This window comes from Nitratireductor sp. B36, from assembly GCF_020833685.1.
In the GTDB taxonomy this organism is placed as follows: Bacteria; Pseudomonadota; Alphaproteobacteria; order Rhizobiales; family Rhizobiaceae; genus Nitratireductor.
Genome location: NZ_JACKZY010000005.1, coordinates 1 through 57,671, shown reverse-complemented (window position 1 = coordinate 57,671; position 57,671 = coordinate 1). Strand labels below are relative to the sequence as shown.

General features: G+C 59.9%; 50 protein-coding genes (1 of these 50 running past the window's edge). 29 read left to right on the top strand and 21 right to left on the bottom strand.

The annotated features are described in order from the left end of the window. Both denD and H7H48_RS18840 read right to left on the bottom strand, forming a co-directional pair. A protein-coding gene (gene denD / locus H7H48_RS18845; RefSeq protein ID WP_229450693.1) for a D-erythronate dehydrogenase crosses the window boundary here: on the bottom strand, nt 1-942 show its 5' portion. Its footprint begins 54 nt before the window's first position; only the first 942 of its 996 coding nucleotides appear in the window; it begins with the start codon at nt 940-942; the stop codon falls past the left edge of the window. A 41-nt stretch (nt 943-983) separates the two neighbouring features. Continuing rightward, nucleotides 984-2,801: an IlvD/Edd family dehydratase gene (locus tag H7H48_RS18840; RefSeq protein ID WP_229450692.1), complete on the bottom strand. Its 1,818-nt coding sequence runs from the start codon at nt 2,799-2,801 to the stop codon at nt 984-986. Between the two features lie 277 nt (nt 2,802-3,078). On the opposite strand from H7H48_RS18840, the gene H7H48_RS18835 reads away from it, so the two are divergent. Further along, on the top strand, nt 3,079-3,858 hold the full coding sequence (locus H7H48_RS18835; RefSeq protein WP_255664121.1) for a hydroxypyruvate isomerase family protein: 780 nt from the start codon (nt 3,079-3,081) through the stop codon (nt 3,856-3,858). Between the two features lie 47 nt (nt 3,859-3,905). On the opposite strand, the gene H7H48_RS18830 is transcribed toward H7H48_RS18835, so the two are convergent. Both H7H48_RS18830 and H7H48_RS18825 read right to left on the bottom strand, forming a co-directional pair. Further along, nucleotides 3,906-5,513, bottom strand: coding sequence for a bifunctional diguanylate cyclase/phosphodiesterase (locus tag H7H48_RS18830; RefSeq protein ID WP_229450690.1), 1,608 nt, complete (start codon nt 5,511-5,513; stop codon nt 3,906-3,908). A gap of 6 nt (nt 5,514-5,519) precedes the next feature. Next, nucleotides 5,520-7,328 carry an ATP-binding protein gene (locus tag H7H48_RS18825; protein WP_229450689.1) on the bottom strand — a complete coding sequence of 603 codons (1,809 nt, stop codon included), beginning with the start codon at nt 7,326-7,328 and terminating at the stop codon, nt 5,520-5,522. A 224-nt stretch (nt 7,329-7,552) separates the two neighbouring features. On the opposite strand from H7H48_RS18825, the gene H7H48_RS18820 reads away from it, so the two are divergent. Beyond that, nucleotides 7,553-8,833: a sulfite oxidase gene (locus tag H7H48_RS18820; protein ID WP_229450688.1), complete on the top strand. Its 1,281-nt coding sequence runs from the start codon at nt 7,553-7,555 to the stop codon at nt 8,831-8,833. A gap of 87 nt (nt 8,834-8,920) precedes the next feature. Beyond that, on the top strand, nt 8,921-9,661 hold the full coding sequence (locus H7H48_RS18815) for a cytochrome c family protein (protein ID WP_229450687.1): 741 nt from the start codon (nt 8,921-8,923) through the stop codon (nt 9,659-9,661). A 106-nt stretch (nt 9,662-9,767) separates the two neighbouring features. Here the strand turns inward: H7H48_RS18815 and H7H48_RS18810 are convergent, their stop codons facing one another. Then, nucleotides 9,768-10,511: an anti-sigma factor gene (locus H7H48_RS18810; RefSeq protein ID WP_229450686.1), complete on the bottom strand. Its 744-nt coding sequence runs from the start codon at nt 10,509-10,511 to the stop codon at nt 9,768-9,770. Continuing rightward, a complete protein-coding gene (locus tag H7H48_RS18805; protein ID WP_229450685.1) occupies nt 10,508-11,014 on the bottom strand; it encodes an RNA polymerase sigma factor in 507 nt (168 codons plus the stop codon). The genes H7H48_RS18810 and H7H48_RS18805 overlap by 4 nt, the downstream gene beginning before the upstream one ends. A gap of 230 nt (nt 11,015-11,244) precedes the next feature. On the opposite strand from H7H48_RS18805, the gene deoC reads away from it, so the two are divergent. Then, nucleotides 11,245-12,204, top strand: a complete 960-nt coding sequence (gene deoC / locus H7H48_RS18800; RefSeq protein ID WP_229450684.1) for a deoxyribose-phosphate aldolase — start codon at nt 11,245-11,247, stop codon at nt 12,202-12,204. Nucleotides 12,205-12,215: 11 nt separating this feature from the next. After that, nucleotides 12,216-14,612, top strand: coding sequence for an aldehyde dehydrogenase family protein (locus tag H7H48_RS18795; RefSeq protein WP_229450683.1), 2,397 nt, complete (start codon nt 12,216-12,218; stop codon nt 14,610-14,612). Nucleotides 14,613-14,696: 84 nt separating this feature from the next. Here the strand turns inward: H7H48_RS18795 and H7H48_RS18790 are convergent, their stop codons facing one another. The 7 genes from H7H48_RS18790 to H7H48_RS18760 form a co-directional block, all read right to left on the bottom strand. Next, nucleotides 14,697-15,554, bottom strand: a complete 858-nt coding sequence (locus H7H48_RS18790; RefSeq protein ID WP_229450682.1) for an endonuclease/exonuclease/phosphatase family protein — start codon at nt 15,552-15,554, stop codon at nt 14,697-14,699. Next, the gene (gene ugpC / locus H7H48_RS18785; protein ID WP_229450681.1) at nt 15,551-16,699 is read right to left on the bottom strand and encodes a sn-glycerol-3-phosphate ABC transporter ATP-binding protein UgpC; all 1,149 of its coding nucleotides are present in this window, start codon (nt 16,697-16,699) and stop codon (nt 15,551-15,553) included. The genes H7H48_RS18790 and ugpC overlap by 4 nt, the downstream gene beginning before the upstream one ends. A 20-nt stretch (nt 16,700-16,719) precedes the next feature. Next, nucleotides 16,720-17,637: an ABC transporter permease subunit gene (locus H7H48_RS18780; RefSeq protein WP_229450680.1), complete on the bottom strand. Its 918-nt coding sequence runs from the start codon at nt 17,635-17,637 to the stop codon at nt 16,720-16,722. A 10-nt stretch (nt 17,638-17,647) separates the two neighbouring features. Further along, entirely contained in the window at nt 17,648-18,532 is an 885-nt protein-coding gene (locus H7H48_RS18775; RefSeq protein WP_229450679.1) for an ABC transporter permease subunit, read from the bottom strand. An 82-nt stretch (nt 18,533-18,614) separates the two neighbouring features. Next, a complete protein-coding gene (locus tag H7H48_RS18770) occupies nt 18,615-19,943 on the bottom strand; it encodes an extracellular solute-binding protein (RefSeq protein WP_229450678.1) in 1,329 nt (442 codons plus the stop codon). A gap of 127 nt (nt 19,944-20,070) precedes the next feature. Beyond that, entirely contained in the window at nt 20,071-20,919 is an 849-nt protein-coding gene (locus H7H48_RS18765) for a phosphodiesterase (RefSeq protein ID WP_229450677.1), read from the bottom strand. 138 nt (nt 20,920-21,057) lie between these two features. Beyond that, entirely contained in the window at nt 21,058-21,981 is a 924-nt protein-coding gene (locus H7H48_RS18760; RefSeq protein WP_229450676.1) for a helix-turn-helix transcriptional regulator, read from the bottom strand. Between the two features lie 197 nt (nt 21,982-22,178). Here H7H48_RS18760 and H7H48_RS18755 point away from each other — a divergent pair, with 197 nt between their 5' ends. The 16 genes from H7H48_RS18755 to H7H48_RS18680 all read left to right on the top strand — a co-directional run bounded on the left by H7H48_RS18755 (nt 22,179) and on the right by H7H48_RS18680 (nt 36,166). After that, on the top strand, nt 22,179-23,204 hold the full coding sequence (locus H7H48_RS18755) for a TRAP transporter substrate-binding protein (protein ID WP_229450675.1): 1,026 nt from the start codon (nt 22,179-22,181) through the stop codon (nt 23,202-23,204). A gap of 114 nt (nt 23,205-23,318) precedes the next feature. Next, nucleotides 23,319-23,819, top strand: coding sequence for a TRAP transporter small permease (locus H7H48_RS18750; RefSeq protein ID WP_229450674.1), 501 nt, complete (start codon nt 23,319-23,321; stop codon nt 23,817-23,819). Then, nucleotides 23,816-25,102 (top strand): TRAP transporter large permease, encoded by a 1,287-nt coding sequence (locus H7H48_RS18745; protein WP_229450673.1) that lies wholly within the window; start codon nt 23,816-23,818, stop codon nt 25,100-25,102. The genes H7H48_RS18750 and H7H48_RS18745 overlap by 4 nt, the downstream gene beginning before the upstream one ends. A 26-nt stretch (nt 25,103-25,128) precedes the next feature. Then, nucleotides 25,129-25,947 (top strand): dihydroorotate dehydrogenase electron transfer subunit, encoded by an 819-nt coding sequence (locus tag H7H48_RS18740; RefSeq protein WP_229450672.1) that lies wholly within the window; start codon nt 25,129-25,131, stop codon nt 25,945-25,947. After that, nucleotides 25,941-26,885 (top strand): dihydroorotate dehydrogenase, encoded by a 945-nt coding sequence (locus H7H48_RS18735; RefSeq protein ID WP_229450671.1) that lies wholly within the window; start codon nt 25,941-25,943, stop codon nt 26,883-26,885. The genes H7H48_RS18740 and H7H48_RS18735 overlap by 7 nt, the downstream gene beginning before the upstream one ends. After that, a complete protein-coding gene (locus H7H48_RS18730) occupies nt 26,882-28,165 on the top strand; it encodes a Zn-dependent hydrolase (protein WP_229450670.1) in 1,284 nt (427 codons plus the stop codon). The genes H7H48_RS18735 and H7H48_RS18730 overlap by 4 nt, the downstream gene beginning before the upstream one ends. Nucleotides 28,166-28,266: 101 nt before the next feature. Continuing rightward, on the top strand, nt 28,267-28,962 hold the full coding sequence (locus H7H48_RS18725; RefSeq protein WP_065817806.1) for an orotate phosphoribosyltransferase: 696 nt from the start codon (nt 28,267-28,269) through the stop codon (nt 28,960-28,962). A 19-nt stretch (nt 28,963-28,981) separates the two neighbouring features. Next, on the top strand, nt 28,982-29,308 hold the full coding sequence (locus H7H48_RS18720) for a hypothetical protein (protein ID WP_065817805.1): 327 nt from the start codon (nt 28,982-28,984) through the stop codon (nt 29,306-29,308). A gap of 171 nt (nt 29,309-29,479) precedes the next feature. After that, a complete protein-coding gene (locus H7H48_RS18715) occupies nt 29,480-29,965 on the top strand; it encodes a TRAP transporter small permease subunit (RefSeq protein WP_229450669.1) in 486 nt (161 codons plus the stop codon). Next, entirely contained in the window at nt 29,962-31,512 is a 1,551-nt protein-coding gene (locus H7H48_RS18710) for a TRAP transporter large permease subunit (protein ID WP_229450668.1), read from the top strand. Before H7H48_RS18715 ends, H7H48_RS18710 begins: the two co-directional genes overlap by 4 nt. A gap of 24 nt (nt 31,513-31,536) precedes the next feature. Continuing rightward, nucleotides 31,537-32,595 (top strand): TRAP transporter substrate-binding protein, encoded by a 1,059-nt coding sequence (locus H7H48_RS18705; protein WP_229450667.1) that lies wholly within the window; start codon nt 31,537-31,539, stop codon nt 32,593-32,595. Between the two features lie 17 nt (nt 32,596-32,612). After that, nucleotides 32,613-33,098 (top strand): hypothetical protein, encoded by a 486-nt coding sequence (locus H7H48_RS18700; protein WP_229450666.1) that lies wholly within the window; start codon nt 32,613-32,615, stop codon nt 33,096-33,098. Nucleotides 33,099-33,163: 65 nt separating this feature from the next. Continuing rightward, nucleotides 33,164-33,658 carry a copper chaperone PCu(A)C gene (locus H7H48_RS18695; protein ID WP_090330079.1) on the top strand — a complete coding sequence of 165 codons (495 nt, stop codon included), beginning with the start codon at nt 33,164-33,166 and terminating at the stop codon, nt 33,656-33,658. Then, on the top strand, nt 33,658-34,263 hold the full coding sequence (locus tag H7H48_RS18690) for an SCO family protein (RefSeq protein WP_007010765.1): 606 nt from the start codon (nt 33,658-33,660) through the stop codon (nt 34,261-34,263). Before H7H48_RS18695 ends, H7H48_RS18690 begins: the two co-directional genes overlap by 1 nt. 10 nt (nt 34,264-34,273) lie before the next feature. Further along, nucleotides 34,274-35,701 carry a PepSY domain-containing protein gene (locus tag H7H48_RS18685; RefSeq protein ID WP_229450665.1) on the top strand — a complete coding sequence of 476 codons (1,428 nt, stop codon included), beginning with the start codon at nt 34,274-34,276 and terminating at the stop codon, nt 35,699-35,701. Nucleotides 35,702-35,791: 90 nt separating this feature from the next. Further along, nucleotides 35,792-36,166 (top strand): hypothetical protein, encoded by a 375-nt coding sequence (locus H7H48_RS18680; protein ID WP_229450664.1) that lies wholly within the window; start codon nt 35,792-35,794, stop codon nt 36,164-36,166. 15 nt (nt 36,167-36,181) lie between these two features. On the opposite strand, the gene H7H48_RS18675 is transcribed toward H7H48_RS18680, so the two are convergent. Next, nucleotides 36,182-37,192 carry a sugar-binding transcriptional regulator gene (locus tag H7H48_RS18675; protein ID WP_229450663.1) on the bottom strand — a complete coding sequence of 337 codons (1,011 nt, stop codon included), beginning with the start codon at nt 37,190-37,192 and terminating at the stop codon, nt 36,182-36,184. A 208-nt stretch (nt 37,193-37,400) separates the two neighbouring features. Between H7H48_RS18675 and H7H48_RS18670 the strand changes: the two genes are divergently transcribed. Genes H7H48_RS18670 through H7H48_RS18650 form a run of 5 tightly spaced genes read left to right on the top strand, consistent with a single transcriptional unit; the run spans nt 37,401 to nt 43,081 of the window. Further along, nucleotides 37,401-38,381: an ABC transporter substrate-binding protein gene (locus tag H7H48_RS18670; RefSeq protein WP_229450662.1), complete on the top strand. Its 981-nt coding sequence runs from the start codon at nt 37,401-37,403 to the stop codon at nt 38,379-38,381. A 12-nt stretch (nt 38,382-38,393) separates the two neighbouring features. After that, complete coding sequence (locus tag H7H48_RS18665) at nt 38,394-40,097, top strand: iron ABC transporter permease (protein ID WP_229450661.1); 1,704 nt, start codon at nt 38,394-38,396, stop codon at nt 40,095-40,097. Further along, complete coding sequence (locus tag H7H48_RS18660) at nt 40,085-41,164, top strand: ABC transporter ATP-binding protein (RefSeq protein WP_229450660.1); 1,080 nt, start codon at nt 40,085-40,087, stop codon at nt 41,162-41,164. The genes H7H48_RS18665 and H7H48_RS18660 overlap by 13 nt, the downstream gene beginning before the upstream one ends. Next, nucleotides 41,164-42,351, top strand: coding sequence for an MBL fold metallo-hydrolase (locus H7H48_RS18655; protein ID WP_229450659.1), 1,188 nt, complete (start codon nt 41,164-41,166; stop codon nt 42,349-42,351). The genes H7H48_RS18660 and H7H48_RS18655 overlap by 1 nt, the downstream gene beginning before the upstream one ends. Continuing rightward, entirely contained in the window at nt 42,329-43,081 is a 753-nt protein-coding gene (locus H7H48_RS18650; RefSeq protein WP_229450658.1) for a 5'/3'-nucleotidase SurE, read from the top strand. Before H7H48_RS18655 ends, H7H48_RS18650 begins: the two co-directional genes overlap by 23 nt. A 15-nt stretch (nt 43,082-43,096) precedes the next feature. Here the strand turns inward: H7H48_RS18650 and H7H48_RS18645 are convergent, their stop codons facing one another. The 3 genes from H7H48_RS18645 to H7H48_RS18635 form a co-directional block, all read right to left on the bottom strand. Further along, complete coding sequence (locus H7H48_RS18645) at nt 43,097-46,048, bottom strand: dermonecrotic toxin domain-containing protein (protein WP_229450657.1); 2,952 nt, start codon at nt 46,046-46,048, stop codon at nt 43,097-43,099. A 635-nt stretch (nt 46,049-46,683) separates the two neighbouring features. Continuing rightward, nucleotides 46,684-49,428 (bottom strand): dermonecrotic toxin domain-containing protein, encoded by a 2,745-nt coding sequence (locus H7H48_RS18640; RefSeq protein WP_229450656.1) that lies wholly within the window; start codon nt 49,426-49,428, stop codon nt 46,684-46,686. A 398-nt stretch (nt 49,429-49,826) separates the two neighbouring features. Then, nucleotides 49,827-51,506, bottom strand: coding sequence for a Na/Pi cotransporter family protein (locus H7H48_RS18635; protein ID WP_229450655.1), 1,680 nt, complete (start codon nt 51,504-51,506; stop codon nt 49,827-49,829). A 302-nt stretch (nt 51,507-51,808) separates the two neighbouring features. Here H7H48_RS18635 and H7H48_RS18630 point away from each other — a divergent pair, with 302 nt between their 5' ends. Next, a complete protein-coding gene (locus H7H48_RS18630) occupies nt 51,809-52,144 on the top strand; it encodes a hypothetical protein (protein WP_229450654.1) in 336 nt (111 codons plus the stop codon). Nucleotides 52,145-52,277: 133 nt separating this feature from the next. Here the strand turns inward: H7H48_RS18630 and phnE (H7H48_RS18625) are convergent, their stop codons facing one another. The 4 genes from phnE (H7H48_RS18625) to phnD all read right to left on the bottom strand — a co-directional run bounded on the left by phnE (H7H48_RS18625) (nt 52,278) and on the right by phnD (nt 55,770). Next, nucleotides 52,278-53,081 (bottom strand): phosphonate ABC transporter, permease protein PhnE, encoded by an 804-nt coding sequence (gene phnE / locus H7H48_RS18625; RefSeq protein ID WP_229450653.1) that lies wholly within the window; start codon nt 53,079-53,081, stop codon nt 52,278-52,280. After that, entirely contained in the window at nt 53,075-53,896 is an 822-nt protein-coding gene (gene phnE / locus H7H48_RS18620; RefSeq protein ID WP_229450652.1) for a phosphonate ABC transporter, permease protein PhnE, read from the bottom strand. Before phnE (H7H48_RS18620) ends, phnE (H7H48_RS18625) begins: the two co-directional genes overlap by 7 nt. Further along, the gene (gene phnC / locus H7H48_RS18615) at nt 53,893-54,687 is read right to left on the bottom strand and encodes a phosphonate ABC transporter ATP-binding protein (RefSeq protein WP_229450651.1); all 795 of its coding nucleotides are present in this window, start codon (nt 54,685-54,687) and stop codon (nt 53,893-53,895) included. The genes phnE (H7H48_RS18620) and phnC overlap by 4 nt, the downstream gene beginning before the upstream one ends. 81 nt (nt 54,688-54,768) lie before the next feature. After that, the gene (phnD, locus tag H7H48_RS18610) at nt 54,769-55,770 is read right to left on the bottom strand and encodes a phosphate/phosphite/phosphonate ABC transporter substrate-binding protein (RefSeq protein WP_229450650.1); all 1,002 of its coding nucleotides are present in this window, start codon (nt 55,768-55,770) and stop codon (nt 54,769-54,771) included. Between the two features lie 177 nt (nt 55,771-55,947). Here phnD and H7H48_RS18605 point away from each other — a divergent pair, with 177 nt between their 5' ends. Both H7H48_RS18605 and H7H48_RS18600 read left to right on the top strand, forming a co-directional pair. After that, nucleotides 55,948-56,820, top strand: coding sequence for an HAD-IIB family hydrolase (locus H7H48_RS18605; protein ID WP_229450649.1), 873 nt, complete (start codon nt 55,948-55,950; stop codon nt 56,818-56,820). Nucleotides 56,821-56,827: 7 nt separating this feature from the next. Next, nucleotides 56,828-57,598 (top strand): DeoR/GlpR family DNA-binding transcription regulator, encoded by a 771-nt coding sequence (locus H7H48_RS18600; RefSeq protein ID WP_229450648.1) that lies wholly within the window; start codon nt 56,828-56,830, stop codon nt 57,596-57,598. Nucleotides 57,599-57,671 lie beyond the last annotated feature (73 nt).

Below are 57,671 nucleotides of genomic sequence, written 5' to 3'. Positions count from 1 at the left end.
CTCAAAATCACTGTCAGCTTTGAAGCCTGCCTGCTCTGCGCGCTCGGTTCTGAAATCACGGGGCCAACCGTCAACGATGGCCGCGATCTGCGGATCATGTTCGCGCTTGATGCGGGCAACGACATCCGCGCCCGCCACACGACGCAGGGCTTCGATCATTTCCGCGATGGTGACCGAAAGGCCGGGCATGGTGAGCGAACGCCGGGCTCCAAGCTGCGCCAGGTCCATGGTCCCTGCATGCAGCAGAAAGCCGACCGCGGCATCCGGGCTCGCCACCCAGTGGCGGACATCGTCCGACACAGGCAGCACGGCATCGAGCCCGGCGAGCGGCTCGCGGATGATGCCCGAGAAGAAGCCTGATGCGGCCTTGTTCGGTTTGCCTGGTCGCACGACAATGGTGGGCAGGCGAATGCCAATCCCATCAACGAAGCCCTTTCGGGTGTAGTCGGCTAATAGAAGCTCGCCGATCGCCTTTTGTGTGCCATAGCTGGTGAGCGGGGCGCGGAAGAACTCGTCGTCAATCTTGTCGGGAAATGGTGCGCCGAAGACGGCGATGGAGGAGGTGAAAACGAGGCGGGGCCGATAGGCGCCGTTGCCATTCTCGCCCAGAAGTCGGATGGCTTCGAGAAGATGGCGCGTGCCATCCATGTTGATCCGGTAACCTTTCTCGAACGCGATCTCGGCTTCTCCGGAGACGATGGCGGCGAGATGAAAGATCACATCAGGCTTTTTCGCAGTCAGTCGCTCCACTGTCTTTGCGTCGGCGACATCGCCTGCCTCTGTCTCAACCTGAATCCCGTTGGTTGATTCGATAGGAGCCTCGACGACGTCGAATGCGTGGATGGTCTCGATGCTTTCGCTGCCAAGTTTGCCATCGGAGAGCAGCCTGTCGATCAGCCGCCGGCCGACCATACCGGCCCCTCCGATAATCAGGATACGCATGCGGGTTCCTCCTCCCTGAGGCGTGTTCTTTCGGGTTTGCTTCAGTGATTGTCGCGCGGGACTGGTGGCATGGTGCCATCCTTTCCGCCCTGGGCGAGCCGCTGGTAGTTGACGGCAGGTTCCAGCACCATGCCCGCCTCGAGCTGTGCGACCATACCGCGCTGGATCTCCTGCCATGGCGTCTGGTGCGCGGGATAGGCATATCCGCCTGCTTTCTCCAGCTCGGTGCGGCGCCGGTTCAGCTCCTCATCGGAAACCAGAATGTTGGCGGTGCACTTCTTGAGATCGATGCGCACACGGTCACCAGTCTTGAGAATCGCAAGTCCGCCATTGGCGGCAGCTTCCGGCGAGGCATTCAGAATGGAGGGCGAGCCTGACGTTCCCGACTGGCGGCCGTCGCCGATGCAGGGCAGTGAGGTGATGCCGCGCTTGATGAGGTAATCGGGCGCGCGCATGTTCACCACTTCAGCGGCTCCCGGGTAGCCGATGGGACCCGCACCGCGCATGAAGAGGATGCTCTCTTCATCGATGGCGAGCGCCGGATCGTCGATCCGTTCATGATAATCCTCCGGCCCATCGAACACGATGGCGCGGCCCTCAAAGGCCATGGGATCTTCGGGATCCGAGAGATAGCGGTCCCGGAATTCGTCGGAGACAACCGACAGTTTCATGATGGCGGAATCGAACAGATTGCCTTTCAGAACCCGGAAGCCTGCATTCTCCTTGAGCGGTTTTCCGAAGGGACGGATCACCTTCTCATCGGCAATGGCGGCATCGCGGCAGTTCTCGCCAATACTCCTGCCGTTGACCGTCAGGACATCCTCGTTGATGAGCCCGGCCGACATGAGCTGATTGATCACCGCGGGCACACCGCCGGCATGGTAATAGTCCTCGCCCAGATACTCGCCCGCAGGCTGGAGGTTCACCAGGAGAGGAACGGTTTCGCCATAGGTCTGCCAGTCGTCTATCGAAAGCTCGACACCCAGATGCCGCGCAATGGCGGTGAGGTGGATGGGGGCGTTGGTGGAGCCGCCAATAGCGGAATTGACGCGGATTGCGTTGATGAAGGCATCGCGGGTCATGACGTCGCTGGGTTTGATGTCTTCATGCACCATGTCAACGATGCGAAGGCCGGTGCGATAGGCCATTTCCTGCCGGTCGCGATAGGGCGCGGGGATGGCGGCGGAACCGGGCAACTGCATGCCGAGCGCCTCGGCCAGCGAGTTCATCGTGGTGGCCGTCCCCATCGTGTTGCAATAGCCGGTGGAGGGGGCGGATGACGCGACGAGCCGCACGAAACCTTCATAATCGATCTCGCCGGCAGCCATCATCTCGCGTGCCTTCCAGACCACGGTGCCCGAGCCCGTGCGCTCGCCCCGGAACCAGCCATTGAGCATGGGGCCGACCGAAAGCGCGATGGCCGGAATGTTGACGGTCGCAGCCGCCATGAGCAGCGCCGGCGTGGTCTTGTCGCAACCGATGGTCAGCACCACACCATCGAGTGGATAGCCGTAAAGCACTTCGACGAGGCTAAGATAGGCGAGATTGCGGTCGAGCGAGGCGGTGGGGCGTTTGCCTGTTTCCTGGATGGGGTGCACCGGAAACTCGATGGCAATACCACCGGCCTCGCGGATGCCTTCGCGCAGGCGCTTGGCCAGCTCCAGATGATGCCGGTTACAGGGCGAAAGATCCGAGCCCGTCTGGGCAATGCCGATGATCGGTTTGCCTGATTGCAGCTCTTCCTGCGACAGTCCGAAATTCAGGTAGCGCTCCAGGTAGAGCGCGGTCATATCCGGGTTGCCCGCATTGTCGAACCATGCGCGTGAGCGCAGGGTGGGGGCTTTGGGTTTGTCGGTCATGTCATCTCCGGATACTTAAAGAACAATCACATTTTAGCTTCTGGCTCTTTAATGTATACACAAAATGTTATCCAGCTTTGTTTTTCCGTCCGGCGGGCGCTTGCAGCGATGTGAATAAATCTGGGAAAAGCGCTGAAAATCATCGCGTTGAAACATTGAGTCTGTCCCACGGTGTTGTACCGTGACTGGGATGGCAGGTGAATTGCCATTTATGGATACGTCGCGACGCTTGGGGCAAGTGTTATCTCCCCGTGTCTCGGATGGAGTGTATGTGGTGATGCGTTTTTCCGCGAATCTTGGTTTCTTGTGGCCTGAGCTTTCTTTGCCGGATGCCATTCGGCGGGCCTATGGGGCCGGGTTCGAGGCTGTGGAATTTCACTGGCCTTTCGCCGTTCCGGTGGAAGAGGTCAGGGCCGCGCTTGCAGAAACAGGACTGCCGCTTCTCGGACTTAATACGCGCAAAGGCGATCAGGACGGTGATTTCGGGCTTGCCGCTCTGTCCGGCCGTAAGGAAGAAGCGCGGGCAGCCATCGATGAAGCCATTGCATATGCCACGCAGGTGAACGCCCGCGCCGTTCACGTAATGGCGGGTAGGGCGGAGGAAAACGCTGGGGCGGAGGCGGCTTTTGCTGAAAACCTTGCCTATGCCTGCAGCGCGGCCTCAGCACACCAACTCACCATTCTGATCGAGCCGATCAATCATCATGATGTTCCTGGCTACTTCCTCTCCCGTATTGAACAGGCTGCGGATCTCATCGAACGTGTCGGAGCCAACAATCTTAAAATCATGTTCGACTGCTATCATGTCCAACGGATGCAGGGGGAACTTCTGCGGCGTTTCGTTGACCATAAGGCATTGATCGGCCATGTGCAGTTTGCTGCGGTACCGACGCGCGCGGAACCTGATGAGGGGGATATTTCCTTCGAGCGTCTTCTGCCGGAGCTCTACGATAGCGGGTATCGAGGCTTCTTCGGCGCCGAGTACAGGCCGCGCTCTGACACAGATGAGGGGCTGGGTTGGCTTCACGCTTACGGAAAGGCAAAGCCTGCCAGCTGACTATCAGTGACGGCATGGGTCAATTTCACAGCCCCTGAACGGGTGGTTCAGGGGTGCTGCCTGGGCGAGCGGCTGCCTGGAACACGCGCGGGAGCGTGGGTTCGGGCCGGTTCGGGCTGTCGTGCCGGCGGAAGGGCTTCGTCCTCAAGAACGAACTCTTCAAGCGCGAAGGGCTTGCTGAAGTGATAGCCCTGCGCGATTCTGATCGCTGTATGCTGCTTCAGATAATCGACCTCTTCGCGGGTTTCCACGCCCTCGATGACGGGCGCCATTCCAAGCGCCCGACCAAGCGATTCGATGGCCTTCAGCACACTTTGGCTGCGGGGTCTCTGATGGACATTCTGCACGAATGAGCGATCGATCTTCAATTCGTCAGCGGTTACGGCTGCCAGCGCGGAGAGGGATGAATATCCAACGCCGAAATCGTCAATCGAAATCTTCACACCTGCCTCTCGCACCATGGGCAGGATGTTTTTGCTCAGAAGGTCACCGTTCAAAAAGGCTTCCTCGGTGATCTCGAGGATGAAACGTTGCGGCCGGTGATAGGATGTGAGTTGCCTGAGCAGCGACCTCATGAATTCCGGGTTGGTCGATTGATGCGCCGTGATGTTGAGGCTGATGGAGGTGCCAGGGGAGAAAACGGCGTCGATCTGCGGAAGCGATGACATCACCTCGACGACGACATGCTCTGCAACGGCATCGATAATGCCGGCGTCGGTGGCGAGATTGACGAAATCGCCCAACACACGCAAGTGACCGTCATCATCCCTCCAGCGCAGCAAGGTTTCTACGCCGACAACGCCATTGGTGTGTATGTCCACCTTTGGCTGATAAGCACAACAGAGCTTGTTGTCTCTCAATGCGGTACGCAAACGCTGTTCCACCGACATGTCGCCATGGACGTTCCGCGCTGCCTTGTCGGGCTTGTAGCTGACCCTTCCCTTGGATTCGGATTTTGCGCCACGGAGTGCCTGATCAGCCGAGACCAGCAATTCCTCGAAATTCCTTCCATCCTTGGCAAACATGCTGATGCCGATGGAAGCAGAGGAGAAGGTCTCGATCCCTTTGACCTGGAATGGTTCCTTGGAACGGTCGAGGATCGTATTTGCATATTCCGTCAGGTCGACATCTGCGAGATTGGTCACGAACACGCAGAACATCCCGTTTGCGAGATAGCCAAGGATGTCGGAACGCCGCACGGAGGCCGTCAGGCGTTCGGCGAACGCAGCGATAAGTCCATCTGCAAAAGAAGCACCATAGTAGTCGTTGGTACGACCCAGGCCGTCCAGATCGATCAACATCAGGGCAGCCTCGGCTCCTGACAGAGCCTGAAGCTCTGCGCTGATCGTGCGTGCCAGAAGCGTCTTGTTCGGGAGGCCGGTCAGTTCGTCGAAAAAGGCCAGCCGGAAAATTTCTTCATCGGCTGGAGGGGTCGTCTCCATGTCCAGCCAAAAGCTGCAGGTAAAGGCTCGACCCGCTGATTCCGATATAAAGCGCAACTCGCGGAGTGACTGCGTATCGAGCGCGGAGGAGCACAGATTCCCCCGCTGATTTGTGTAAACACATTGACCGTCGGAGTCGGCGATGGTCAGGCCGAAGGGAGCCTGTTCGAGTATCGCCTTTAGATCGACGCCTGCCGGACGGCCCGGGTTCATTGCGTTTTACCTGCCCAGATATTCGCGTCGGGCCAGCTGGAGGGCCTTGGAGATCTTGTCTTCTGCAGCTTCTGCCGGCGTGAGGGTGCGGCGTGGTGTGTGTGTGTCCGCACCGATGGGGGCACCGGCTTCCGGGGAAGCCTCGGTCTGAGCCTGACTCATGATTGAGCCGCGCCAGCGTTCGACGACGGCATGGACGAATTCGCGCCGCGAGCCGGGGTTTATGTCTTTTGGAAGTGCCGCCGCGGCCTCGCTTCTGGGGACCAGTTCTTCAGACAGGCGATTGAAGACGAACTGGACGGGTAGCGGCATACCCTCTCCGAAGCCGATAACTTCGCCGGTGCCGAGCGAGGGCACGAAATCCACCAGATTTGCCGTCGCGTCGGACACAGCCGATTTCAGAAGCGCCTGGTCGCGGTCATTCGCCATGCGCATCGCGAAGAGTGTGTTGCACTGGGAGATGATGGTGGCATCGAGTTCCGCCGGGCGCTGGGTGACCAGCCCGAGATAGACGCCATACTTACGGCCCTCCTTGGCAATGCGCGAAAGCGCGTTCTTGCTTGGAAGGAACCCGACGCTTGGATCGGCAGCGGCGAAGCGATGTGCTTCCTCACACACGAGCAGCAGCGGCATCGCACCGTCGCTCCACATGCCGAAATCGAAGGCGAGCCGCGAGATGACGCATACCACAGCGTCCACGACTTCGATGGGCAAGCTGGCAAGCTGTATCACGGTTGCAGGTCGCCCATTTGCCTCCAGACGGAAAAGCTCCGTCAGGATCGTCACCATCGTATCGCCGCCAACGGTCGCGTTGGCGAACATGAAGGCGTAGCGCGGATCGTTCTTGAGCGTCTCGATACGGCCGATCAAGCGGTGATGTGTCATGCGCGAGGAGCGGTTTTCCAACTTGCCCATACGCTCGTCGATCAGCGCCAGAAGGTCCTGCATCAGGTATGGAACCGGTGTGTCGGCGGTGAAACCCGACTGCCGCGGCTCCACCTTCCGCAAGGCGCTTGTCCGCTCCATGCTCTGGCGGCGATTGAGATATTGGGTTTTCGCAAGCGGTATGAGTTCTGAGAGAATGTCCTGCTCTGCCGGTACGGGAGGCTTGCCTGCATAGAGAACGTCTGAAAACTCTTCGAAATTGAAAAGCCAGAAAGGCAGGCGCAGGTTTTTTGCGCCGACGAGATTTGCCTCGGCTCCGAACACGCTGCCATATTCATTGTGGTGATCAAGGATCAGAACGCGCAGCTCGCGCCAGGTTCTGATCACCTGCCGGAGGATGACCGCAAGCCCGCTGGATTTGCCGACGCCGGTGGATCCCAAAACCGCAAAGTGCTTGGTAACGAGGTTTTCGACATCCACATAGGCTGGAACACTGGTGTCGTTGTGCAGGCGGCCGATCTCGGCAAATGTCGTTTTGTCGCCACGGAAAATCAACCGCAACTGTTCACTGCTGATGATGCGGGCCCGGTCGCGGATGGCGGGGTAGGCGCCAACACCTCTTCGAAAGCGCTGCTGGCCCGTTTCGTCCCGGGAGATCTCACCCACCAGGTCGACACGGGCGATGGCCCGCGGATCGGTGCCGGAGCCCGCCTGCTGAGTTTTCAATGAGACTTCGGTGACCACGCCCAACAATTCGCGCGTGCCGGCTGCGATTGCCATGAATTTCCCGACGGTGGTGCGAAGCTCCTCCGTCGTTCCGACGATCGGAAGCTCGATATATGCTTCGGATCCTTTGACCGAGCACACATAGCAGCCCGATGCATTCTGTCCGGATGCCGCACTTGCGAAACCGTTTGAGTGCTCAACCATCGTGTCGTGTTCCTGCAACCTAGCGGGATTTTGTTGTTGTGCAGTCGCGTAGGACGGGAGTTTGGCACGCATTTCATAATTATTACGTTAAGACGCGATAGCTCTGACCGAAATCCGCGCAGAAGGATGGAATAATTTTCCTGCCTCGCACGTCTCTTGACTGAAGCATGCCGTCAGGCGTGTCCGCCAGCCAGGTTTGCCAGCGCAGAGGGAGGAACAACCATATGACGCGCATCGCCGAAACCACCAGAGCGCACAACGAAGCAGCACCTGCCGAAGAGAAATCAGTCGGTGTGGTTCATTCAGGACGGCGCACCTTTCTGAAGAACACCGGACTTGCCACCATGGCGGCGATGGTGGGTGCCTCGATACCGTTCCACCGGAATATGCCTGCAGGGTTGATGCCGGTCGCATTCGCGCAGGATGGAGACGTGCTGGCCGGGAAGGATGGCCTCACGCTTCTCAACGATCGCCCGGTCAATGCCGAGACACCGGCTGAACTGCTAGACGATGCGGTGACACCGACAAGCCGGCATTTCATTCGCAACAATGGCATTCCGCCGGAAAATGTGGACCCGGAAAGCTGGACGCTGACGATTGACGGTTTCGTCGACAACAAGCTGGAGCTTTCGATCGCCGATCTGCGCGAACAGTTCGAAGTGGTGACGCTGCAACTGACGCTGGAGTGCGGCGGCAATGGCCGCAGCGCCTTCGATCCGCCGGCCAAGGGCAACCAGTGGACCCATGGCGCCGTGGCCTGCTCGGAATGGACAGGCGTTCGGCTGAAAGACGTGCTTGAGAAGGCTGGCGTCCAGTCGAATGTCGTCTACACCGCCCATTACGGTGCAGACGGCCATCTTTCGGGCAACCCCGACAAGTTGCCGATTTCGCGCGGCCTGCCCATCGACAAGGCGATGACCGACAACATTCTCATCGCTTTCGAGATGAATGGCGAGGCGCTGCACCCGATGAATGGCGCGCCGCTGCGCCTGGTGGTGCCGGGCTGGCCGGCCTCGACCGCCCAGAAATGGCTGACCCGCATCGAACTGCGCGACCAGGTGCACGACGGCCCCAAGATGACCGGCACCTCCTACCGCGTGCCGGCCTATCCGGTGGCGCCCGGCCAGGACGTTCCGGAAGAGGACTTCGTCATCATCGAGCGCATGCCGGTGAAATCTCTCGTCACCTTCCCGGCCAACGGTTCTGACATCGGCCTGGAAACGGATGTGCGCGGCCATGCATGGTCGGGCGACCGGTCCATCAGCAGGCTCGACATTTCCATTGATTTCGGCACCACCTGGCAGGAAGTGGAACTGGACGATCCGGTCAATGACGGGGCCTGGCAGAACTGGCGCACCAAGGTCAAATTCCCGCAGGCAGGCTATTATGAAATCTGGGCGCGGGCGACGGACAGCGAGGGCGACATGCAGCCTTTCGCAATCGCGTGGAACCCCAAGGGGTATCTGAACAACACCATGCACCGCGTGGGTGTGCGCGCCAGCTGAGCGTATAGCGCCAAGCGCTGTAACGTCTCGAAACCGTGAAGCGGCGGATGGCCGCTTCACGCAATGATTTTCATGGAGATCTGAAGAATGAAGCTTGCTCGCGTTCGGCTGAGTGTTGTTGCGTTTTCTCTCGTCGCGGCTGCGCCCGCATTGGCAGATGTTCAGGCCAAACTAGCCGAAGCTGATATCACAAAAGGCGAAAAGCTCTTCAAACGCTGCGTTGCATGCCACACGGTCGAGAAAGACGGAAAAAACAAGGTTGGTCCCAATCTCTACGGCATCGTGGGAAAACCGGTGGCACACGTTGAAGACTACTCCTATTCACCTGCCATGAAAGCCTACGGTGGAGAGTGGACGGTTGAACGACTGGATGCCTATCTTCTCCAGCCGCGCGCAGAGGTGAAGGGCACCAAAATGGCGTTTGCCGGCCTCAAGAAGGAAGAGGATCGCGTCAACCTGATCGCTTATCTAAGCACCTTCTCCGATGCGCCCGTTCAGTCGGGCGCTGCGGCGGAAGAGGCCGCCCCGGCCGAGCAGACGGCGAGCGCGGCGCCGACGGAGGGTGAGGATCAGACCATTGAGGGTGATTTCGGGCGTCTGAAGGTCGCGCCAGGGGTCGATACGACCTTCTACGCCTGTACCGCCTGCCATTCGGAGATGATCATCGCGCAGCAGGGGCTAACCCGAGACGGCTGGGACGAAATGCTTGATTGGATGGTTGACGAGCAGGGCATGGACGACATTCCAGAGCCCGACCGCACCGAGATACTGGACTATCTCTCAACGCATTATAATGAGGACCGCCCCAACTTCCCCAACCCGAACTAGGACTTGGTGGCTGCGCGCGCTTCACCCGCTCAGGGTGAAGCGGTGCAGGAGCTTGCTTTCGCGCAATGCCGAGCTGATGGACGGGCTCCGTCTCGCCCGCGATATCCTACCCGCATGATGTGGCCTGGGCTGTTGCGTCCTTCAGAGCGACCACTGTGTCAGGCTTCGCCATCTTCCGGGTCGCCTGCTTCAGATAGGCAGCAATCGCGGCAAATTTCCCGGCGTCCATCCCGGTGGCAACGATGCGATAGCGGCGATTTGGCACTTCCCAGGCCGCGCTTTGTAGCTCGGGAATTGAGCCTGCCTCACTCAGGGCGATTTCACTCGAAAAGACCGTCAGGCGGCAGCCCTCACGCCCTGCGAAATGGGCTGCCGTGCCATGCGGCATTTTTCTGAGAGCCACAAGCGTGAGATTGGCTGCGGAAAGATCGGGAAACGCCTCGAGCTGTTCGCCTGAAACGGTTTGGAAAACGTCTTCCTGCGAGACGAAAGCCTGAGCGGAGAACGTCTCGTGAATGGCGAGCGGATCTTCCGGTGCAGGTGTATCCGGGCGCGTGAGCGGATAAGCAAGGACAATGGCGAGTGCGACGGAAGCCGCAAGGGCTGAACCGATCCACCAGCGTCCCCACCGGCGCCCTGCACTACGGTTGTCGTTTCGCGCAGACGGTTGTGTGGCTGTCTGCGGCTTCAGGGCTTTCAAGCTGGAGGAGACTTCACTGATTTCGGCCAGCAGCGCTTTCAGCTCCGGCTCTGCCTCGAGCCGGCGTGCGAAAGCTGCGCGGTCCTCGGACATTTCGCCGTCGTGAAATGCGTTGACCTTTATTAAGTCCTCGTCCGTCACATTGTTCATGGGGTCTGCTTTGTCTGTTCTTCATTCTGCCCGTCGCCATTGACGCGACGCAAAAGTTCTTTGCGAGCCCTGCTGACACGGCTCATGATTGTGCCGATCGGCACGTTCATCACTTCCGCCGCTTCCGCATATTTGAAGCCCATGATATCGATCAGAAACAGGACCTCCCGAATTTCGGGCGGCAGTTTTTCGAATGCGAGGCGGATCAAAACGTCACGGCCTTCGCTGCCTGTTCCGTCACTCTCATCCATAAGACGTTTTTGCACCGCGATATATTCACGGCGCACCCGTCTTTTTCTGAGTTCGTCATATTGCAGATTACGGATGACACGAAACATCCAGGGGCGTAGCTCTTCCAAGCGGACCGGACGTGTGTCGTGACGCAGGGCGCGTTCGATCGCGTCTTGGACAAGATCTTCCGCGCTTTCTGCAGGTCCGCAGATCGAGCGCGCATAGGCGCGTAGCTCTGGAAGAAGCAGTTCGATCTGCGAAAGGTGGCCCATATTGCCTTGCCGCGTTTCCTTGATCTTCGGGTCCGCTTGCAGCGTTGAATGCGCGGCGCAATCCGGAGATCATCTCCACGCAAACTAAACCTCCGCATCTGTGTGTGGCAAGGCGAGGTGGGTTGACAGGACGATGAATATTATGAAACGATCCAAACATAATGTTTCTATCGTAACATATTGATCGGGTGCCCGCCTCGCCGGGCGATTCCGAAACCACGGACGCTGCAATGACCGACGCTCTCGCCCGAAACACCGGCACGCAACTGAAACCCGAATGGTTCGAGGATGTGTCCGTCAACCGCACTGCGGCCGAGCGCCGGGCGGGAACACTGACCGCGCGGCGGTCGGTCAAGAAAGCCTATCAGGCAGCCTGGCTGGTGAAGGCCATAACCTGCATTGATCTCACCACGCTTGCCGGCGACGACACTCCCGGCCGCGTGCGCCGGCTTTGCGCCAAGGCGCGGCGTCCGGTGCGTGAAGACATTCTGGAGGCGCTGGGACTTGCCGATGCGGGCATCACCACCGGCGCTGTCTGCGTGTATCCGACCATGGTTGGCCATGCGGTCAAGGCACTGGAAGGCAGCAACATTCCCGTTGCATCGGTGGCAACCGGGTTTCCGGCCGGTCTCATGCCCTTGCCGCTTAGGCTCGCCGAAATCCGCTATGCGGTGGAAGAAGGCGCGCATGAGATCGACATCGTGATCACGCGGGAGCATGTGCTGACCCAGAACTGGAGCGCGCTTTATGACGAGATTGCCGCGATGCGCGAGGCCTGTGGTGCGGCGCATATGAAGGCCATTCTGGCGACCGGCGATCTGAGCACGCTCACCAATGTCTATCGCGCTTCGATGGTCGCCATGCAGGCAGGGTCCGATTTCATCAAGACGTCGACAGGCAAGGAAGGCGTGAACGCCACACTGCCGGTCAGCCTGACTATGGTGCGGGCGCTGCGCGACTATCGCGACTATTCGGGCCAGATCGTCGGGTTCAAGCCGGCGGGCGGCCTCAAGACCGCCAAGGATGCGCTTGCCTGGCTGACGCTCATGAAAGAGGAGGCCGGCAATCGCTGGCTGGAGCCGGACCTGTTCCGCATCGGCGCAAGCTCGCTTCTCGGCGACATCGAACGGCAATTGGAGCACTACGTGACCGGCCGCTATTCCAGCGCCAACCGTCACGCGGTTGCATGAGGATCAAAGACATGTCTTCCATCAAGGATATTCTGAGCACCATGGAATACGGCCCCTCTCCGGAAGCCAATGGCGATGTTGTTGCGTGGCTCGACGCCCATGGCCGCTCCTTCGGTCATTTCATCGATGGACGCTTTGTCAAACCGAAGGGCGCGCGCCAGATTGTCGTGTCCAACCCGTCGGATGGGTCGCAGCTGGCCGAAATCGCCTGCGGCACGGCAGAGGATGTGGACGCCGCGGTAAAGGCCGCTCGCGCCGCCTTTGGCAAATGGTCGAAGCTTCCCGGCCATGAACGCGCGAAATATCTCTACGCCATTGCCCGCCATGTGCAGAAGCGTTCCCGCTTTCTGGCAGTGCTGGAGACCATGGACAATGGCAAGCCGGTGCGCGAGACGCGCGACATCGACATTCCGCTGGTCGCCCGCCATTTCTATCATCACGCCGGCTGGGCCGAGATGGTGGAAGACGAGTTCCGCGGCTTCTCGCCCGTGGGTGTGTGCGGGCAGGTGATCCCGTGGAACTTCCCGCTATTGATGCTCGCCTGGAAGATCGCGCCGGCGCTTGCCGCCGGCAACACGGTGGTGCTGAAACCGGCCGACCTGACGCCGCTGACGGCGGTCGCCTTTGCCGAGATCTGCCATGAGGTCGGTCTGCCTGCCGGCGTGGTCAACATCGTTCAGGGCGATGGCGCAACGGGTGCCGCCATCTGCGGCCATGAGGGCGTCGACAAGGTGGCCTTCACCGGCTCCACGCAGGTGGGTCGCGTCATCCGCGAGCAGATCGCCGGTTCCGGCAAGAAGCTTTCGCTTGAGCTGGGCGGCAAGTCGCCGTTCATCGTGTTCGAGGACGCCGATATCGATGCGGCTGTCGAGGGCGTGGTGGACGCGATCTGGTTCAACCAGGGCGAGGTGTGCTGCGCCGGCTCGCGCCTGATCGTGCAGGAAGGCATCGCTGAACGCTTTCATGCCAAGCTGAAGGCGCGTCTTGAGACGCTGCGCGTCGGCGACCCGCTCGACAAATCCACCGATGTGGGCGCCATCGTGTCGCCGGTTCAGGTGGAGCGGATTTCCGTGCTGGTGGCAAAGGGTGTCGAGGAAGGCGGGCAGCTCTGGCAGGCTTCCGCGCCGCTGCCTGAAAAGGGCAATTATATCGCGCCCGGCTTCTTCACCGATGTGGAGCCTGCCGCGACCGTCTGCCAGGTGGAAATCTTCGGCCCCATCGCCGCCTCGATGACCTTCCGCACGCCGGACGAGGCCGTCGCACTCGCCAACAACAGCCGCTACGGGCTCGCCGCTTCCGTTTGGTCGGAAAACATCAATGTGGCGCTGGATCTCGCCGCGCGGGTAAAAGCCGGCGTGGTGTGGATCAACTGCACCAACATGCTCGATGCGGGCGCGGGGTTCGGCGGTTATCGCGAGAGCGGCTTCGGTCGCGAGGGCGCGCGCGAGGGGCTTTACGAATATCTCGCCGCCGATTGGGAAAAGAAGCTTTCCACACCCAAGGCACCGGAAGTCTTCGTTCCCTCCGCTTCCCCGGCGGGTGAGGGCAAGGTAATGGTCGAGGGCATCGACCGGACCATGAAGAACTATATCGGCGGCAAGCAGGCACGGCCCGATGGCGGCTATGTCTATTCGGTTGCCGGCAAGGGCGGCGTGCTGATTGGGCAGGCCGGCATCGGAAATCGCAAGGACATCCGCAATGCGGTCGAGGCAGCGGCGAAGGCCGGTGGCTGGGGCGGCGCGACCGGTCATAACCGCGCTCAGGTGCTCTACTATCTGGGTGAAAACCTGGAGGCGCGGCGCGCGGGCATGGAAGCGCTTCTGTGCGAGAGCACGGGCATCAGCGCCAAAAAGGCGACCGAAGAGTTCGACACTGCGCTGCGCCGCATCTTCTATTACGCGGCGCAGGCCGACAAGTTCGACGGGGCGGTCCACTCCACCCAGTCGCGCCATGTGACCCTTGCCATGAACGAGCCCTTTGGCGTGATGGGCATTGCCTGCCCGGACGAAGCGCCGCTTCTGTCTCTGGTTTCGCTGGTGCTGCCGGCCATCGCCATGGGCAACCGCGTTGTGGTGGTGCCGTCCGCGCGCCATCCCCTGATTGCCGGCGATTTCTATCAGGTTCTCGACACGTCCGATGTGCCGGGTGGCGTGGTGAACATCGTCACCGGCGAGCGCGATCTTCTTGTGAAGACGCTTGCCGAGCACGATGAGGTGGCAGCACTCTGGTATTTCGGCTCGGCGGAAGGCAGCGCCATGGTCGAGAAGGTATCGGCCGGGAACCTGAAGTCGACCTGGGTCAACAACGGTCGCATGCCGAACTGGCTGGATGATGCGCAGGGCCGCGGACGGGACTATCTGCGCCGCGCCGTTCAGGTGAAGAACATCTGGGTTCCTTACGGCGCCTGACGCGCGGTTCACATTCCAGAAGAATGCCTTCTGGTGCGTGTGCCACGGATGCCGGCCCGAGGCCGGCACCCGCCAGTGCCGAATTTAACCTTCGATCTCGACCCAGAGGGGCTGGTGGTCCGAGCCCTGCGCATCCATGTCGATCCATGCGCGCTTGACGCTCGCGGCCATGTTCGAGCTCACCACGCAATGGTCGATGCGCACGCCCGTGCCGATGAAGCTGATGCCTTCATCCTCATCATTGCCGGCGGCCACCCATGCATCGGTAAACCCGCCATCCTGCACGAGGCGACCATGCCTCTCCGAGCGGTCGCCGATCAAAAGCGCATACTCCTCGCTGTCGGGCGTGAAGTTGAAATCGCCCATCACGATGGTGCGCTCGGGCACGGGCGGCGGCGGGATTTCATACCAGTCGCCGGCGATCTTGCCGCCCCATGCGGAACCGCGATGGGCAGAGTTCAGAAGCAGGTCCATTGCATGATGCACCTGGGGCAGCCGCGTTTGCGGGCCGATATGATCGAAATGGACCGAGCAGAAGCGCAGCGGGCCGGCGTCCGTCCTGATCACCGTTTCAATCATTGCGCGCTGCTGGTGATACTGGTTCGTCAGCGCCATCTTGGGCAGAAGATGGTTCATCGAGGAAAGGATCGGCCAGCGCGAGAGCACCATGTTGCCGACCTGCCGGCGGCGATGCGTGACCGTGCCGTCATCGGCGACGATCGAGGCGTCGATGTCGATGCCGGGGCCATAGACCCAATGGTAATCCGGCAGGCGCGCGCCGATCTCCTGCGCCTGATGCACGAGCCCGGTGCGCGGGAAATGGGTTTCCACTTCCTGCAGGGCGATCAGGTCCGCGCCTTCGATTTCCGAAACGATGCGGTCGAGATTGAACTGCTCGTCCTTCCCCTTGGAATACTGGATGTTGTAGCTGACGAGCTTCATTGAATGGCTCCGGCAAAATCGGGTTGGCTGATTGCGGCGGGTTCGGCGGCGGGGTTGCCCTCCGCCACGACGCGCTTTTCGGTTGTTGGGTCGAAGAGATGGACGCTTTCGGGCGCAATCGAGAGCGAGCAGGGCGTGCCGGGCGCGGGATGATTGCGCCCGGCGGAATGCAGCACGAAATCGCGCCCGGCGAGACGGCCATGCATCAATCGGCCGCTACCCTGTTCTTCGGAGAAATCGAAGGCGACGGTGAGAAGGTGCGGGTCATTGGCTTCCGGCACGATTTTCAGATCCTCGGGCCGCAGGCCCACGATGACCGACTGGCCGGCGATGGTCTTGCCCATGCCGGGGTCTATGGGCAGGCGGAATTGTGTGTTGTCGATCACCGCAAAGGTGCCGTCCTCGGAAACACCACATGGCAGGAAGTTCATCGCCGGCGAGCCGATGAAGCCGCCGACATAGACGCTGGCAGGCGCGTGGTAGACCTCTTCCGGCGTGCCGACCTGCTCGATCCGGCCTCCGTTCATGACCACCAGACGGTCGGCGAGCGACATGGCTTCCACCTGATCATGTGTGACAAAGACAGAGGTGGCCTTTAGCGCGCGATGAAGGCGGCGGATTTCAAGACGCATCTGAACGCGCAGCTTGGCGTCGAGGTTGGAAAGCGGCTCGTCGAACAGGAACACTTTCGGTTCTCTCACGATGGCGCGGCCCATGGCGACGCGCTGGCGCTGGCCGCCCGAAAGCTGCGCCGGCTTGCGGTCGAGAAGCTGGTCGAGGCCGAGGCTCTTGGCCGTGGCTTCCACCTTCTGCATCCGTTCGGCTTTTCGCATGCCGCCGACTTTCAGCGCGTAGCCTATGTTCTGCGCCACGGTCATGTGCGGGTAGAGCGCATAGTTCTGGAAGACCATGGCGCAGCCGCGCTCGCGCGGTTCGAGTTTGTTCACCACCGTGTTCTCGATGGCGATCTCGCCGGCGCTGATTTCTTCAAGCCCGGCGATCATGCGCAGCAGCGTGGACTTGCCGCAGCCCGAAGGGCCGAGAATGACGATGAACTCGCCATTGCGGATATCGAGGTCGACACCGTGGACGACCTGGTTTTTCCCGTAGAATTTCTCGACCTTGCGAATGTTGATATCGGCCATGACGACAGGTTTCCCTTGGATCATTTTTCGGTGCTGATGAGGCCGCGCACGAACCAGCGTTGCATCAGGACAACGACGAGCAGCGGCGGCAGCATGACGATGAGTGTGCCGGCCATGGCGACATTCCAGTCGGCAATGGCGTCAGGGCCGGGGATGAGACGGCGCAACTCCATCACCACGGTGGAGTAGTTGGCCCGGTCGGTGATGATCAGAAGCGGCCACAGATACTGGTTCCACGCATAGACGAACATGATGGTGGCAAGGGCCGCGATGTTGGTGCGCGACAGCGGCAGAAGCACTTCGATGAAAAAGCGGAAGGGGCCGGAGCCGTCCATCTTGGCTGCTTCCACCAGTTCGTCGGGAATGGTGAGGAAGAACTGGCGATAGAGGAATGTGCCGGTCGCCGTCGCCACCAGCGGCAGGATCAGGCCGGTGTAGGAATTCAACATGTTCCATTCGAGCGAGAGCTCGACGCCCGCGATCTGCGCGATGAGCCAGCTTATGCCCGTTGCATCGAGAATGGTCTGGAACGGGTAAAGCGCGTTGGCGGCCACCGAGTAGGTGGGCACGATGCGGACTTCCAGCGGCAACATCAGTGTGATGAAGATCACCCAGAAAAACACCATTCGCAGGCGGTAGTTGAAGAACACGATGGAGAAGGCGCTGATGGCCGAGATGATCACCTTGCCGATGACGACGGCGATGGCGACGATCATCGAGTTCATGAACTTCACGCCGAATTCGGCGCGGGTCCATGCAGCGGTGAGGTTGTTCCACAATTCACCGCCCGGCAGGTAGTGCACGTTGGGCGAGTTAACCTCGGCCACCGTCAGCGTGGCGGCAACGAATGCGAGCCAGATCGGAATGATCAAAAGCAGGGCGCCGGCGACGAGGATCACATGGGTGACGATGTTGAGGAGGGGGGTGCGTTCGATCATGGCTGGCTCCTCACGTGTAGTGCACGCGGCGTTCGATAAAGCGGAACTGGAAGAAGGTCATGAGGATAACGAGCCCCATGAGCACCAGCGATTGGGCCGCGGCACCGGAATAATCGAGCCCCTGAAAGCCATCCACATAGATCTTGTAGACCATGAGCTCGGTGGCGCGGGCCGGACCGCCCTCGGTCAGAATGTCGACGATGCCGAAGGAGTCCGTGAAGGAATCCGTCATGTTGATGACCAGCAGGAAGAAGATGGTCGGCGCGAGCAGCGGAAGCTGCAGATCGACCATGCGGCGCATCACGCGCGCGCCGTCCATGGAGCCTGCCTCGATCAGCGAGCGCGGAATGGACTGGAGGCCGGCGAGAAAGAAGATGAAGGAATAGGAGACCTGTTTCCACGCCTGAGTGATGATGATCGCGGTCATGGCATCGACGCCGGAAAGCGCCGGGTTCCAGAGGCCGGGGGAAAGCGTGTTCAGATAGGCGAAGACGCCCGACTGCGGATTAAAAAGAAAGCGGAACGCGAGCGCGGCGGCTGGTGCCGCGATGGCATAGGGCCAGATCATGCCGACGCGGAAGAAGCGATAGCCGCGCAATTGCCTGTCGGCGAAGAGCGCCAGCACCAGCGCGATGGACATGGCAAGCCCGGTCGAAAGCACGGCAAAGACGATGCTGCGCCAGATCGAGGCCCAGTAGGTCTCGTCGGAGAAAACCGCCTTGAAATTGTCGAGCCCGACCCATTGATTGCCGCCGCCGAAGGGCTGCTCAAGGGTGAAGGCCCAATACATGGCCTGGGATGCCGGCCAGTAGAAGAAGACGAAGATGATCAGCAACTGGGGGGCAATGAAGAGATAGGCCAGCCAGTTGGCTTTGAAATAAGCGCGCTTTTGCATGGACGTTCCGGGGGTTGCGGAGACAGGCTGAAATGGTTGCGCCACGGCTCATCGAGCCGTGGCGCAGCGTGTCTGGCCTGCTTCAGGGAAGCGTCTTGCCTGCGTAGGTGCGCTCGAATTTGCGCAGGATCGTGTTGGAACGGCTAACGGCATCGTCCAGTGCCTCCTGTGGGGTCTTCTGGCCGCTCAGGACAGCCTGCATCTGCGAGGTCCATTCGGCGCGGATCTGCACGAAGTTTCCAAGACGGATGCCGCGGGTCAGTGGCGTGACCGGCGTGTAGGTGAGGGATTCAATGGCCTTCTCGCGGCCCTTGTAGGGGCGCTCGTCGTAAAAGCCTTTCTTGACGAGATAGTCGAAGCCTTCGTCAGTCACCGGAATATAGCCTGTCACCGTGCTCCAGAATTCGGCGGATTCGGGCTTGGCGAGGAATTTGAAATATTCGGCAGCGCCGCGATACTGTTCTTCGGTCTTGCCGGAAAGCGTCCACAGCGATGCACCGCCCACGACCGAGTTCTTGCGCTCCGTGCCCTCGTAGACGGGCAGCATGGCAACGTCCCAGAGGAAACCCTCGCCGACCTGCTCGGTGACGGCCTGGTGGCTTGCGATGGAACCGAAATAGTGCGCGCACTCGCCCGCTGCAAAGGCATCGCGCTCGGAGAGGCCGGTTTCACGGGTCTTGATGACCAGAAGGCCCTCGTCGATCCAGCGCTTGATGTTCTTCATGTGCTTGGCGTGGAGCGTGGTGTTGAACACCACTTCGGCGTCGAGCCCCTCATAGCCATTGTTCTTCGTGGCGATCGGCTCGCCATGAACCATGGAGAACTGCTCCAGGTCGACCCATGAGGATGGTGCGTAACCGGCAGGGCATGCGCTGCCGGCTTCCTTCAATTCGCGCAGAACCTGCTCATACTCTTCCCAGGTCTCGGGTGCTTCGTCGCGGCCGATGGATTTATAGGCGTCAACGTTCCAGTACATCATCGCCGTGGAGGAATTGAACGGCATGGACCAGAGGCGACCCGCAGAGTCGGCGTAGTAGTTGGCGATGCCCGGGAAATAGGAGTCCCAGTCGATGTCGATGCCGTGATCTTCCATCAGCTTATAAGCCGGATAAACCTGCCCGGAGAGCATCAGGTCGGGCGCGGAAACCTCGACGCCCTGTACGATGGTCGGGTGTTTCTTGGCACGGAAGGCGGCGATGGTGTTTTGCAGGGCCGTGGCATAGTCGCCCTGGCTGACGCAGGAAATCTCATATTTGTCCTGCGAAGCGTTGAAGCGGTCGCAGGTGGCCTGAACCTGGTCGCCGAGCTGGCCGGTCAGACCGTACCAGTATTCAAACTTCACCTTCTCGGCCATGGCGGATGTTGTCAGTGCTAACAGCGCGAGCGTGCTTGCGATGAGTGTCTTTTGCATCTTGGTTCCCTCAGATGGAAAGAAGCGGTCGCCGGCACCAGCACCGGTCGCGCCTTGGCCTATCGGTGTGCCTTGACAGTCGGGTGACCGCGAAATGAAACTTATTTGACAGCTGCCAAGTGGCTGATTAGCCGGCCACTTTTTCGCGTTCAGCACCGTCTTCGATATGTTTGCGACGCTTGCGGAAGAGGCCATCGGCCATTTCCGCGTGGCGGTGAATGTAATCGTGGAAGTGCACGAGTGTGCTGTGCTCGTCCGCCAGAACCACGGCGTACTGAGCTGGACCATCGAGGCGCAATGGCTCACCAGGCATGCCCGGCAGATGGGCGTTCACGTCATAATGGTTGCCCGAAATCGTGGTCAGCGGGATGCCGTGCCAGAGACCTGTCGTCTGCCGGTGCACATGACCGGCGATGACCTGGCGGATGTCGGGGTGCGTCTTCAGCACATGGAGGAACCGCTCCGAATCCTGAAGCTTGATCTGGTCCACGGGCATGTGGAGATCATTTGCATGATGGTGCATGACGATGATGACAGGCCGATCCTTCGCCTCTTCGAGGCGTGCAGCGAGCCATGACAATCGCGTTTCGCAAAGCACGCCGCTGACGATCTCCGGCTCGGAGGAATCGATGACGATGACGCGGTAGCCCTTCACGTCGATGGCCTTTTGGATATGGCCGTTCTCATCGTCGTGCAGGGTGCCGAACACCTGCTTGAAACGATCCCGGTGATCGTGATTTCCGAGCGTGAGCACGACCGGCATTTTAAGCTGGTCGATCATGCGGTCGAGTATTTCATAGGCTGGAATTTCACCACGGTCGGCGAGGTCGCCGGCGAAAATGCAGAAATCCGCATCGCCATGATTGGTGTTGGCGCTATCGATGGCGGCCTGAAGGCGCTTGGTCGTGTCCAGCCCGTTGGTGGCGACCCCTTCCGGAGAAAGATGGATGTCGCTCATGACGATGAATTTCAGCATGTTTGCCCCGCTGTCGCTTGTGTGATTATCCGAGCCGGTTGGCCGTTGCACAGCGGGTATCACCGCCCTGTGTCGGGCGACTGACAGATTTGTTGCGGCAGTATTACAATACAGTGACGCGGGTTGCGGAGGTGCGCGTCAGGCGTCCGGCTTTATCGCGTATTTCTCGATCATCGTCTCGAGATAGCTCGCCGCTTCATCACCCTTGAGTGCATCGCCCCAGAGGCGTTCGGCGATGTCTTCGTGCAGGGACATGGCTTCGGGCGCGGAAGTTATGAGCGCCACGCCGACACGAATATTCGGTTGCTCCCCGAGCCGGAAGGGACTGATGGCCAGAACCGACCTGTCCTGCTGGCGGAAGATCTGAAAACTGGTTGCGGGCACAGGCTCGCGCACGATGCCGATCTGAATGCCGATTGGTTGATCACGCAGCAAGGAGAGGATGTATTCGGCTTCACGGCGCGCCTGAAGGCGGCGTTTGTCGACGACATCCGGGGGCAGGTCATGCCGGCCGATAAGCCCGTGCAGCAAAAACCCTTCAAGATCGGCCGAGGCGATGAGGCTTACGATCAGCGGTCGGCGCAGACGAAACGCTTTCTTGCGGGCCCGCAAAATGTTGATCAGCGCGTCAACCACTTCTCCCGCGCTGTCGTCGGGATCGACTTCCGCGGGCACGGATTCGCGCAGGACTTCTTGCAGAGCATCGTCATAGGCATCCGAGGTCAGGAGGTAGGATACCGGGCTGAAAAGACCGATCACCTGCTGGCAGTCGTCCTCCAGCTGGCGCATGCGCTCGAAAAAGGCGATGGCGCTCGAAACATACTCCACGCCGACGCCCATCAGGCTTGGCAGCGAAACGCCCAGAACGTCAGCGATGCTGGTCAGCATCTCGATCTTGCGAATTTCGCCCTTTTCCGCGCGGTAAAGCGCGGCACGCGAGATCCCCAGCTTTTCGGCCAGTTCGTCAGGCGCGAGGCCCTTGCCGAGCCGGTAAGCACGCAGGCGGGCGCCAATGTCGGTGAATCTGATTAAATCGCCCTGAGACGTGCTGTTTTGTGACACGCTTTTTTCTCGCAAGTTCCCGTGCCTTCCGTTATCGGGTGCGCTGTGCCGGCTTGTCAACGCATCTGCTCAAATTCACACCAGAAGCTCATAAATGGGACAAAAATGCAAATCGTCTCATTTTTGAGAATTTCCGTTGACAGGCTTTTTCGGGGCTCGTAGTCTGCTTGTTTAAAAAGCAAAGGAGAGGCGGAACAATGAAACATCTCTTTAAGAAACTGGCTGCAACGACCGTGATGGGCGTGGCTGGCGCGGCATTCGCGACAGGCGTCTTCGCTGCCGATTTCGTGGCCAAGATCGGTCATCTTGAATCGGCGCAGCAGTCGCGTCACGTTCATCTCGAGAAAGTGGCAAAGCTGGTCAATGAGCGCACCGATGGTGCGGTGGAGTTCCAGCTCTTCCCACAGGGCCAGCTCGGCCAGCAGCGCGAAATGACCGAGGGCGTCCAGCTCGGAACGCTTGAGGCAACGGTTGCTCCGGCAGCGTTCCTTGGTGGTTTCAATCCCGCCGTTTCGATCATGGACATTCCCTTCCTGCTTCCCGACAATGACGAGACCGCACAGAAGATCCGCGGCGGTGCGTTTGGTGAGGCGCTTTGTGATAGCTTCAATTCGCGCGGCGTGACCTGCATCGGTCTGTGGCCCAACGGCAAGAAGAACTTCACCTCTTCCAAGCCGCTTGCAAGCCTTGAGGACTTCGCGGGCCAGAAATTCCGCGTGATGGATTCCAATATCCTGATCGAGCAGTTCAACTCGCTCGGCGCTTCGGCCATCGCGCTTCCCTTTGGCGAGCTCTACACCGCGCTGCAGACGGGCGTTGTCGATGGCGAGGAAAACCCGCTCGACACGATCCAGCGCATGAAGTTCTACGAGGTGCAGAAGCATCTCGTGCTGTCTGATCACGGCGCGATGGAAGATGTGATCCTCTTCAATCCGGCCTGGTGGGCAAGCCTTCCCGAGGAGCATCAGAAAACCATTGTCGATGCCTTCAACGAGGTTATTCCCGAGCTCATCAATCACAAGGCCGAGGCGGTTGCCGCAGCGCTTGAGGAGATCAAGGCTTCCGGCATCGACATTCGCGAGATGAGCGATGAAGAAAAAGCCGCGTTCCGCGACAAGATGTATCCGGCAGCTCGTGCCGCCTATATCGAGCGTGCGGGCGAAGAGGGCGAGAAGCTGATCGCCATCTACGAAAAAGAGTATGAGGCGGCAGGCGCACAGTAAGCGCCGCCTCCAACCTGAACCGAAGCTTTGACGGTCACATGCCGGGCTCCGCAAAGAGCCCGGCAGCGGCTTCCTTTTTTCAAGGGCGCGGCTTCATTTGCAGGGATTGAGACGTTGAAAGCACTTGCCATCATCAGAACTGCAGAGCGGGTTGCGGCGGTATCCATCTTTCTGACCATGGTCGCGCTCTATTCTGCAAATGTGCTGGCCCGGCAGGTTGGTGGCACCTTTGCCTCCGAGTTCGCCTGGGTCGAGGAAGCTGTGCGGCTGATGAGCCTCTTCCTCGTTTTCCTCACGGTCGGTCTCGCCCTTGAAAAGGGACGCCACGCCGGTGTGCACACCTGGCGCGACCGCATTGCGCGGGCGACCGGGCTGCCGCTCAGAAAGATCATCGATGCGATCGGCTTCGTGTTTTGCATCTATCTTGTCTGGCTCGGCTACCAGATGACCGCCTTCGTTTACGGCATGGGCCAGAAGAGCCCGACGCTGAACATTCCGGTCTTCTGGATCTATCTCGCGCCCACCATCGGTTTTGCGCTCATGGCGCTGCGCTTCGCGCTCAGCTTTTTCGGCCGCATCGATCGTTTCGCCGGTCAGGCATCGGAGGAACAATGATCCTTTTCGCACTCGTCATCATCGTTGCGGTCCTGCTGCTGGTCCTCGGTTTCGAGATGTTTCTCGTGCTGGGCGTGCCGGCGCTCATGATCAAGGAATTTTTCTACGGAAACCTGCCAGACCCGGTGGTCGTGCAGAAGATTCTGGGCGGCATCAACCACACCACGCTTCTGGCCATTCCCTTCTTCATTCTGGCGGCCGAGCTGATGGGCGAGGGGCAGATCGCGCGTCGCCTCACCGGCCTGGTCAAGGTGCTGGTCGGCCATCTGCGCGGCGGCATGGGCTACACCACCATTGGTGGCTCCATGGCGTTCGGTTCAGTCTCCGGCTCCGCACCGGCCACAGTCGCAGCCATGGCGCGCATGGTCTATCCGGAAATGCGCAAGGCCGGTTTCAGCGACAAATTCTCGCTTGGTTTGATCGTTTCAAGCGCCGAGACGGCGCTGCTCATTCCGCCATCCATCACCTTCATCATCTATGGCTGGATGACAGGCACCTCGGTTGCGAAGCTCTTCGTCGGGGGTCTGGCCGTCGGACTGGTGCTTGGCCTTGCCTTCGCCATCATGGCGGCGCTTGAAGCGCGCCGCTCCGGCGTCGAGCGCGGCCCACGCACGAGCTGGAAAGAGCGCGTCATTGCGATCCGCGAGGCGGGGTGGGCGCTCGGCATGCCGATCATCATTCTGGGCGGCATTTACAGCGGCTATTTCACACCCACCGAGGCCGCGGCGGCCAGCGTCGTCTACGCCATTTTCGTGGAAGGCGTGATCTTTCGCGAGTTGACCTTCCGCAAGCTTTTTGCCGTCACGGAGCGTGCGGCCATTTCCACAGCCATCATCTTCGTTCTTCTGGCGATGGGTGGGCTGCTCTCCTATTTCATCACGCTGGCGCAGGTGCCATCGGCGATCACGGCGTTTCTCGACGCAATCCATGCCGGGCCGATCATGTTCCTCCTGATCGTGAACATCAGCTTCCTGATCGCCGGCATGTTCATCGATCCGAATTCGGCGCTCTTGATCCTCGTTCCGCCGCTTTATCCGGTGGCTCTGGCGCTCGGCATCGATCCCGTCCATTTCGGCATGATTGTCACGCTGAACATTTCCATCGGCATGATAACGCCGCCCTTCGGGCTCGACATCTTCGTGGCGTCCTCGACGCTCTCCAAGCCGGTCCTCACGATCATTTCGGGTCTGTGGCCCTTCATCATCGCGAACCTCATCGTGCTGGCGATCATCACCTATGTGCCGGACATTTCCACCTTCCTGCCCAACCTTGTGTTCGGCTGATGGGAATGCCAGAAAGGATTGAAACGATGGACGACGTGCCGTCAATCAAGGCTTTCGAGCTGCCGCTCTCGGTCAAGAGCAACGAGCCGGTCAATGGCGAATATCGTCTTCTGGTTCTTGCGGCACCGCATGACATTCTGAAGCGCTGCCGTGCAGGGCAGTTCTTTCATCTTCTGTGCCCGCAGGCCGGCGGTGAGACTCCCTTTCTGCGCCGACCCATGAGCATTTACGGCTTCTATCCCGAAAAGGGGGAGCTGCATTTCCTCTACAAGGTAACGGGTGCGGGCACCCGCGCGCTGGCCTCGCTGGCGCTCGGCGACAGGCTTAATGTTCTCGGCCCTCTCGGCGAGCCCTTCACCATTGCTGATGACTGGCAGGATCTTGTGCTGGTGGCGCGCGGCGTGGGGCTTGCCACGCTTGCCCCGCTGGCGCTGGAGGCCAACCGTCTTGGCCGCAGGCTCACCGCGATCTGCAGCGCGCGTCATCCCGACTATCTGATGTCGACGGATTATTTTGCGTCGCTCGGCGCGGATGTGATCACGCTGACCGACGCGGAAGGCACGTCCGATCTCGACAATCTGGAAAAGGTTATCGAGGGGCTGATCGCGGCCGGGCGCGCCGACGCATTCTACACCTGCGGCTCCAACCGCATGCTCAGGCTGTTGCAGACCATCGGCGAACGCCACGGCATTCCCGGCCAGATCGCGCTGGAACAGCAGATGGCCTGCGGCATCGGCATGTGCCATTGCTGCGTGCGCCCGTTCAATCGCGGCGACCGGCAGGTGCATCTGCGCGTGTGCCGCGAAGGCCCCGTCTTCGACATGATGGAGGCGATTGCATGGTAGATCTTTCGGTCGATATTTCCGGGCTCAAGCTCAAGAACCCGATCATGCCGGCATCCGGCACCTTCTCCGAGGATCTCGCGGAGGTGTTCGATCTCGAGCGGCTTGGCGCGCATGTGACCAAGACGATCACCCGTGGCTGGCGCGACGGCAATCCGACGCCGCGCGTCTGCGAGGTGAACGGATCCATGCTCAACTCGATCGGCATTCCGAGCAAGGGCGTGGGTGCCTTCATCGAGAAGGTGGTGCCGTTCTATGCCCATTACGAGACACCGCTCGTCGTCTCCATTTCAGGCAACACGGCGGATGAGTTCGCAACGCTGTGTTCCGAGGTCAGCGTGCCCGGCGTCGCGGCCATCGAGGTCAACATCTCGTGCCCGAACATCGAGGAAGACGGCAAGGCGTTCGCCATCCGCCCGTCTTCCACACATGACGTGATGCGCAAGCTGCGCGCGGCGACCGACCTGCCGCTCTGGGCCAAGCTCACACCCAACACGGGCGAGACCTCTGAAGTTGCGCGCGCCGCGGAAGAGGCTGGCGCTGATGCGCTGGTGGTGGCCAACACCATCCTCTCCATGGCCATCGACATCAACACGCGCCGGCCCAAGCTTGGCAATCTGATGGGGGGACTGTCGGGCCCCAGCCTCAAACCCATCGCTCTGCGCATGGCCTATCAGTGTGCGCGGGCAACCAGCATTCCCGTCATCGGCTGCGGCGGCATTTCCACCGTGGAAGACGTGATCGAATATCTGATCGCCGGGGCATCCGCCGTTCAGGTGGGAACGGCCACCTTCATTCACCCGACGATCATGCTGTCGCTGATCGACGGTCTGGAAGACTGGCTTTCCAACCAGGGGCTTTCGTCGGTGAAAGACCTGATCGGCACGGTGATCGATGGCGAACAGGATGAGGCGGTCGTCTTCATGGAAGCAGCGCCATGAACACCCAGCCCGCTCCATTCGCTGATGTCCGGGCGCAGGATCATGCACTGGCCGCGCGGCTTTTCGACGATGTTGCGCGCCTGTCGCCGGATGTGGAGGGCGTCAGCCGCCCGGCCTTTTCCGAGATCGAGACGCGGACGCTGAAATATCTTGAAGACGTAGCGAAGGCCGAGGGGCTGGCGGTCTGGTACGATGCAGGCTGCAACGCGCTTTTCTCGCTTCCGGAGGACCGCGATGCCGAGCGTGTCGTCGTCGTCGGCTCCCATGTGGACAGCGTGCCTTTCGGCGGAAACTTCGACGGGCTCGCCGGTGTCGTCGCGGGGCTCATCTGCCTGATCCGCGCTCGGCGCGAGGGGCGCCGCTTTGCAAAACCGGTGCATGTGCTCGCAATGCGTGGCGAGGAAAGCGCCTGGTTCGGCCCGTGCTATATCGGCTCGAAGGTGCTGACCGGAACGCTTTCAAAGCGCGAGCTTGAAGAAATCCACAAGGGCGATGGCCGCACGCTGGAAGCGCATATGGCCGATATCGGCCTGCCCGTGGAGAAAATCCGTGCGCAAAAGCCGCTCATGGATGTCAGCCGGATGGCGGCCTATCTCGAACTTCACATCGAGCAGGGGCCGCTCCTGATCGGCAAGAACATTCCGGCAGCCGCCGTGTCGGGCATTCGCGGCAATATCCGCTACCGCTCGATCACCTGCCACGGCGAGGCCGGCCATTCCGGCGCGGTGCCCAAGGCCTATCGGCGTGATCCCGTTCTCGCCATGGCCGATCTTCTGGTGCGGCTCGACGAAAGCTGGACGACGATCCTCAACAAGGGCGACGATCTGGTGCTGACAAGCGGCATCGTGGCGACAGATCCGGAAAAACACGCCATGTCGCGCATTCCCGACCGTGTGTCCTTCAGCCTCGACATGCGCAGCCAGAAGCCGGAAACGCTGGACGACATGCGCGCGCTTCTGAAGAGCGAGATCAAGGAGATCGAGCGCGACCGGCGGGTGCGTTTCGAGCTTGGCGAAGAGCTCCGTGTGGAACCGGCGCTGTGCGACAGGGGGCTCGTCGCCGGCCTCGAAGAGGCCATGCGCCAGGTGGGACAGGAGCCTTTCGTCATGCCAAGCGGCGGCGGGCACGACGCAGCCGTGTTCGCTGCCGCCGGCGTTCCCTCCGCGATGGTGTTCGTGCGCAACCGGAATGGCTCGCACAATCCGCAGGAAGCGATGGAAATCGACGATTTTCTTGCCGGCGTGGATATCCTCTCGGCATTTCTTGCGGGGGCGGAGTGATGGTGCGTTTTCTTCTGGAGCAAAATCTCCTCATTGCCGGGCTGGTTCAGGCGGGAGATAGCTGTTAGCGAAAAGGCCCGAACAACGAACAGGACCACGACATGTTCTCCAACACCTTTCCCGACCGGACTGCCATTTCTCAAATGGTCGCCCGCATGCTTCTGGAGATCGAGGCGGTGCATTTTCGCGCCGAGCAGCCGTTCACGTTCACATCTGGTCTTGCAAGTCCGGTCTATATCGATTGCCGCAAGCTGATATCCTATCCGCGCGTTCGCGCCGCGATCATGGATTTCGCGGCCTCGGTCATCTTCCGCAATGTCGGTTTCGAGCAGTTCGATGCGGTGGCGGGTGGCGAGACGGCGGGCATTCCCTTTGCCGCCTGGCTTGCCGAGCGCATGGGATTGCCCATGCAATATGTGCGCAAGAAGCCGAAAGGCTTTGGCCGCGATGCGCAGATCGAGGGCGCGCTGAGCGAAGGCGCGCGTGTGCTTCTGGTCGAGGACCTGACCACCGATGGCGGCAGCAAGATCAAGTTTGCCGAGGCCGTGGCGCGCACCGGCGCGCAGGTCACCGACACGTTCGCTGTCTTCTACTATGATATCTTCCCCGACACGCCGAAGCGGCTTGAAGCCGCCGGTATGCGCCTGCATCATCTGGCCACCTGGTGGGATGTGCTCGCTGTCTGCAAGGAAGAAAACCGCTTTTCGCCGGAAACGATCGCTGAGGTCGAAAAATTCCTGAATGCGCCAACCGAATGGTCGGCGAACCATGGCGGCATCTCAGAACTGCCGCAGTAAATCCCAAAGGACCTGGATCATGTTTGACACGTTTTTGAAGGATCTGAACGAGCAGGGCGGAAGCGTTCGCGCCTATGAAGGCTGCGCGGTCAAGGCCCATGCCCGCATCACCAGCGAGCCGGAAAACGCCGCTGCCCTTCTGCTCATCGCCTACGCCGCCCAGCGCTTTGTGGAGGCCTATGACGACCAGCCGCTCACCATGACGGCGGCGGACGAAGAGCTGGAGCTCTTCACCGAGATCGTCAACACGCTCGATGCCGCCTACAAGGACGGGTCCGAGGCTGAAAAGCTTTCCGCCCTCAACAAGGCTTCGGCGCGCCTCGCTGCGACGATCAAAGCCGGATAACAGGCTTCAAACCACTGGCATGTCACGCGCTCGCCGGATATCTCCGGCGAGCGATTTCGTTGCGCGCCGGTTTCGACCAAATAGCCGTTTCCTTTCCTCCACGCATGCGATAGCGTCGCGCCCGAATTCGCATGGGAGCCGGGTTTGCATCTGTATTTGAGGTTTTGCGCCGTGCTGGATCGGCTGGCGACGGCGTTTTGTGTCATTGCTTGCCTGGCCCTGACGGCCAGCGTGCTTGCCATCGTGGTGATGCGCTATGGTTTCGGCATCGGCTTCATCGAGCTGCAGGATTTCGCTTCCTACACATTTGCCGTGCTTCTGATCTTCTCCGTGCCTGTCTGTCTTCGCAGGGGCGGGCATGTGCGCGTTGAGGTTCTTTCTGAGAATCTTTCGCCCACCTACGCGCGTATCGCGGATACGGTTGCGGTTCTCCTGTTTCTCATACCGGTGTTCGGGCTGATCATCTGGGCCGACTGGGCGGATCTCGCCTATTCCTGGTCCATCCGCGAGGCTTCGGTCGAAACGGGTGGGCTTCCGGGCCTGTTCGTCGTCAAGACGGCCTTGCCGCTCGGGGCCGCGATGATGATCCTGCAGGGTATTGCGATGGTGCTCGCGCCGGACGCACAACGCACCGCCGAAGACGAGCCGGCCCTATGACCCTTTCCGAACTGTTTCTGTGTTTGATGCTGGTCGGGCTCTTCGCCGGCATTCTGAGTGGCATTCCGGCCATGCTCGCCATTGCCGGTGTGCCCTTTGTCGTCGCGGTCATTGCCAGCCTCTTCGGCGCGTTCGATCTGTCTTTTCTGGATTTCTTTCCAAGCCGCGTCTGGGGCGTGATGAGCAACACGCTTTTGATGTCGGTGCCGCTGTTCATTCTGATGGGGGTGGTGCTGGAGCGGTCGCAGCTTGCCGAGCGCATGCTCGAGGTCCTGCGCGAGATGCTTGGCGCATCGCCCCGCGGCCTTGCCCTTTCCGTGTTGCTTTTCAGCGCGCTCATAGCGGCGTCCACCGGCATTGTCGGTGCGACGGTCGTCATGCTGGGCCTCGTCAGTCTCCCCGCCATGCTGCAGGCGGGGGTTTCGCCGCGCGTGTCGAGCGGCATCATCTGTGCCAGCGGCACGCTGGGTCAGATCATCCCGCCTTCCATCCTGCTCGTGCTTCTGGGCGATCAGATCGGCAACACCTATCTGGAAGCGCAGCAGAAGGCCGGAAATTTCGCCCCCGACGCCGTTTCCGTGGGCGATCTCTTCGCCGGGGCCATCCTGCCCGGACTGCTGCTTGTCGGCCTCTATGGTGTCTATATTCTTTTCACGCTGCGTGGTGCCCACGGAGCCGTTGAGAATACCAGCCGCAGGCGGGTTCCGCTGAGCCGTATCCTGGGCGTTTTCCTGCCGCCGCTCCTGCTAATTCTGGCAGTGCTGGGGTCCATTCTCGGCGGGGTAGCCACCACAACGGAGGCGGCGGGACTGGGTGCCGTGGGCACGATCCTGCTGGCCGGTTACACACGCGGCGGTGTTGGCCGCGCCGGGCGGGGCGTCATCCTCTCTGCTGTTGTCGCGGGCGGCATTCTGGTGTTCCTGCGCGCTTTCGGGTTTGTACCGCCATCCGGGCTAGGCACTCCGGCCGGCTTCGTTGCGCTCCTTGCTGCCGCGCTGATCGCCGCAGGCGTCGTTTTCTCTGGCTGGCGGCTGATGCGTACGGATGTTCTCGTTCCCGCCGTCATCGATACGCTGCGCATCTCCGGCATGGTGTTCGGCATCGTCATCGCCGCCTCCATGCTGTCTCTGGTGTTTCGCGGTTTTGGCGGCGATGAGCTGGTGGCCGGTTTTCTGGAGCAGGTGCCGGGCGGCAAGTGGGGCGCTCTCGCGCTGGTCATGGTGGTGGTCTTCTTCCTCGGTTTCATCCTCGAGGCCGTGGAGATCATCTACATCGTCGTGCCGCTGCTCGGCGCGCCCATTCTGGCCACGGATTTCTCGCCCGTCTGGTTCGCCGTCCTGCTCGCCATGAACCTGCAGACCTCATTTCTGACGCCGCCCTTCGGCTTTGCGCTTTTCTATTACCGCTCGGTTGCGCCGCGCAGCATCACGACGATGGAGATTTACCGCTCGGTGATCCCGTTCGTGGCCATACAGCTTGTCGCTCTGGCGCTTCTCATCACATTCCCGGCTGTGGTTACATGGCTGCCGGACATGCTCTTCAGATAGTCGTTGTTCAGGAGGAAACCCGACATGAAACGCAGAACATTCCTTACGGCTGGGGCTGGTGCCACGGCTGCGGCGCTCGCCACACCGGCCATCGCGCAGGGCAAGATCGAGTGGAACCTGCCCACCAGCTTTCCCAAGAATGCGCCGGGCGTGGGCACGAATGTCACCGGCTTTGCCGAGAAGGTGGCTGCCATGTCCGATGGCCGCCTGACCTTCAAGGTTTTCGGTGGTGGCGAGCTGGTGCCGCCCTTCGGCGTGGAGGATGCCGTGCAGCAGGGCAAGGCCCCTGTCGGGCACAACCCGCCCTATTATGCCGCCGGCAAGAACCCGTCGCTGCACTGGTTCACCGCGGTGCCCTTCGGCATGACGGCAGCCGAGCATTATGCATGGCTGCGCTATGGTGGTGGTCAGGAGCTGTGGGACGACATTTACGGCCAGCGCAACCTGAAGCCGCTCTACTCCGGCAATTCTAACACGCAGAGCGCCGGCTGGTTCAAATCCGAGATCAATTCGCTGGACGACCTCAAGGGTCTCAACATGCGCATTGCCGGTCTCGGTGGCGAGATGTACCGCAAGCTCGGCGTCAACGCCGTTCTCATGCCCCCGCCGGAAATCTTCCAGGCGTTGCAATCGGGTGCGCTTGACGCGGCTGAATGGGTCGGGCCGTTCCTCGATCAGGCGTTCGGCCTGCAGAAGATCACCAAGAACTGCTACCTGCCGGCCTATAACGAGCCGAGCGCAGCACTTGCCATCGTTTTCAACAAGGACGCATGGGCCGAGCTTTCGCCCGACCTGCAGGCGATCTGCGAGGCGGCGGCTCTTGCCGCAAGCCAGGAGGCGCTTGCCCAGTTCGATTATCACAATGCCCGCGCCATGGCCGCGCTCGAAGCCGAGGGCGTCATCTTCCGCGATGTGCCGGACGATGTGGCTGAAGGGCTCAAGAAGGCATGGGAAGAGGTTCGTGACGAACTGACCGCCCAGAGCGAAGATGTTGCCCGCGTGCGCGAGAGCTATGACACCTTCCTGGCGGAAAGCGTGAAATACGCCAACGCCATGAACATGCCGCTGCTCAAGCGGCGCTAAGAGAAGCAAGTTCCGCAGTGGACGAGTGTTTTCGCCCACTGCGGTCCGGCTGCCGCATTCGTCGCAGTGACACGGTTGCGGAAATGTGGCACCACACGCCCATGAAGCTGATGCGTGACATGTTGAAGGATCGCCTTGCGACTGGCCTGATTGCCGGTCTTCTGGCCTATTTCCTCATCATGCAGGGCTTTGCCGCCGCCTTCGCCCAGGGTGCGATGGCAGGCACTGGCGGCATCCCCGGTTTCATTATCTGTACGCCGAGCGGCATTGGCCTCGCCGAAAGCGATGGGTCTGCGCCGGCGCGCAGCGCGCATGACTGCTGCACCACGCTCTGCCAGACAGGCTGTGCCGTATCGCCGGCCCTGCCGGGTGAACATGCGGGGCTAGACTGTGCCTCCCGTGATGCTTTCTCCATTGCGCGCCTGCCCGGTGCGCTAGTTCTTCATCCTGTTGCGCTTGGCTTTCTTGCAGAGGCGCGCGCGCCACCGGTTTTCTCCATCTGACGCATTGAATCATGAAAACGTCCACGGGTGACCGTGGCCGGTATCTGCGCTTATGGAGACAAGACATGCGCATTTTGACCCGTACCCTAACGGCTGCAATGCTGTTCATTGCCGCCCCCGCATTCGCTGGCGATTACACGCTCGGCAAACTGGAGCTCGACCAGCCCTGGACCCGTGCGACACCGCCCGGTGCCAAAGCCGCGGGCGGCTTCGTTACCATCGTCAATGGTGGCGAAGAAGACGACCGTCTGGTCAGCGCCGAGGCCGCTTTTGCGGGCCGCGTGGAACTGCACACGATGGACATGACCGATGGTGTCATGAAGATGCGTCATCTGCCTGATGGCATCCCCGTGCCGGCGGGCGAGACGGTCAATCTCGCACCGGGCGGCCTGCATGTGATGTTCATGGAGCTGAAGAAGCCGATTGCCGAGGGAGCGCCGGTTTCCGTCACGCTCACCTTCGAGAAGGCGGGCTCAATCGAGGTGGAGATGTCTGTGGCGAAACCGGGCGCACCTGCCCCTGAAGGCCACAGCCACATGCACAGCGAGAGCAAGAGCTGATGTCTCGCCGCTCGCTTTCAATCCTGGCCGGCGCGGTTCTCGCGCTGGTCCTTGCCATCGTGGCTGTGGCGACGATGAACATCACCCCCGGCGGCAGGGCCGGCGGGGGAACCGGCACCGCCGATATAGGCGGTGCGTTCACGCTCACTGGAGAGGGCGGAGAGACCGTCACCGAGGCTGATTTCCTTGGCAAGCCGACGGCGATTTTCTTCGGTTTTACCTTCTGCCCGGATGTTTGCCCGACCACGCTTTTCGAGCTGTCAGGCCTGATCGAGGCGTTGGGCTCCGACGCAGATAAGCTGAATTATGCGTTCGTTTCGGTCGATTGGGAAAGGGACGGACCCGAGGACCTTGCCCGCTACACATCAAGCTTCGACGATCGGATCAGGGGGTTGGCTGGAACCGAGGAGCAGATCGAGGCGATCACCAAAGCCTATCGGGTCTATTACAAAAAGGTCCCGACGGAGGATGGGGACTACACGATCGATCACTCTGCGTCGGTCTATCTGATGGACGCCACAGGCGGCTTCGTTGGCACGCTGTCCTATGGCGAGGCGCACGATTCCATGCTGGAAAAGCTGAAGCGTCTGGCAACGCAGAGCTGAGGGGGGGATGATGAGCAATACCAATACACAGGCGCTTCCCGGCCTGCCGACGCACGAGGCGACCGGCAAGACGCTGAGGCGCAAACTCTATCTGGCGGCATGGCGCTGGCATTTCTATGCCGGTCTCTACGTGGCACCTTTCCTGGCGATGCTCGCCATTACCGGGCTGATCATGCTCTGGGTGAGTGCCATAGACGGTCGTGATGGCGAAAAGATTGGCGTGACGCCGCAGGGTGCGCAGACCAGCATTCTTGCACAAGCCTCCGCCGCGCAGACGGCGCTGCACGAAGGCCATGTGGTCGAATATATCGCGCCGACCGCAGCCGACCGCGCCGCCGTTTTCCGTGTCGATAGCGGAGGTGAGGCGATGATGGTTGCCGTCGATCCCTACACGGCCGAGGTTCTGGACATCTGGAACAGGCAGGCCGGCTGGTACGACTTTGCGTCAGATATTCACGGAACGTTGCTGATCGGCGATCTGGGTGACCGGTTGATCGAGATAGCCGCCGGTTTCGGTATCGTCCTGATCGTAACCGGGCTTTATCTGTGGTGGCCGCGTGACGGGCAAGGGCCCGGCAAGGCGCTTCGCCCCGATTTCGGGGCGCGGGGCCGGTCCTTCTGGAAGTCGCTGCACAAGACTGTCGGTCTCTACACCGCGCTCATCCTTTTCGTCTTTCTCATCAGCGGCCTGTCCTGGGCTGGCGTCTGGGGAGAAAAATTCGTCCAGGCATGGAGCACCTTTCCGGCGGAGAAATGGGACAATGTGCCCCTTTCCGACAAGACGCATGCATCGCTCAATCATGGAGCGACCAAGGATGTGCCCTGGGCGCTGGAGCAGACGCCGCTTCCCGCGTCGGGATCTGATGCAGGCCGTGCCGGACTGCCGGCTTCCGGCCCGTTCAATCTCGATGAGATTGTCGCGTTCGGGCGCAGCCTTGGCTATGAAGGGCGCTTCCGTGTCGCCACGCCGCGCGGCGATACGGGCGTGTGGACGCTTGCTCAGGATTCCATGAGCAACGATTCCACCGACCCTGCGTCCGACAGGACGGTGCATATCGACCAGTACACTGGCAACATTCTCGCGGATGTGGGCTTTGCCGACTATTCGCCGGCGGGCAAAGCGATGGCCGTGGGCATTGCCTTCCACGAAGGCGATATGGGGCTGTGGAACCTCGCGCTGAACACGGTTTTCTGCCTGTCCGTCATCTTCCTGTCGATCAGCGGCCTGGTCATGTGGTGGATGCGCCGGCCCTCGCGCGCGCTGCGGCTTGCTGCTCCGCCGTTGCCGGCCAACCTTCCCCTGTGGAAAGGGGCGGTGGTGGTGATGCTTCTGGTGTCGCTGCTGTTTCCATTGGTGGGCATCACGCTGCTGGCGCTGCTCGCGTTGGATGTGCTGGTGATCCAGCGTGTCAAACTCCTTGCACGCCTTCTTGCCTAACGCGTTGTTTGAAAGTGGTATCGCCGGGCGGCGCTTTCCGATTGAGCGCCGCCCGCTCTCGTCCTATGATCGGCTCGAATGGAGAGTGCGATGCAAAGCGAAAAACCCCCGAGAGTTTCGTCTCTGATCAACAAGGTGCTGGCCAATGCGCCGCAGCCGAACGACATCCGCCTTCTCGCGCAGCGCCTGCATGACCATGCGCTGGAGCCTCGCTCGACACCTGAGGAGACGCAGGCGCTTGTGGCGGATCTGGGATACGCGACGATCGCGGCGTTTTGCGAGGCTGCCGGTCTGCCCGCACATCTCGCTGATCGTTGGGAGCGTTTCGGCATTTCCGGCGAGATGCGGCAGGTGCTTTTGCTTTTGGCTGCCCAGCGCCGCGCCATGGTTGAGGCCGTGCGTGAATTCGAAGCCATAACGCATGTAGGGCTTGACGACTTCATGCGTGAGCGCGGCCTGATCTGACCATCCGTCAAATATTCAAAGCCCGTCGTCTTCCGCACGGTCGAGCAGCATTTGCGCTGTCGCTGCATCGGTGATGAGCGCGGCTGCGGAAACCGTGCGCAGGGCAGCAAGAATAGCGGAGACCTTCTGTTCCCCGCCTGCGGCGAGAATTACATGGGGAATGCGGGCCACCGTATCCAGATCTATGGCCATGATACGCTGGTTGACCTCGTGGTCGACCATCTGTCCTGCCGCATCCACGAAATAGCACAGAATGTTCGCCACCGCGCCTTTGTCGCGCAGAGGTTCGATCAGTGCTTTGGGCACGATGCCATGCCGGAAGATGGTCGCCTCCGGTGAAATCGCGCCCACGGTCAGAAGCGCCATGTCTGCCTTGGCAGCTCGCTCGCGCACATCGCGCAGCGATGGTTGCTCCCAGAGACGTTCGCGCAGGTCTGGATCGTCCACCACCACCGGCGCACTGATCTGGTAGCTGTCCACCTTGAAGCGTTCGGCCACTTTGGTCGCAACGATGGATGGGTTGATCCATTGCGAATGTGGCAGGCTGCCCACAAGGCCGATGACGGTCGAGCCTGTCAAATCGCGCTGAGCCATGAAGCTCAGGCTTGAATGCAGCGTGGCGCCGCCGCCAATGGCGAGCGTCATGCCAGGCTTCATCTGCTCTTCAAGGTAGCGCGCCACGGCATGCCCGATCGCGCGCTCCAGGTTGTCTTCCTCTTCAGGGGCAGGCACCACAATCGCGCTTTGCAGACCCCAGCGCTTTTCCAGTTTTCGCTCGAGCGCCACCTGCTCGGCGGTCTCGGCATTGATGGTGGTCACCACCATATGGCTTTCGGCACTGGCCGCGAGCGCACGCATGACCTTCATGCGGCTCACATTGAGCAGGCTGGCAATCTTCTCCTGCGTCAGGCCTTCCACATGATAGAGCCAGGCCATCTTCACATTGAGATCGGCGGAAGACAGCGTTGGCTCGTCTGCCGGCTTCTTTTTGCTTTTTCGCGGCACGGCGGTGATTCCCTCTCTCATCGCGCAATGGTTTTAGCACAAGGCAGTTTCACGCGTGGTTCATTTGAACGGTAAAATTGCGAAATTTTATTGCGTTCTTTTGTTATTGACGAAAAACATATGTTCATATTCAATATAGGGGCGCTTTTGTTACAAGCCTGTCATATTGCGCATGCAGGGGAGGAGCTCCGGTGCAAATGCCCGGAGATGCAAACAGAGGAGTTATCCCATGGGACGCCAGTCCACGATCCGTTCGGTTGCGCTCGCAGCCGCACTGCTCACATCCACAGCCGCTTTCGCTGAGAACCTCGTTCTTTACACCTCGCAGCCTGATGCCGATGCTGCAGAGACCGTCGATGCTTTCAAGGCCGCCAATCCCGGCGTCGAGGTTGAGATCTTCCGTTCCGGCACCAGCGATCTCATGACCAAGCTGGCCGCAGAGTTTGCCGCTGGCAGCCCGCAGCCGGACGTGCTTCTGATCGCCGATGCAGTCAGCATGGAAACGCTCAAGAAGGACGGCCACCTGATGGCCTATCCGGAAGCCAATGTGGAAGGCTTCGAGGAAGCCGCCTATGACGCCGAGAAGACCTATTTCGGCTCCAAGCTCATCACCACCGGCATCGCATACAACACGGCAGCGGCCGAAAAGCCGGAGCATTGGTCCGATCTGACGGGCGAGGCCTACAAGGACCTCACCATCATGCCGAGCCCGCTCTATTCCGGTGCCGCAGCCTATCTCCTGTCCGCCTTCGTCAACCGCGACGACCTCGGCTGGGACTATTTCGAGAAGCTGAAGGAGAACGGTCACGTGGCCGTGCGCGGCAATGGCGCTGTTCTGAAGTCCGTTGCAAGCGGTGAGAAGGCCTATGGCATGCTCGTCGACTTCATGGCCATGAACGCCAAGAAGGACGGTTCGCCCATCGAGTTCGTGTTCCCCGAGGAAGGCGTGACTGCCGTCACCGAGCCGGTTGCCATCATGTCGACCGCGAAGAACCCGGACGTGGCCAAGAAGTTCGTCGATTTCATTCTCTCCGACGATGGTCAGAAGCTGGCGCTCAAGCAGGGCTACCTGCCGGCGAAGCCTTCTGTCGGTTCGCCCGATTGGCTGCCCGAGGGCACCAAGATCAACGTCATGAGCGTTGACGTGAAGAAGGTTGTCGATGAGATCGCCGGCAACAAGGAGAAATTCTCCTCCATGTTCGGCGGCTAAGGAAAAACCTTAATGACCGCAATTCGTAAGGAACGTCAGGGCCAGGATATGGCCCTGACAGCGGGGATCGTCGCGCTTATCGTCATCTTTTCGCTGCTGCCCATGGCGCGGCTCTTGCAGGAAGTCATCCTGCCCGGCGGTCAGTTCTCGCTTGATGTCATTCGCAATGGTCTGATCGACGACACGACCTGGCGCGCCACCTGGAACACGCTGGTGGTTGGCCTGGGCGGAACGATTTTCGCCCTGGTGCTCGGTGTGGCTGTTGCCATTCTCGTTTCGCTGTCGGATGTGCGCCAGCGTCAGGCTTTCGTCCTGTGCTTCGTCACACCGCTCATGATTGCGCCGCAGGTGACCGCGCTCGCCTGGCTGCAGCTTTTCGGCCCCTCCAGCCCGCTTTTGAACATGCTGGGCATGGCGCCGCCGCTTGGCACGCGCAATCCGCTTTATTCGCCTGAAGGCATCGTCTTCCTGCTCGGCATCCAGTATGCGCCGCTCGTCTTTCTGATCGTGCGCGCCGGCATGCGCAAGCTGCCGCGTGAGCTGGTCGAGGCCGCGCAGTCGAGCGGGGCCGGCTGGGTTCGCGTGCTTGGGACCATCATCCTGCCGCTCATGACGCCCTCCATCGTGGGCGCGGCCGCACTCACCTTCGTTTCCTGTGTCGGCAATTTCGGCATTCCCGCATTCCTGGGTATCCCGGCAAACTATCTTGTTCTGCCGACGCTCATCTATCAGCGTCTGGCCGGTGGCGGGCCGGATGTCCTCTCAGAGGTGGCGTTCCTTTCGGTGCTCATCGGCGTCATCGCCATGGTCGGCATCGTCATGCAGGACCGCATTGCGAGCCGTCGCGATTTCCGCATTACCTCCACCTCGCTGCCTGCCGCGCCCTACCAGCTCGGCGTCTGGCGTGTGCCGGTGGAACTGGGAATGTGGGCTCTGATCGCGCTCATTCTCGTGCTGCCGCTGGTGGGGTTGATCCTCACATCGCTGGTGCGGGGCTACGGCGTGACACTGACGGCTGAAACGGCCACGCTGGAGAACTACTATTTCGTGATCTTCCAGCATGCGGCGGCAAGCCGGGCCTTTCTCAACAGTCTCTATCTATCGGCGGGCGCGTCGATCTTCGCGGTCTTCGTGGCGATCCCGCTCGGCTACGTGATCGCCTGGGGCAACAAGCGCTGGATCAAGGCACTCAACCTTGCCATCGAGCTGCCCTACGCGCTGCCGGGTGTGGTGCTCGCCATCGCCTCGCTGCTCCTGTTCCTGAAGCCCATGCCAATCACCGGCATCCAGATTTACAACACGGTCTGGATCATTCTCTACGCCTATCTCGCGCGCTTCCTGATCCTGGCCGTCAGGCCGACGATCACGGGCTATTTCCAGCTCGACCGAGCGCTTGAGGAAGCGGCACAGGTGGCCGGCGCAGGACTGTTCACACGGATGCGCACCATCATTTTCCCGCTCATCGCTCCGGCGGCCATTGCCGGCGGATTGCTGATCTTCATGACAGCGCTGTGCGAGCTGACGGTGTCGGCACTTCTGTGGTCCTCAGGCTCGGAGACCATCGGCGTCGTGATCTTCTCTTTCGAACAGGGTGGCGATTCCAAATATGCGGCGGCGGTTTCCGCCATCATGGTCGCAACCACCTTCCTTCTGATGCTGCTCGCCAGCCTCTTTGCAAACAAACTACCGGACGGAGTTCTTCCATGGCGGGACTGAGCATTAAGAACGTCACCAAGACTTTTGGCGAGGCGAAGGCCCTCGACAATGTCTCCATCGATGTCGCGGATGGCGAGTTCCTTGCTGTCCTCGGTCCCTCGGGCTGCGGCAAGACCACGCTTCTGCGCATGATTGCCGGTTTTGAGACCGTCAGCGGCGGCAACATCCACATCGGTGAGCGGCAGGTCTCTTCGCCTGAAGCAAACACGCCGCCGGAAAAGCGCCGCGTCGGCATCGTCTTCCAGAACTATGCGCTCTGGCCTCACATGACGGTGTCGGAAAACATCGGCTATGCGCTCAAGGTTGCGCGGGTTCCGAAGGCCGAGCGTGACGAGCGGGTCAAAAACGCACTGGCTCTCGTCAATATGGAGCAGTATGGCGACCGCCGTCCGGCAAATCTGTCGGGCGGGCAGCGACAGCGCGTGGCGCTGGCACGCTGTCTTGTGGCCGAGCCGCGGCTGGTGCTGTTCGACGAGCCGCTGGCCAATCTCGATGTGCATCTGCGCGCCTCGATGGAGGACGAGTTTGCCGACTTCCACAAGCGCACCGGCACGACAATCCTCTACATCACCCACGACCAGGCCGAAGCCATGGCGTTGGCAGACCGCATCGCGGTCATGGATCATGGCCGCCTCATGCAGCTTGCCACGCCACGCGAGCTCTATCATGAGCCGGCAAATGAGATGGTCGCCTCCTTTATCTCACAGGGCATGGTCCTGCCGGCCAATGTTGAAACGGCAGAGGCTGACGGACAGTGCCGGGTGACCGTGTTGGGGCAGGAGCTGGTCGTGCGTTGCCGGAAGGGCGAGAAGCCGCGCAAGGACGCGCGCATTTGCTGCCGCGCATCACAGATCCAGTCGGTTGGCACCAGTCAGCCGGGCTTCGAGGGAACCATCACAAGAGCAGTGTATCGCGGCGGTTCGGCGCGGATCGAGTTCGAGCCCGAGGCGGCTCCGCATCTCGGCCTGCATTTTGATCAGCCCGACCCTGTTTCTTTCGAGGCAGGGCAGCGAGCAAGGTTGGCGATCACGTCGGGGTGGCTGATCCCGGCCGATGGAGCCGCCTGATGTTGCAGGTCGATCTTCAGGGAGGGTTCGGTGAAAAGGGGCGCACCAGCGTTGTCGTCAGCGACGGCAGCACCCGCGTCATGCTCGATGCCGGCATAAAGGTTGGGGCGACGGGGGACGAGTATTACCCTGTTCTCGCTCGCCCGGTAGCTGAGATCGACGCGCTTTTCATTTCCCATGCCCATGAAGATCACATCGGGGCGCTGTGCCGTCTGCGGCGCCAGGGATATGCCGGCCCGATTTACATGACCGAGGAAACGCACCTGGAGATGCCGGCAACGCTTGCACAATATGCGGACCCGGCAGATCTGGCGGATTTCTCTCCGCTTGCAGAGCAGATCCGTCTGTTTCGACCCGGCGATACTCTGACCACCGGTGCGCTGCGTGTGGAAACCGGTGCTTCCGGCCATGTGGTGGGGGGTGTCTGGTTCTCGGTTGAGGAGGCGGGACAACGGGTCGTCTATTCCGCCGACATCGTGCCCCAGAGCGCGGTGTTCCCTATGCAACCCTTGCCCGCCTGCGACCTGCTCATTCTTGATGCCTCCTATGGCGCCGATCCTATTCCGGGGGCGGAGCGTGCGCGACAGATCGGAGAATGGGTTGCCGGATATGCCGATGGCTGTCTCCTTCCCACGCCGCTTTCCGGTCGCTCACTCGAGTTGATCGCGGCCATCGACGTGCCTTTTGCGATCGAGGCTGGCATGCGCGCAGCCTTGTCGGCTCAGATTCACGCACCGGACGCCGTTCATAAGGACCGGGTCAAGCTTCTGTCGGAGCGGTTGGATGCAGCACGGGACTGGACTGTCGGTGAACCCCTTCCAGCCTGTCCGCTTCTGGTCCATGACGGAATGGGCGTGGCGGGTCCTGCGCGCCCGGCGCTTGCAGCGGCAGAGACTTCCGGCTTCCCCATTCTCCTGAGCGGGCATCTGCCTTCAGGCTCTCCCGGGGCGCGGCTTGTCGATGAGGGCAAGGCTGCGTGGATTCGCATGCCAACACACCCCACACTGCCCGAAAACATTGCCCTATGGGAGGCGGCAGGCCGACCGCGCCTGATCGGCCATTCCTGCGATGCAGCCGCGCTGGAAGCGCTGCGTCAGCACATTCCCGCTCTCATGCCCGGTGCGCGCACCGGCGACGCCTACCAGATTGATGAAGAGATGATACATGCGCATTCTGATTTCCAATGACGACGGCATCGAAGCTCCCGGCATTGCGCTGGCAGCAGAAGCGGCATCCCGCCTGAGTGACGATGTCTGGGTGGTGGCACCCGATGGCAAGCGCACTGCCGCCGGCCCTTCGCTTACCATTGCACGCCCACTCACCATGCGCAGGCTCGGTGAGCGCCGCTATTCGTGCTCGGGCACACCGGCGGACTGCATTGTCACCTCCATGGGATGGTTGTTCAAGGATGATAAGAAGCCGGACCTGGTGGTTGCCGGTGTCAATGACGGGCGCAATGTGGGTGAGGATCTCGCCTATTCCGGCACGCTTGGCGTTGCCCGCGAAGCCACCTTCTGGGGTATCCCCGCCATCGGCTTCTCCCGCGTCAAGGAGGCGAACTTGCGCGACGGGGACGCCGCCTGGCTTGCAAGGTTCATCGAGCGCCTCTGGGTGACCCGCAATGAGTGGTCTCTCGAAGGCCACTGGCTGAGCGTCAATCTTCCGGCAGATCTTCCGGCATCCGTCTCCCAGCCTTCGATCGGCCGGGACAAGATCGCCCGCAAGGTCGACATCGTGCGTGAGGACGGCGATGAGATCGAACTGGTGGTGCCGCGCGGTCGCGAGCATGCAAGCCGAAAGGGCGATGAGAACAGTCTCATCGCCGAGGGTTTCGCCACCGTGAACCGGCTCAACTGGTTTGGTGAAACCCAGCTCGCCGGCGCTTTCATGGAAGGGCTCAGATCGGCGACGAAATAGTCTGTGCACACGGCCTCAGCGGTTGTTCGCCTGATATTCTTTCACCCATTCCGAAGTGCGTTGTTGTCTGGATTGCGATGTCCCCGTGATCGATGTCTCGTCAAAGCGGGTTCTGATCATCTCTTCTCCCGCGTGACCTTGCGTTTCAGCAAGCCATGCATCTGGTATCGTCAGGTTTTCTGGCTCATCTGCATTGTTCAGCCAAATCTCATTCAACCATTTTTGGACGCGCGTCTGGATCGCTTCCTGAAAATCGGGAGGCGTAGGGGATTGGGAGGTGTCGCTGGCTTCGGCGCCACCTTCGGTCTGTTCCACCTCTTCCGGAGTTTTGTGCTGTAGCACGCGCGAGGGCCCCGGCTGGGGTTCCTCAATCGTGCTGGTATCGGAAGGAATACCATCCACCCATTCCTGGGTGCGCTTCTGCCCACGTTTTGTCATATCGAGAGATTTTAGGCTGTCGCTGGCTTGGCCAGATGCCATGGAACTTTCCGGCAACTCTGGAGGCGGGCTCGCATCAAGAGTGATCCGCCCTAGCCTGAAATCCTCGTAGACCTGGAGAGGGATGCCGTAAGTCGTGTTGACTGAGCGGGAAGCGGCAAGCTCTGCAATGGTTCTTCTGATGTTCTCGTCTGAAGAGTCCAGCAGATAGACGTTCTTGGCTGGTGGTGGCGGAAAGTGTACTTCATCGAGAAATTCGTAGTCATAGCCTCCACCGTCCACGAAGGAGCCCACTTTCCTGCCTTCTGTCACGACGGCATATTGATACATGACACCGTCGGCTGAGTCGTATTGCCAGATGTCCAGCACATTGTTGCTGGCGGTGAGAGATGCGCTACCAATGGTTGCCGGCCTCTCGAGCATGTTGACAACTGCGTGGAAATCTCGGGATGGGCGAAACCAGCCAGCCGCAAGAAGCTGGTCGGGTCTTAGATTGTCCACGCGGTAGACGAGGTGATAGGTGCCGATCCGGCCGTTTTTTTCGGCTTCACGGCCCAGGTCCTCGAGTTTGAACCGCAGCGCATCCACACGTTCCTTCATGGCTTCGATCTGGTCGAGAGCAGCACTTTCGTCCGCATCCGCGATGACATAGTAACCACGTCTGTTCAGCGATTGCCTGATTTGGGCCGCGCGCTGAGCCTGATAGGGGGGGCGATCAGGACCGGCACCATTGGCGGTTATGCGCTTCCAGCCACCATTGCCATCCCCATGCAGGATCGCCACAGACTTTCGTGTTTCCGGGTCGATAACGTTTACGTAGCCATCCCGCAGCTTGAAGTCGCTTCTGATTTCGTAAGTGCGAGGAACACCCGTGAGATCATGGTGGCGTATGAAGTAACGGCCACCCGCTTGAAAGATGCCTGCCTGATTGGATGCGCGCCCTTCAATGAGCGAGGATTCTACTTCAAAATCGGATATGTCCCCGATGCGAAGGGGCTGCTCCTCAACAACCGGACGCAAAGCTGAGGACGCGAACGCATCTTCACCCTCTGCAGAAATTTGCTCTGCTTCAGAAAGGTTTCTCGCCACAGAACCAAGGGCTGCTCCAGCCAGCATCGTGCCCCCAGTGGCCATGGCTCCGACAGCGCCTGCTTTGCGCTCATCATAGGTGTCGCCCGTGATCGCCTTGTTGGCTTCAAGGGTCAGTTCGCCCCCCATGGTGATGCCCAGGAGACCAAACTCGAGTTCTGGAGTCAGAATCATGACGGGCCAGAGAACCCTGTTGAAGCCGCGCAGGTTGCCAATCCAGCGATCAAGTGTGATTTCGCTGTCCGAGGTGATCAGGGTGTCGGCGTCTGAAAGACTGCGCAGTCGCATGTTTTCGGCGATCGCATCGAACAGGTTACCTGTGTATGGCGTGCTTCTGGAATTGATGCCTGTGCTCCAGGCTCCTGACCCCAGCTTCTTCAGGCCGTTGGCGACGCCTGTATGCCAGAATCCGTCCTGAAGATTGACAAGTGAGAAATGGTGCTCAAGCCGCTTACGTCCCTGCGGCGACGCTGCGGTCTCCTTGACCCAGTTTTCGAGCGCTTCTTCGCTTAGAAACTCATGAAAGGAGGGGGTCTCACCCGGTATATAAAGCACTGTATGCTGGTTTGGGCGGACAAACCGGAGAATGTCGTTTGAGGCATAACCGTTGATGTCGAAGGTCAAAACTTCGACATCATCTTCCCCTTCCGTCTCTGTCCCGATGCCGTTCGATATGGCCGCCAGGAGGGGATCATTGTTCACGCCGGCTCCGCGCATGACCATGATCAGAGCGGAGAGTGAGAGCTTAAGGTCACCCACAGCGGTTACGGCAGCAACGGCAAATTGAATTTTCGCCAAAAGCGCGACGTCGTCCTGATAACCTGCCCAAAAATCATGCAGGTTCGAGAGAACTTCAGATTGGAAATCGGCCTTCCAGATTGCGTCTCTCAAACTGGATGCTGAAACCTTGAATTCATTGGGCGAGCCATAAAAGCCCTCTCCGCGGCCTTGTGTGTAGACCCCTTCATATGCATCCAACGCCGATGACTGAAGATACTCTCGATTCGCACCGAAGTTTGCTAGAAGTAGGTCGGTCAGTGAAGTGGATGAGTTGGGTTCGCCAGTGTGTTCGACACCGGTGAAACTTGTTGTGGATGAAACCGCTGAGCTGAACGTGTTCAGGTAAAGCTCGTCAGGGTCGGCATTTTGTCCCGTCAGGTCTTTGATGATAGTTGCCATGCTGGCCCGTGCCATTTCACGAATATCTGGCACGTTCTGCCGAACGGCGTACGCGGCCTTGCTGACCTCAGACAGCTGGTCCTCTGTCAAAGTGCATTTGAGAACTCGTGCGTGGACCAGTTCAGCCGTTTCGCCTGAATTCGAAACTCCGCTTGTCGCTTCTGTGGAGGACGGCGTCTCTTTGGGCGCCGGGGTTCGCCGTGAAGTAGAGGGATTTGTCTTTGCTTCAGCACTGTTTATTTCAAAACCAAGATGTATCATTGTATAATAATCCAAATTGGAACATAATTCGTAGATTAGATTCTTTATCCAGATTATAAAATATTTTGTTGATTGTCTATTTCCTGTGAAAGCAATAGTAGAATTAACTATATTTACCGGGGGAATTTTATTCTCTTCAGTTCTCTTGGGTGAGAAGCAGGTTTAGCTTGCTTTCAAACGAGAACCACTCAGCAATGCACGCTTTGCTTGGGGCCTTGCCGCAGTCTTTTAAAATGATGCTGTCTGAATCCCTTGACGGGCGAACCCGACCCCGCGTTCCATCTTTTTTTGAGCATGGGCGAGGGCGGCGGAAGACCGCAAGCTGAGTGTCGATCTTCCCGTAGATCTGCCATCCGTCTCCAGACCTTCTATCGGGCGGCCCGCAATCGCCCGCAAGGTGGAGGTTGCGCGCGGGGACGACGATGTGATCCAGTCGATCGTGCCGTGCAGTCGCGAGCACGCAAGCAGCAAGGGCGATGAGAGCAGCCTCATCGCCGAAGGCGCCGCCACGGGGAGCCGGCCAACCGATTCGCCGAAACCCCGCTTGCGGGCACCTTCATGGAAGGCGTGCGTGCTGCGTCGAAGCAGGCTCTCGGTGATCGTGCTCGCCAGGACTTTCTGGTTGGCGGGTGCCCCTAGCTGTCCTTTGAATGGTCATACGCTTTGACCCAGTCGCCCGGCGGGCTCTGAGGAGGTTCCGGGGCATCGTTCAAAACCACATTGTTGATCTCGGAGTTGAGCATGTTCTCACGGATCCAGTTCATGGCCTTTTCGTGATTCGACAGGGGGTGAGTTGGCAGTCTCTCTTCCTCTGGATGGATAGTCGTGCCGGTGTTGACCCAATGTTGCGTCCGCTCGTGGACTGTACCTTCATACTCGGGTGGTGTGGGAGAATGCGCATCTGTTTCAGGGGTGCCAGTATATGGAATTCGCTGGCCGCTCGACCCCATCGCTCGTGATGGCCCCGGCGTGGGCTCCGCCGCATTGGTCTCCACCCAGCCGCGTGTGCGCTTTTGACCATGGAGTTTGGTGTCAAAGGACTCGAGACTGTCTTGAGGAACGCCTGATTCAGCCGAGACACTGGATCCACGCGGCAGCTCTGGTGCGTCCGATCCGTTAAGAGAAATACGGCCGGTTCTGTAATCTTCAAACACATCCAGCGGTATTCCATAAGACGTGTTGAATCGGTCAGAATTTGCAATATCTGCGATGAGTTCCCGGACCCAATCGTTGGATGAATCGATCAGAAACACATCTTTCGCCGGCGGGGGCGGGAAATGCACTTCGTCCATAAACTCGTGATCCCAGCCACCGCCATCCACGAATGAACCTGCCTTTCTGTTGTGCATCTTAATCGCATATTGATACATGACGCCGTCTTCAGGATCTGCCTGCCAGATATCCAGTACGTTGTTGTTGGCGGATAGCGATGCGCTGCCAATGGTTGCCGGTGCATCGATAAGGTTTGAGACTGCGAAAAAGTCTTTTGAAGGGCGGAAGCCGTTGTCTCTCAACAAAATACGAGGGGAAACATTGTCAACGCGGTACACGATGCGATAGTTTCCAATCAGCCCATCTTTCTCAGGCTCTCTACCCAGATCCTCCAGCTTGAACCGCAGGCTGTCGACCTGTTCTTTTAGTTTCTCGATCGTATCGAAATTAGCATCCTCACCCGGTGCGTTGGCGACGACATATCCACGTCGGTTAATTTCCTGCCTGACGTCGGCCGCACGTTGGGCGACATACGGTGGCCGATCTACTCCCCCACCAGCGCCAGAGATCTTCCGCCAGTCGCCGGATCCATCATTGTGCAGGATAGCAACCGATTTCCGCGTGTTCGGGTCGATCACATTTACGTAGCCGTCACGCAGTTTGAAATCGCTTCTGATCTCATAAACACGGAAGTGGCTGTCCGGGTTTTTGACGGAGATGTAGTAGCGGTCATCCACCTGATAAATATCCGCACCGTTTGCCTCGCGCCCGGAAATGACGGAAGCATCGACCTGGTAATCGGATATGTCTCCGATCTTGAGAGCAGGTTCTGGAGCAGTCATTTCGACGGCGCCCGCCATGATTTCCTCGCCGGCTTCTGCGGCGAAGGCCTTTGTTTCCACAAGCGAGCGTCCAACCGCGCCAAGCGCTGCACCGGCCAACACCATGCCACCGGTAGAAGCCGCGCCGTAAAACCCCTCCTTGCGTTCACCATAGGTGTCGCCAGACACGGCTTTGTCGATCTCAAGGCCGATTTCGTTCCCCATGGTCACGGCCAGCACTGCAAACTCGATTTCTGGCGCAAGCATGAGGAGAGGCCAAAACATCTTGTTGAAGCCGCGCAGCATATCGATCCAGGTATCGCGGGTGACCTCACTGTCGGATTTGATCAGCGTGTCAGCGTCCGAAAGGCTGCGTTCTTGCATGTTGAGTGCAATGTCAGCGAAAGGGTCGGCTGAAAACGCTCGGCTTTTCGAATTGATGCCTGAAACCCATTGATGCGAGCCAAGTTTTTTAAGCCCGTTTTCGACACCCGTGTACCAGAGGCCGTCCTGAAGATTGTATATTGAGAAGTGGTGCTCAAGCTGAGCTCTTTGTTCTGGCGAATCTGCTGCCTTTTTGACCCAGCTCTCAAGTGAAGCATTGTCCTTAAATTCATGAAACGCCGGAGTTTCCCCCGGAACATAGAGAACAGTATGCCCGTCGGAGCCGACAAATCGCAGGATGTCGCTCGCCGCATAACCATTAATGTCAAAAGTCAGTGTTTTGACGTCCTGGTCTGTTTCGCTGCCGATGCCGCCCGCGATTGCAGAAAGATACTTGTCCGTCCGGGCGCCCGCACCTTTCATGGCCAGTGAGAAACCTTCGAGGGAGAGCTGGGACTGCTGCACTGCCTCTATCGCCGAGGTTGCAAACTGCACCTTGGCCAGTGCTGTCACTTCGTCCTTGTGGTGCTCCCAGAAATAGCGGATTTTTTCGAGGACTTTCGGCTGGAAATCCTCTTTCCAGATGGCGTCTCTGAGGTCTGCGATAGAGATCCTGAATTCGTTGGGCGCTCCATAATAGGATTCTCCAGCGCCTTCAGTATAAACCCCCTCAAAAACGTTCAGATCGTCGGAAGTTTCATACTGCTGGTCGGCGCTGAAGTTTTGAAGGAGCAGGTCGGTCAGGGGTACCGACGAAATCGGCTGACCGGTATGCTCCCAGCCGGTGAAGCTGGCGGTGGTAGATGCAGCAGAGCCGAATGTATTCAAAAACAGTTTGTCTGGATCAGCATCCTGACCACTGATTTCTTTCACAATCCTGCTCATTGTTGTGCGCGCCAGCGCGTGAATGTTTGGCGCCTCCCGACGAATGGTTTGCGAAAAGGTGGCGATCTCCTTACGCATCTCTTCGCTCAAACTGCATTTGAAAATCTGTGCCAGAACACGCGTCTTCGAGGATGTGCGGGTGTCTGTTTTTTTTTATGCCAAGCCTGTCGTCTGTCTCGAGAAACGGATCCGTTTTCAAGGCGGACGCCGGGCGCTTGACTGCGGGAGGCTTCAATCCCGTAGAATACATATTGTTATTAAATATGTTTGATTTTAGTACTGTCATGTAATTGTTTAAGCCTAATATATTTAAAGTATATTCCTCCTTTATTCTATATTTTATTTTATGTTTGTATATAGAGATTTTTATGCGCGCTGTCAGCGCGCGGCCCCACTGAATGGAGCCATATCTAAACCTGGTATGTGCGGCGGGGTGAGCGGCGAGATGAAGTCTCTGGATCTGCTTTCCAGCTGCCTTAACCTGCCTTCAGTCGAGAGCCGCTCAGCAGTCCACGCTCTTCGAGCACTGGATAGGCAAATGTGGCCAGAAGCGAGTTGATCTGTTTCAGATCGCGGATCGTATCGAGATGGATGGAGCTTGTTTCCACGCTTTGCTCGGTGCCTTGCCGCAGTCTTTCAAAATGGCGCTGACTGGTTTCCTTCTCGACGTCGCGTAAGCGATCCTTTTCCATCACCAGCTCGCGGGCGGTCTCGGTGTCCTGGGTGACCAGAAGGTTGAAAGCCAGACGCGCATTGGCAAGAACGGAGGCATGGAAACCGGCGAGTTCCCGCCAGCCTTCGCTGGTGAATTCGACACCGCGTTCCATCTTTTTCTGAACATGGGCGAGCATGTTGCGCACGATGATATCGCCCACCTGTTCGAGCTTGACGCACACGCCGAGCAATTCATGGCAGCGTCGCGCATCCTCTTCTGTCATCTCGTGACGGGTGATGCGGGCAAGATAGAGCTTGATGGCTGCATGGCGCCGGTCCACCGTGTCGTCGACAGCGGCGAGTGCAGCGATCGATTTCCGGTCTGCCTTCTCATAGAGCTCGAGAATGCGACACAGCATGAATTCCACCGTTTCGCACATGCGGACGGTTTCGCGCGTCACATTGGCCAGTGCCTGATGCGGTGTGTCAAGAGCGCTCACGTCAAGCGCGCTGGTTTCCGCCATTTGGATTTCTTCGTCCTGGTCGACTTTGTCGTCTTCTGCTCCCCCTTGCAGCGAGACGAGCGCCTGGGTGGCCTTGAGCACCAGACCCGAAAGCGGAATCCCGGCAACAAGGATCAGCACGTTGAAGGCGATATGCGTGTGTATGATCCGGTTCGCGGGATCGCTGCCCAGGATTTCCAGGCTGGGATTGAAAAACACGTAACACAGCAGAAGGATGACCGAACCCAGACCGCGCATAAGCAGGTTGCCAAGGGGAACGATGCGGTAGCTTGGCGGCGAACTCCGCGTCAGCATCGGCGCGATGAAGGAGCTGCCGAGATTAACACCCAGAACCATGACGATGCCAAGCTCGGGAGAGACGATGCCGCGGGCGGCAAATGTGGTGAGGAGGAGCACGGCTGCAATGCTCGAATGAAAGAGGTAGGTTGTCACCGCAGCCAGCAGAAATGCCGTAATCGGATCGTCGGACAGGTAGCCCACGATGAGCGGAACGATGGTGCTTTGTCTGAGAGGCTCAGAGGCTTCGCCCATCATCTCCAGGGAGAGAATAAGAAGGCCGACGCCCACGAGGATACGACCGAACTGCCGCCATTGACGGCGCTCCGTGGCGAGGAAAATGACCGTTCCAATCAGAATGCAGAGTGGCACGAGCAATGTCAGATCGAAACTGAGGATCTTGACGACCAGAGCCGAACCCACCTCTGCGCCGCGTACGGCCAGAATGCCTGACAGTCCGGTTACGATTCCGAGGCCCGCGAAAGAGCCGATCAAAAGTGTGACAGCCGTGGAGCTTTGAAGGGCAATAGAAAGGGCGAGGCCGGTCAGCGCAGCCAGAACAGGATTGCCCAACGTCTCCCGCAGCCGCTGGCGCAAGAGATTGCCATAGGCGCGTTCCACGCCTGTTCGCACCATGCGAGTTGCCCAAAGCAGCAATGCCACTGCCCCGGCCATATGCAAAAAGAACACGGAACCGCTCATATCGCCTCGAATAAGTCTAACACAAACCCGGTCCTCCGGTGAGCCTGCAGAAAATTCTGCCACAAGACCGGAAATCCCCTTCAGGCTTGCCGAAGATGCTAAAGGGGCATGTTACATTTGTAATTCTAAATTAGCAAATGTTCATTCCTTGAAGGGCGGTTATCGCTGCGTTTTGGAATCCCGGACGTCTTGAAAAATCGGTTGACCACTGAGGAAAAATATACTCAAGTCAAAATGCATCAAAAAAGCGAAAGATGCAAATAACAGTGTTAATTATAGTTATATATATGAAGGAGTTTATTGTGAATACTTCTTTTAAGTATTGTAATGATGTTCGTTCCCCCTACAGCTATGGCGGCGGCGGCTCGTCGTTTGGAGCCATGGCGACGGGGGGTGGCCTTGGTCTGGCAGTGGGTGGCCCTATCGGGGCAGCATTTGGCACAGCCGGTGGAGCGCTGGCTGGCGGCATCGCCGGCGGTGTTCTGGGATCTGTCTTTCCTGTCGTCGGGACTTTCGCCGGTGCCGCGACCGGTGCCGGGCTCGGTGCGACGATTGGAACAGCCGTCGGCACTGCGGCCGGTGTTGCGCTCGGGGCCCTCACGGGCGGTACGGCAGGCGCGATCACCGCACGATTATAAGATTGTTTGATAGTGCCTGTCGGCAGCTTTGGCGCACGGGCGATAAATCCTTCAAGAAAAAGGAGTCCGGCGCCTAGCCGGGCTCCCCCAACTTTGCCCTCTGTCGGCGGGCTTTTCGCGTTGCGCTCTATCCTCAGATGATCCGCTTGCGCAGCCATGCCGAAACGACTTCGCCAATAACGACCAGTGCGAGAATCGCCAGAAGCACCGTGGCGGCCTCCTGCCAGTTGAACGTGTCGATGGCGCCTTGCAGGATGATGCCGATGCCGCCCGCGCCCACGAGGCCGAGAACGGTGGATTCCCGCAAATTGATGTCCCAGCGCAGGATGGCCACGGCCCAGAAGGTGGGCATCACCTGCGGCACGATGGCATAGAGGATCACCTTGAAGCGCGATGCGCCGGTCGCTTCCAGCGCCTCGACGGGCCGTCGGTCGATTTCCTCTATGGCCTCGCCCAGAAGCTTGCCGATGAAGCCGATGGAGCGGAACATGATGGCGATGATGCCGGCCACGATGCCGGGGCCGAATATGGCCACGAAAAGAAGCGCCCAGATGATCGTGTTGACCGAGCGGCTGGACACGAGGATGAAGCGCCCGAGCCACAGCGTCGCGGCGTTCGGTGTCGTGTTCTGCGCGGCGATATAGGCGACGGGCAGCGACACGAACACGGCGATTGCCGTCGCGATGGTGGCGATGTTCACCGTCTCCACCAGAACCCACAAAATGCTCGGCAGGTTCGTCACATCCGGCGGCACCATGCGGCTGAACAGGTCGCCCATCTGTTGCGGCGCGTCAAACACCCAGGGCCAGATCACATCGATGCTGGTCAGGGCCCAGACGATCGTGATCACGGCAAAGAGAAAGATCGCGTAGCGCTGCATCCGCTCTCGCGGCGTGTAGCGCGCCCAGTCTTCGAGGGAGGTGTCCATGCTCACCATATCCGTTTCCTGATCTGGCCACTGATCGCCTCACTCAAAAGGATGACGGCGACGATCACGATGGTGATGGCCAGTGCGAAGTCGTAGTCGTAGCGGCCAAAGGCGTTGGCCAGTGTCGAGCCGATGCCGCCCGCGCCGACAATGCCGACCACGGCCGAGGCGCGCAGATTGCTATCGAGCTGATAGATGCTCAGACCGATCTGGCGCGGCATGATCTGCGGGAACACCGCATAGATGAGTGTCGGGAAATAACCCGCGCCCACGGCGCGCATTGCCTCCACCTGGCCCCAGTCGATCTCTTCGATCCGCTCGGCCAGCATCTTGGCGACGAAGCCGATGGAATAGACGATCAGGGTCAGAACACCGGCGAAGGGGCCGAAGCCCACGGCCTTCACGAAGATGATCGCCACGATGACCGGGTGGAAGCTGCGGGCCACAATGATGAGCCCGCGGCCAAGCAGATAGACGGGTCTCGGCGCCAGGTTCTTGGCGGCCATGAAGGCGATGGGGATCGACAGGAGCACGCCGCCCACGGTCGCCAGAATGGCGATCTTCAGGCTTTCCAGAAACCCGTCGATCAAAAGCCCGCTGCGTTCGAAGCTTGGCGGAAAGGCACCGCTGAAGATGCGTGCCGCGCGCGTCATGCCCTGCGAAATCCGCTCCCAGTCTATCGGCAGCATGAAGAAGGCCCAGCCGATATAGATCACCACCGCCGCCAGCAATCCGTAGCGCAGCACGGGATTGGCAATCATTGGCGGCTTGCGCCAGGTATCGGGCAGGGAAGTGTCTGGCGCGGAGGAAGACGTCGTGCTCATGCCTTCTGGGCCCTCAGCGGCGTGACGTTGTCCATTTCGCCGCGCTCTTCGGCGGGTACGCCGGCGTAGATCTCGTCCATTGCATCCTTGTCGAGCGCATCCGGTCCGGCATCGAAGATGATGCGGCCATAGCGCATGCCGACAATGCGGTCGGTATACTGCTTGGCCTCGGCCACATTGTGAATGTTGATGAGCACCGGCAGGGAATATTCGCGCGAGAGCGCGCGCAGCAGTTCCATGATCTGCTCGGAGGTTTTCGGGTCGAGCGAGGCGGTGGGCTCGTCGGCAAGCAGGATTTCCGGCTCCTGCATCAGCGCGCGCACCACGCCCACGCGCTGGCGTTCGCCGCCGGAGAGCTCGTCCGCGCGCTTGTTGGCGTAATGGGCGATGCCCACGCGCTCCATCAGCTCATAGGCGCGGCGAATGTCTTCTTTCGGATAGCGCCGCATCGCCGCGCGCCACAGCGGCAGATAGCCGAGACGGCCCGACTGCACGTTCTCCATGACCGTCAGCCGGTCGACCAGGTTGAAGCCCTGAAAGATCATGCCGATGCGCCGGCGGGCGGCGCGCAGCTTAGCGCCTTTCAGGTCGGTGAGCATGAGACCGTTCAACTCGATCGACCCGGAGCTTGGCTCCACCAGGCGGTTGATGCAGCGCAAAAGCGTGCTCTTGCCCGCGCCGGACGCGCCGATGATGGACACCACACTGTCGCCGGGCACTTCCAGATCCAGTCCCTTGAGCACCGGCGCGCCATTGCCATAGCGCTTCACCAGCTGCGAAATCTTCAGCATGCATCAACTCCGAAAATAAGTGAGTGATCGGAAAAAATCGGGCGCGAGACCAAACCCCGGCATCTCGCGCCCGCAGGAGGATCACTCTTTCGCAAGACCCTGCGGCGTGTATTCCACGCCATTTGCCTTCTGGATCTCGCGGATCACGGCCCAGTCCTTCTGATAGGTGACGGGCACGAACTTGCTGACGCCTGAGAATTCCTCGCCGAGCGCCGTTCCGGCAAAATCGAACGAGAAGAAGGCTTCCTTGATCTTCTCCACCAGCGCCGGATCGAGATCATGGGCGTAGGTGTAGGAAGTGGTCGGGAACGGGTCGGATTCCCAGACGATCTTCACCTCTTCCGGATCGTAGAGATCGCGTTCGGCCATGCGGTCCACCACTTCGGATGCGACCGGCGCGGCGTCATAGTCGCCCGCCACCACGCCCAGCATGGACTGGTCGTGCGAGCCCGAATAGACCACTTCATAGTCCTGTTCCGGCACGACACCGAGCCCGGGGAAGAGCGCGCGCGGTGCAAGATTGCCGGAATTGGAGGTGGGCGAAGTGTGGGCGATGCGCTTGCCCTTCAGATCCGCCATCTCGTTGATGCCGGAATCCTTGCGCGTATAGACCTGCAGCTTGTAGCCGAAATTGCCGTCTTCCGATCCCATGATCGCAAAGGGCACCGCACCGGCGAGATTGACGGCGAAGGGCGTCGGGCCTGTCGAGAAACCCGCGATGTGCAGGCGACCGCTGCGCATGGCCTCCACCTCGGCGGAGTTGGACTGCACGGCGAAGAACTGCACGTCCTTGCCCGTCACCTCTTCAAGATGCTCGATGAAAGGCTCCCAGATATCCTCATAGATCGCCGGGTCTTCAACCGGCGTGTAGGCAAAAACCAGCGTGTCCGGGTTGGAAAGCTTCGCCGGATCGGTTGGCGCATCGGCGACAAGGTCGCCATCGGCATCGCAATACATGGCGTCGAGCTGGCCGCGATTGGCGCAGTCCTGCGCCTGTGCGGCGGTGCCTGCCAGCAATGCGGAAACGCCAAGAAGGGCCGCAGCGGTGCTACCGGCAAGTCGTGTATCGGTCACGAAAGACATTGTTTTCTCCTCCTGCGCGGGCTTGCGCCCGCTTCTCCCACGCAGGGTGCGCTCCACCGCACCCATTTGCACGGACCGTATCGAATTTCTGTGGTAGTTTGCAATATTCAATTCAAGATAATTTGGAAATCCCTCGAAAAATCTCCGAAACACGGCTAAAAGCGTGGCAGATCGCTCATGTTGGAGAGGTGTCCGGTGGTGGAAATGGCGGTGAAGCGGGAAGAGGCCAGGACGTTGGAGCCGAGACCGTTTGCGGGTATTGGCACCGATGTTCTCGCCGGGGTCGACTATGTTCTCACCGATATCGATGACACGCTCACCACCTCCGGGCGTTTGCCCGCCCTTGCCTACCAGGCGCTTGAGCGCCTGCAGGAAGCCGGCATTGCAGTTGTCCCGGTCACAGGCCGTCCCGCCGGATGGTGCGACCTGATTGCGCGCTTGTGGCCCGTTGATGCCGTGGTGGGGGAAAACGGGGCGTTCTACTTCGCGTGTTCTGCGCAGGGCGGCATGATCCGGGTGTTCGCCCAGTCTTCCGAGGAGCGGCATGATGGACGCCAGCGCCTCGACCGGTTGGCCAGGACGATTCTCGGCTCTGTCCCCGGCGCGCGGCTCTCCGCCGATCAGAAATTCCGCGAGGCCGATCTCGCCATTGATTTCGCCGAAGATGGCCCGCGACTGAGCGATGCGGACATCGCCCGCATCGTCACCTGTTTTGAAGATGCGGGAGCTGTCGCAAAAGTGTCATCCATCCATGTCAATGGATGGTTTGGCCAATATGACAAGCTGGCCATGACACGCCGCCTGTTTTCCGAACGGTACGGCCTGGATCTGGAGAAGGCGGATGGGAACGTGATCTTCGTTGGGGATTCCCCGAATGATGCGCCCATGTTCGGCTTCTTTGAAAACAGTGTTGGTGTTGCAAATTTCGTCGACTTTCTGGATGGCAGCGTAACGCCGCCCAAATGGATCACCCGGCAGGCCGGTGGCGCCGGGTTTGCGGAGGTGGCAGATGCCATTCTTCGTGCCAGAGGAGGCATGACAGGGGCATGAGGGGGAAATGACGCGTCTTAGAAAAACCGCGCGCCGCGAGCAGATCATACTTGAACTGCAGCACCATCCTCATGTGCGCACGTCCGAGCTGGCCGCACGGTTCGGCGTCTCCACGGAAACCGTTCGCCGCGATGTCGAGGCACTCAGCCAGGAAGGTCTGATCCGTCGCGCCTATGGCGGGGCATCCGCTGCACCCATGGGCGCGCAGCCGCCCTTTGGCGAGCGCGATCAGGCGCGCATTGAGGAGCGCGTGCAGATCGCTGCACGTGCGGCCGCGCTCGTGCGCCCCGGCGAAGTGCTGATGATCGATGCCGGCTCGACCACCCATCAGTTCGCTCTCAATCTGGCGGCCATGGCGCACGACCTGACGGTCCTCACCAACAGCGTTGCCGTGGCCTCGGCCCTTGCCCAGAACGAAACCATTCAGGTGGTCATCTGTCCCGGAGACTTTATGGCGCGAGAGGTGGGGATCTACGGCGCGGAGACCATCGATTTCATCGCCCGGCACAATGCCAACCGCGCCTTCATCGGCGCGAGCGGCCTGACCGCCAGCGGCATTACCGAGGCGAACCGCCTCGCTGTCGGCGTCAAACGCGCCATGATCCGCCAATCCCACGAGAGCTATCTTCTGGTCGACCACTCCAAGTTCGACGTTAATCTCGTTGCGACGGTTGAGCCGCTCTCCGCCCTCACGGCGATCATCACCAACGAGCAGCCGACGGGACGTCTTGCAAAGGCGCTGACCGATGCGCATGTCGATGTGCATCTGGCGGGCTAATGCATGTCGCTTTCAAATGAATTCATTTGAAAGACAACGAACATGCATCATTTGAAAGTGTTACAGCGTCCTT

Bases quoted from the DNA above. Each gene is read 5' to 3' on its own strand.
- H7H48_RS18840 (WP_229450692.1), bottom strand. From the start codon at position 2,801: ATGACCGACAAACCCAAAGCCCCCACCCTGCGCTCACGCGCATGGTTC.
- H7H48_RS18835 (WP_255664121.1), top strand. From the start codon at position 3,079: ATGCGTTTTTCCGCGAATCTTGGTTTCTTGTGGCCTGAGCTTTCTTTG.
- H7H48_RS18830 (WP_229450690.1), bottom strand. From the start codon at position 5,513: ATGAACCCGGGCCGTCCGGCAGGCGTCGATCTAAAGGCGATACTCGAA.
- H7H48_RS18825 (WP_229450689.1), bottom strand. From the start codon at position 7,328: ATGGTTGAGCACTCAAACGGTTTCGCAAGTGCGGCATCCGGACAGAAT.
- H7H48_RS18820 (WP_229450688.1), top strand. From the start codon at position 7,553: ATGACGCGCATCGCCGAAACCACCAGAGCGCACAACGAAGCAGCACCT.
- H7H48_RS18815 (WP_229450687.1), top strand. From the start codon at position 8,921: ATGAAGCTTGCTCGCGTTCGGCTGAGTGTTGTTGCGTTTTCTCTCGTC.
- H7H48_RS18810 (WP_229450686.1), bottom strand. From the start codon at position 10,511: ATGAACAATGTGACGGACGAGGACTTAATAAAGGTCAACGCATTTCAC.
- H7H48_RS18805 (WP_229450685.1), bottom strand. From the start codon at position 11,014: ATGGGCCACCTTTCGCAGATCGAACTGCTTCTTCCAGAGCTACGCGCC.
- deoC (WP_229450684.1), top strand. From the start codon at position 11,245: ATGACCGACGCTCTCGCCCGAAACACCGGCACGCAACTGAAACCCGAA.
- H7H48_RS18795 (WP_229450683.1), top strand. From the start codon at position 12,216: ATGTCTTCCATCAAGGATATTCTGAGCACCATGGAATACGGCCCCTCT.
- H7H48_RS18790 (WP_229450682.1), bottom strand. From the start codon at position 15,554: ATGAAGCTCGTCAGCTACAACATCCAGTATTCCAAGGGGAAGGACGAG.
- ugpC (WP_229450681.1), bottom strand. From the start codon at position 16,699: ATGGCCGATATCAACATTCGCAAGGTCGAGAAATTCTACGGGAAAAAC.
- H7H48_RS18780 (WP_229450680.1), bottom strand. From the start codon at position 17,637: ATGATCGAACGCACCCCCCTCCTCAACATCGTCACCCATGTGATCCTC.
- H7H48_RS18775 (WP_229450679.1), bottom strand. From the start codon at position 18,532: ATGCAAAAGCGCGCTTATTTCAAAGCCAACTGGCTGGCCTATCTCTTC.
- H7H48_RS18770 (WP_229450678.1), bottom strand. From the start codon at position 19,943: ATGCAAAAGACACTCATCGCAAGCACGCTCGCGCTGTTAGCACTGACA.
- H7H48_RS18765 (WP_229450677.1), bottom strand. From the start codon at position 20,919: ATGCTGAAATTCATCGTCATGAGCGACATCCATCTTTCTCCGGAAGGG.
- H7H48_RS18755 (WP_229450675.1), top strand. From the start codon at position 22,179: ATGAAACATCTCTTTAAGAAACTGGCTGCAACGACCGTGATGGGCGTG.
- H7H48_RS18745 (WP_229450673.1), top strand. From the start codon at position 23,816: ATGATCCTTTTCGCACTCGTCATCATCGTTGCGGTCCTGCTGCTGGTC.
- H7H48_RS18740 (WP_229450672.1), top strand. From the start codon at position 25,129: ATGGACGACGTGCCGTCAATCAAGGCTTTCGAGCTGCCGCTCTCGGTC.
- H7H48_RS18735 (WP_229450671.1), top strand. From the start codon at position 25,941: ATGGTAGATCTTTCGGTCGATATTTCCGGGCTCAAGCTCAAGAACCCG.
- H7H48_RS18730 (WP_229450670.1), top strand. From the start codon at position 26,882: ATGAACACCCAGCCCGCTCCATTCGCTGATGTCCGGGCGCAGGATCAT.
- H7H48_RS18725 (WP_065817806.1), top strand. From the start codon at position 28,267: ATGTTCTCCAACACCTTTCCCGACCGGACTGCCATTTCTCAAATGGTC.
- H7H48_RS18720 (WP_065817805.1), top strand. From the start codon at position 28,982: ATGTTTGACACGTTTTTGAAGGATCTGAACGAGCAGGGCGGAAGCGTT.
- H7H48_RS18710 (WP_229450668.1), top strand. From the start codon at position 29,962: ATGACCCTTTCCGAACTGTTTCTGTGTTTGATGCTGGTCGGGCTCTTC.
- H7H48_RS18705 (WP_229450667.1), top strand. From the start codon at position 31,537: ATGAAACGCAGAACATTCCTTACGGCTGGGGCTGGTGCCACGGCTGCG.
- H7H48_RS18695 (WP_090330079.1), top strand. From the start codon at position 33,164: ATGCGCATTTTGACCCGTACCCTAACGGCTGCAATGCTGTTCATTGCC.
- H7H48_RS18690 (WP_007010765.1), top strand. From the start codon at position 33,658: ATGTCTCGCCGCTCGCTTTCAATCCTGGCCGGCGCGGTTCTCGCGCTG.
- H7H48_RS18685 (WP_229450665.1), top strand. From the start codon at position 34,274: ATGAGCAATACCAATACACAGGCGCTTCCCGGCCTGCCGACGCACGAG.
- H7H48_RS18680 (WP_229450664.1), top strand. From the start codon at position 35,792: ATGCAAAGCGAAAAACCCCCGAGAGTTTCGTCTCTGATCAACAAGGTG.
- H7H48_RS18675 (WP_229450663.1), bottom strand. From the start codon at position 37,192: ATGAGAGAGGGAATCACCGCCGTGCCGCGAAAAAGCAAAAAGAAGCCG.
- H7H48_RS18670 (WP_229450662.1), top strand. From the start codon at position 37,401: ATGGGACGCCAGTCCACGATCCGTTCGGTTGCGCTCGCAGCCGCACTG.
- H7H48_RS18665 (WP_229450661.1), top strand. From the start codon at position 38,394: ATGACCGCAATTCGTAAGGAACGTCAGGGCCAGGATATGGCCCTGACA.
- H7H48_RS18660 (WP_229450660.1), top strand. From the start codon at position 40,085: ATGGCGGGACTGAGCATTAAGAACGTCACCAAGACTTTTGGCGAGGCG.
- H7H48_RS18655 (WP_229450659.1), top strand. From the start codon at position 41,164: ATGTTGCAGGTCGATCTTCAGGGAGGGTTCGGTGAAAAGGGGCGCACC.
- H7H48_RS18650 (WP_229450658.1), top strand. From the start codon at position 42,329: ATGCGCATTCTGATTTCCAATGACGACGGCATCGAAGCTCCCGGCATT.
- H7H48_RS18645 (WP_229450657.1), bottom strand. From the start codon at position 46,048: ATGATACATCTTGGTTTTGAAATAAACAGTGCTGAAGCAAAGACAAAT.
- H7H48_RS18640 (WP_229450656.1), bottom strand. From the start codon at position 49,428: ATGCGTAAGGAGATCGCCACCTTTTCGCAAACCATTCGTCGGGAGGCG.
- H7H48_RS18635 (WP_229450655.1), bottom strand. From the start codon at position 51,506: ATGAGCGGTTCCGTGTTCTTTTTGCATATGGCCGGGGCAGTGGCATTG.
- phnE (WP_229450653.1), bottom strand. From the start codon at position 53,081: ATGGTGAGCATGGACACCTCCCTCGAAGACTGGGCGCGCTACACGCCG.
- phnE (WP_229450652.1), bottom strand. From the start codon at position 53,896: ATGAGCACGACGTCTTCCTCCGCGCCAGACACTTCCCTGCCCGATACC.
- phnC (WP_229450651.1), bottom strand. From the start codon at position 54,687: ATGCTGAAGATTTCGCAGCTGGTGAAGCGCTATGGCAATGGCGCGCCG.
- phnD (WP_229450650.1), bottom strand. From the start codon at position 55,770: ATGTCTTTCGTGACCGATACACGACTTGCCGGTAGCACCGCTGCGGCC.
- H7H48_RS18605 (WP_229450649.1), top strand. From the start codon at position 55,948: ATGTTGGAGAGGTGTCCGGTGGTGGAAATGGCGGTGAAGCGGGAAGAG.
- H7H48_RS18600 (WP_229450648.1), top strand. From the start codon at position 56,828: ATGACGCGTCTTAGAAAAACCGCGCGCCGCGAGCAGATCATACTTGAA.